At 66.3% G+C, this 57,671-nt stretch carries 48 protein-coding genes (2 of these 48 running past the window's edge); 17 read left to right on the top strand and 31 right to left on the bottom strand.

The genetic code is table 11. The annotated features are described in order from the left end of the window. The 7 genes from LVJ94_39055 to LVJ94_39025 form a co-directional block, all read left to right on the top strand. Positions 1 to 448, top strand: the 3' portion of a protein-coding gene (locus LVJ94_39055; GenBank protein WXB02894.1) for a peptidylprolyl isomerase. 164 nt of this gene lie to the left of the window's left edge; the window shows 448 of its 612 coding nt (coding positions 165-612); the start codon falls outside the window, past its left edge; its stop codon occupies positions 446 to 448. 139 nt (positions 449 to 587) lie between these two features. Continuing rightward, complete coding sequence (locus LVJ94_39050) at positions 588 to 1,283, top strand: hypothetical protein (GenBank protein ID WXB02893.1); 696 nt, start codon at positions 588 to 590, stop codon at positions 1,281 to 1,283. Further along, a complete protein-coding gene (locus tag LVJ94_39045; protein WXB02892.1) occupies positions 1,280 to 1,558 on the top strand; it encodes a DUF1844 domain-containing protein in 279 nt (92 codons plus the stop codon). Before LVJ94_39050 ends, LVJ94_39045 begins: the two co-directional genes overlap by 4 nt. 7 nt (positions 1,559 to 1,565) lie before the next feature. Continuing rightward, positions 1,566 to 2,801, top strand: coding sequence for a trypsin-like peptidase domain-containing protein (locus LVJ94_39040; protein ID WXB02891.1), 1,236 nt, complete (start codon positions 1,566 to 1,568; stop codon positions 2,799 to 2,801). Positions 2,802 to 3,195: 394 nt separating this feature from the next. Next, positions 3,196 to 3,798, top strand: a complete 603-nt coding sequence (locus LVJ94_39035; GenBank protein WXB02890.1) for a sigma-70 family RNA polymerase sigma factor — start codon at positions 3,196 to 3,198, stop codon at positions 3,796 to 3,798. Then, positions 3,795 to 4,433, top strand: coding sequence for a hypothetical protein (locus LVJ94_39030; GenBank protein ID WXB02889.1), 639 nt, complete (start codon positions 3,795 to 3,797; stop codon positions 4,431 to 4,433). The genes LVJ94_39035 and LVJ94_39030 overlap by 4 nt, the downstream gene beginning before the upstream one ends. Next, positions 4,433 to 4,948 carry a hypothetical protein gene (locus LVJ94_39025; protein WXB02888.1) on the top strand — a complete coding sequence of 172 codons (516 nt, stop codon included), beginning with the start codon at positions 4,433 to 4,435 and terminating at the stop codon, positions 4,946 to 4,948. The genes LVJ94_39030 and LVJ94_39025 overlap by 1 nt, the downstream gene beginning before the upstream one ends. A 9-nt stretch (positions 4,949 to 4,957) precedes the next feature. Here the strand turns inward: LVJ94_39025 and LVJ94_39020 are convergent, their stop codons facing one another. The 8 genes from LVJ94_39020 to LVJ94_38985 all read right to left on the bottom strand — a co-directional run bounded on the left by LVJ94_39020 (position 4,958) and on the right by LVJ94_38985 (position 14,422). Beyond that, on the bottom strand, positions 4,958 to 5,905 hold the full coding sequence (locus LVJ94_39020; protein ID WXB02887.1) for an SH3 domain-containing protein: 948 nt from the start codon (positions 5,903 to 5,905) through the stop codon (positions 4,958 to 4,960). Between the two features lie 85 nt (positions 5,906 to 5,990). Further along, positions 5,991 to 6,251: an exodeoxyribonuclease VII small subunit gene (gene xseB / locus LVJ94_39015; protein ID WXB02886.1), complete on the bottom strand. Its 261-nt coding sequence runs from the start codon at positions 6,249 to 6,251 to the stop codon at positions 5,991 to 5,993. Continuing rightward, positions 6,248 to 8,392: a HEAT repeat domain-containing protein gene (locus LVJ94_39010; GenBank protein WXB02885.1), complete on the bottom strand. Its 2,145-nt coding sequence runs from the start codon at positions 8,390 to 8,392 to the stop codon at positions 6,248 to 6,250. Before LVJ94_39010 ends, xseB begins: the two co-directional genes overlap by 4 nt. Then, entirely contained in the window at positions 8,389 to 9,543 is a 1,155-nt protein-coding gene (locus LVJ94_39005) for a thrombospondin type 3 repeat-containing protein (GenBank protein WXB02884.1), read from the bottom strand. Before LVJ94_39005 ends, LVJ94_39010 begins: the two co-directional genes overlap by 4 nt. Before the next feature lie 13 nt (positions 9,544 to 9,556). Further along, positions 9,557 to 11,662, bottom strand: a complete 2,106-nt coding sequence (locus tag LVJ94_39000) for an ATP-grasp domain-containing protein (protein ID WXB02883.1) — start codon at positions 11,660 to 11,662, stop codon at positions 9,557 to 9,559. 63 nt (positions 11,663 to 11,725) lie between these two features. Next, entirely contained in the window at positions 11,726 to 12,427 is a 702-nt protein-coding gene (ribA, locus tag LVJ94_38995; protein WXB02882.1) for a GTP cyclohydrolase II, read from the bottom strand. A 124-nt stretch (positions 12,428 to 12,551) separates the two neighbouring features. Next, a complete protein-coding gene (holA, locus tag LVJ94_38990) occupies positions 12,552 to 13,610 on the bottom strand; it encodes a DNA polymerase III subunit delta (protein WXB02881.1) in 1,059 nt (352 codons plus the stop codon). Between the two features lie 5 nt (positions 13,611 to 13,615). Continuing rightward, positions 13,616 to 14,422, bottom strand: a complete 807-nt coding sequence (locus LVJ94_38985) for a hypothetical protein (GenBank protein ID WXB02880.1) — start codon at positions 14,420 to 14,422, stop codon at positions 13,616 to 13,618. A gap of 58 nt (positions 14,423 to 14,480) precedes the next feature. Here LVJ94_38985 and LVJ94_38980 point away from each other — a divergent pair, with 58 nt between their 5' ends. Genes LVJ94_38980 through LVJ94_38970 form a run of 3 tightly spaced genes read left to right on the top strand, consistent with a single transcriptional unit; the run spans position 14,481 to position 18,762 of the window. Continuing rightward, the gene (locus LVJ94_38980; protein ID WXB02879.1) at positions 14,481 to 15,452 is read left to right on the top strand and encodes a bifunctional riboflavin kinase/FAD synthetase; all 972 of its coding nucleotides are present in this window, start codon (positions 14,481 to 14,483) and stop codon (positions 15,450 to 15,452) included. Positions 15,453 to 15,489: 37 nt separating this feature from the next. Beyond that, positions 15,490 to 16,737 (top strand): DUF4912 domain-containing protein, encoded by a 1,248-nt coding sequence (locus LVJ94_38975; protein ID WXB02878.1) that lies wholly within the window; start codon positions 15,490 to 15,492, stop codon positions 16,735 to 16,737. A 36-nt stretch (positions 16,738 to 16,773) separates the two neighbouring features. Continuing rightward, on the top strand, positions 16,774 to 18,762 hold the full coding sequence (locus LVJ94_38970) for a TIM44-like domain-containing protein (GenBank protein WXB02877.1): 1,989 nt from the start codon (positions 16,774 to 16,776) through the stop codon (positions 18,760 to 18,762). A 586-nt stretch (positions 18,763 to 19,348) separates the two neighbouring features. On the opposite strand, the gene LVJ94_38965 is transcribed toward LVJ94_38970, so the two are convergent. Continuing rightward, positions 19,349 to 19,687, bottom strand: coding sequence for a helix-turn-helix transcriptional regulator (locus LVJ94_38965; GenBank protein WXB02876.1), 339 nt, complete (start codon positions 19,685 to 19,687; stop codon positions 19,349 to 19,351). 83 nt (positions 19,688 to 19,770) lie between these two features. On the opposite strand from LVJ94_38965, the gene LVJ94_38960 reads away from it, so the two are divergent. After that, complete coding sequence (locus tag LVJ94_38960; protein ID WXB02875.1) at positions 19,771 to 20,865, top strand: major royal jelly family protein; 1,095 nt, start codon at positions 19,771 to 19,773, stop codon at positions 20,863 to 20,865. Here the strand turns inward: LVJ94_38960 and LVJ94_38955 are convergent. After that, positions 20,858 to 22,576 (bottom strand): acyl-CoA dehydrogenase family protein, encoded by a 1,719-nt coding sequence (locus LVJ94_38955; protein WXB02874.1) that lies wholly within the window; start codon positions 22,574 to 22,576, stop codon positions 20,858 to 20,860. The two genes, LVJ94_38960 and LVJ94_38955, sit on opposite strands and share 8 nt — an antisense overlap. A gap of 18 nt (positions 22,577 to 22,594) precedes the next feature. Then, on the bottom strand, positions 22,595 to 24,268 hold the full coding sequence (locus LVJ94_38950) for an HDIG domain-containing protein (protein ID WXB02873.1): 1,674 nt from the start codon (positions 24,266 to 24,268) through the stop codon (positions 22,595 to 22,597). Between the two features lie 263 nt (positions 24,269 to 24,531). On the opposite strand from LVJ94_38950, the gene folP reads away from it, so the two are divergent. The 3 genes from folP to LVJ94_38935 are packed head-to-tail and all read left to right on the top strand — an operon-like array spanning position 24,532 to position 27,448. Beyond that, on the top strand, positions 24,532 to 25,422 hold the full coding sequence (folP, locus tag LVJ94_38945) for a dihydropteroate synthase (GenBank protein ID WXB02872.1): 891 nt from the start codon (positions 24,532 to 24,534) through the stop codon (positions 25,420 to 25,422). Next, the gene (gene cdaA, locus LVJ94_38940; GenBank protein ID WXB02871.1) at positions 25,415 to 26,512 is read left to right on the top strand and encodes a diadenylate cyclase CdaA; all 1,098 of its coding nucleotides are present in this window, start codon (positions 25,415 to 25,417) and stop codon (positions 26,510 to 26,512) included. Before folP ends, cdaA begins: the two co-directional genes overlap by 8 nt. A gap of 3 nt (positions 26,513 to 26,515) precedes the next feature. Further along, entirely contained in the window at positions 26,516 to 27,448 is a 933-nt protein-coding gene (locus tag LVJ94_38935) for a YbbR-like domain-containing protein (protein WXB02870.1), read from the top strand. 122 nt (positions 27,449 to 27,570) lie between these two features. Here LVJ94_38935 and LVJ94_38930 read toward each other — a convergent pair whose 3' ends face one another. Continuing rightward, complete coding sequence (locus LVJ94_38930) at positions 27,571 to 28,065, bottom strand: hypothetical protein (protein ID WXB02869.1); 495 nt, start codon at positions 28,063 to 28,065, stop codon at positions 27,571 to 27,573. A 217-nt stretch (positions 28,066 to 28,282) separates the two neighbouring features. Here LVJ94_38930 and LVJ94_38925 point away from each other — a divergent pair, with 217 nt between their 5' ends. Further along, positions 28,283 to 28,894 (top strand): response regulator transcription factor, encoded by a 612-nt coding sequence (locus LVJ94_38925; GenBank protein WXB02868.1) that lies wholly within the window; start codon positions 28,283 to 28,285, stop codon positions 28,892 to 28,894. Between the two features lie 49 nt (positions 28,895 to 28,943). Here LVJ94_38925 and LVJ94_38920 read toward each other — a convergent pair whose 3' ends face one another. The 3 genes from LVJ94_38920 to LVJ94_38910 form a co-directional block, all read right to left on the bottom strand. Next, positions 28,944 to 30,740, bottom strand: a complete 1,797-nt coding sequence (locus LVJ94_38920; protein WXB02867.1) for a serine/threonine protein kinase — start codon at positions 30,738 to 30,740, stop codon at positions 28,944 to 28,946. 41 nt (positions 30,741 to 30,781) lie between these two features. Next, positions 30,782 to 31,885, bottom strand: a complete 1,104-nt coding sequence (locus LVJ94_38915; GenBank protein WXB02866.1) for a hypothetical protein — start codon at positions 31,883 to 31,885, stop codon at positions 30,782 to 30,784. A gap of 184 nt (positions 31,886 to 32,069) precedes the next feature. Continuing rightward, a complete protein-coding gene (locus LVJ94_38910; protein ID WXB02865.1) occupies positions 32,070 to 33,407 on the bottom strand; it encodes a sigma 54-interacting transcriptional regulator in 1,338 nt (445 codons plus the stop codon). Between the two features lie 430 nt (positions 33,408 to 33,837). Here LVJ94_38910 and LVJ94_38905 point away from each other — a divergent pair, with 430 nt between their 5' ends. Continuing rightward, positions 33,838 to 34,140: a hypothetical protein gene (locus tag LVJ94_38905; GenBank protein ID WXB02864.1), complete on the top strand. Its 303-nt coding sequence runs from the start codon at positions 33,838 to 33,840 to the stop codon at positions 34,138 to 34,140. Between the two features lie 174 nt (positions 34,141 to 34,314). Here the strand turns inward: LVJ94_38905 and LVJ94_38900 are convergent, their stop codons facing one another. The 15 genes from LVJ94_38900 to LVJ94_38830 all read right to left on the bottom strand — a co-directional run bounded on the left by LVJ94_38900 (position 34,315) and on the right by LVJ94_38830 (position 55,556). Continuing rightward, complete coding sequence (locus LVJ94_38900; GenBank protein WXB02863.1) at positions 34,315 to 34,830, bottom strand: GNAT family N-acetyltransferase; 516 nt, start codon at positions 34,828 to 34,830, stop codon at positions 34,315 to 34,317. Beyond that, on the bottom strand, positions 34,820 to 35,089 hold the full coding sequence (locus tag LVJ94_38895) for a hypothetical protein (GenBank protein WXB02862.1): 270 nt from the start codon (positions 35,087 to 35,089) through the stop codon (positions 34,820 to 34,822). Before LVJ94_38895 ends, LVJ94_38900 begins: the two co-directional genes overlap by 11 nt. A gap of 70 nt (positions 35,090 to 35,159) precedes the next feature. Beyond that, the gene (locus LVJ94_38890; GenBank protein WXB10786.1) at positions 35,160 to 35,834 is read right to left on the bottom strand and encodes an ABC transporter ATP-binding protein; all 675 of its coding nucleotides are present in this window, start codon (positions 35,832 to 35,834) and stop codon (positions 35,160 to 35,162) included. 66 nt (positions 35,835 to 35,900) lie between these two features. Beyond that, on the bottom strand, positions 35,901 to 38,156 hold the full coding sequence (locus tag LVJ94_38885) for an ABC transporter permease (protein ID WXB02861.1): 2,256 nt from the start codon (positions 38,154 to 38,156) through the stop codon (positions 35,901 to 35,903). Between the two features lie 6 nt (positions 38,157 to 38,162). Then, entirely contained in the window at positions 38,163 to 39,872 is a 1,710-nt protein-coding gene (locus LVJ94_38880; GenBank protein ID WXB02860.1) for a lysine--tRNA ligase, read from the bottom strand. A 19-nt stretch (positions 39,873 to 39,891) separates the two neighbouring features. Next, positions 39,892 to 41,038 (bottom strand): peptide chain release factor 2 gene (gene prfB / locus LVJ94_38875; GenBank protein WXB02859.1). Its coding sequence is split into 2 segments (ribosomal slippage): positions 39,892 to 40,968 and positions 40,970 to 41,038, totalling 1,146 coding nucleotides; the frame shifts between segments, so codons are not numbered across the junction. A gap of 18 nt (positions 41,039 to 41,056) precedes the next feature. Then, the gene (locus tag LVJ94_38870) at positions 41,057 to 42,226 is read right to left on the bottom strand and encodes a low temperature requirement protein A (GenBank protein ID WXB02858.1); all 1,170 of its coding nucleotides are present in this window, start codon (positions 42,224 to 42,226) and stop codon (positions 41,057 to 41,059) included. 87 nt (positions 42,227 to 42,313) lie between these two features. Further along, entirely contained in the window at positions 42,314 to 45,169 is a 2,856-nt protein-coding gene (locus LVJ94_38865; protein ID WXB02857.1) for a carboxypeptidase-like regulatory domain-containing protein, read from the bottom strand. Between the two features lie 1,245 nt (positions 45,170 to 46,414). Then, complete coding sequence (locus tag LVJ94_38860) at positions 46,415 to 47,494, bottom strand: hemin-degrading factor (GenBank protein WXB02856.1); 1,080 nt, start codon at positions 47,492 to 47,494, stop codon at positions 46,415 to 46,417. Next, positions 47,491 to 48,294, bottom strand: a complete 804-nt coding sequence (locus tag LVJ94_38855) for a heme ABC transporter ATP-binding protein (protein ID WXB02855.1) — start codon at positions 48,292 to 48,294, stop codon at positions 47,491 to 47,493. Before LVJ94_38855 ends, LVJ94_38860 begins: the two co-directional genes overlap by 4 nt. Further along, complete coding sequence (locus LVJ94_38850; GenBank protein ID WXB02854.1) at positions 48,291 to 49,376, bottom strand: iron ABC transporter permease; 1,086 nt, start codon at positions 49,374 to 49,376, stop codon at positions 48,291 to 48,293. The genes LVJ94_38855 and LVJ94_38850 overlap by 4 nt, the downstream gene beginning before the upstream one ends. After that, positions 49,376 to 51,601 (bottom strand): ABC transporter substrate-binding protein, encoded by a 2,226-nt coding sequence (locus tag LVJ94_38845; GenBank protein WXB02853.1) that lies wholly within the window; start codon positions 51,599 to 51,601, stop codon positions 49,376 to 49,378. The genes LVJ94_38850 and LVJ94_38845 overlap by 1 nt, the downstream gene beginning before the upstream one ends. A gap of 2 nt (positions 51,602 to 51,603) precedes the next feature. After that, entirely contained in the window at positions 51,604 to 52,431 is an 828-nt protein-coding gene (locus LVJ94_38840; protein WXB02852.1) for an HmuY family protein, read from the bottom strand. A gap of 15 nt (positions 52,432 to 52,446) precedes the next feature. Then, positions 52,447 to 53,586, bottom strand: coding sequence for an HmuY family protein (locus LVJ94_38835; GenBank protein WXB02851.1), 1,140 nt, complete (start codon positions 53,584 to 53,586; stop codon positions 52,447 to 52,449). After that, positions 53,583 to 55,556 (bottom strand): TonB-dependent receptor, encoded by a 1,974-nt coding sequence (locus tag LVJ94_38830; protein ID WXB02850.1) that lies wholly within the window; start codon positions 55,554 to 55,556, stop codon positions 53,583 to 53,585. Before LVJ94_38830 ends, LVJ94_38835 begins: the two co-directional genes overlap by 4 nt. A gap of 111 nt (positions 55,557 to 55,667) precedes the next feature. Here LVJ94_38830 and LVJ94_38825 point away from each other — a divergent pair, with 111 nt between their 5' ends. After that, positions 55,668 to 56,648 carry an NADPH:quinone reductase gene (locus LVJ94_38825; protein WXB02849.1) on the top strand — a complete coding sequence of 327 codons (981 nt, stop codon included), beginning with the start codon at positions 55,668 to 55,670 and terminating at the stop codon, positions 56,646 to 56,648. 6 nt (positions 56,649 to 56,654) lie between these two features. On the opposite strand, the gene LVJ94_38820 is transcribed toward LVJ94_38825, so the two are convergent. After that, positions 56,655 to 57,671, bottom strand: partial view of an L-serine ammonia-lyase gene (locus LVJ94_38820; GenBank protein WXB02848.1) — the 3' portion only. Its footprint extends 375 nt past the window's final position; only the last 1,017 of its 1,392 coding nucleotides appear in the window; its start codon lies off the right edge, out of view; its stop codon occupies positions 56,655 to 56,657.

The following is a 57,671-nucleotide window of genomic DNA, read 5'->3' as shown; positions in this document are numbered from 1 at the left end:
CCTCAAGGCGGGGGATGCCAAGGAGATCGTCATTCCCGCCGACGAAGGCTTCGGCGAGCGTGACGAGGATTTGGTGCTGATCATCGATCGCACCGAATTTCCGGATCCGGCAGCCATCGAGCTGGGGGACGAATTCGTCGCGGAGTTCGCCGAGGGCGAAGAGCTTGCGATGCGCGTCGTCGAGATTCAGAAAGACGTCGTCCGCGTCGACGCGAACCATCCGCTCGCGGGGGTCGACCTGCACTATTCGATCAAGGTCGAAGAGGTGCGCGATGCCACGCCCGAGGAAATCGAGCAGGCGCGCGCCGAGCAGGAAGACGACGAAGAGGATCACGAGCACGGTCCGGACTGCGACCACGATCACGACGAAGACGACGACGAAGAAGACGAGGACGACCTCGACGAAGAAGAGGAAGACGAAGAAGAAGAGGACGAGAAGCCCTCGTGACCGAAGCTGGTTACACTAGCTGGCCGCTGGTCATCTAGTCATAGTGGGGGCGGCGCAAAACGCCGGGTGAAAACTCCGGGCCGGCATAAATCGGCAACCGGATTCGTTGTTTGGACAGGCCTCGCTTTTAGGGGAACTCATGAGCAATAACAAAGTCATCAACTCTTGGGATTGGGACATTCGCGTTCGGGAGCGCAACCTTCGCAACGGTGTTCTGACCGAGAAGGACATCGAAAAGCAGCGCGCCGGCCTGCCGGACCTGGCCGATCTCGCGGAGCCCATTGCCCTTGCGCAGCCGGCACTCGCCGCCGAGCCGCCTCCCCCGCCGTCGTTCGTCCCCGCCGAGCGAGTTGCCCCGCCGCCGCCCCCCGCCCCCGAGAGCACGCGCGTTGCGGCCCCGCCGCCGCCAGCTCCGCCGGCCCCGCCGCCCGTGGTCGCTGCCCCGCCGGCCCCCGCGCCCGTGGCTGCGGCGCCCGTCGCTCCGGCGCCGGTTGCACCTGCTGCTGCCCCCGTGGCTCCGCCGCCGGCCCCGCCGCCCGCGGCCGTTGCCGCGCCGGAGCCGCCCCCGCCGCCGGCCCCCGCGCCGGCTTTCGAAGAGGTGGCGCCGGTCATCGCCGCCGTCGCCGCCGAGCCTTCGGCGCCGGCTGCGGTCGTGCCGCCCACGCCCATTGCTGCCGCGGCCGCTGTCGCGGAGTCCCCGGCGCCCGCTGCGAGCGAAGCCTCCAGTGACGACGAAGACGACGAGGATGAAGACGACGAGGCCGACGACGAAGACGAGGCCGACGACGAAGACGACGCCCCGGAGCCGCCCGAGCAAGCCAGCGAGGAATCGTGAGCCAGAAACCGCCGGAGGAACTGCCGAGCATCGACTTTTCGACGTTCGTGCTGTCGCTCAGCCATTCGGCGCTGCTCCATCTCGGAGAAGCGCCGCATCCCGACACGAACCGGCTCGAAAAGAACCTCCCGCTCGCGCGCCAGACGATCGATCTCATTGCTCTTCTCGAAGAGAAGACCAAAGGGAATCTCACGGGGGACGAAGAACGTCTCCTCCATCAGATTCTCTTCGATTTGCGCATGCGGTACGTGGAGCTCACGAAAACGAAAGGCTAAAACGCAAATGCGGAATTGGGCGATCCTCGTCGCGGCTCCCGTCGTGGCTCTGAGCGTGCTCTCGATGGCTGCCTGCGGCAAGAGAAGCGGCGGCGGCGGTGCATCGGCGGAGGCGCTGCCCTCCGGCGCCGTGCCCGTTCCCAGCGGGGTCGTTCCAGTTCCGAAGAGTCCCTCCCTCTCGACGGGAGGGACCGATCTCGCGAAGAGCGGGCCTCTCAGCTTTGCGCCCATCGCCAAACAGGCCGACCCCAGCGTGGTGACCATCGCCACCATCGGCGAGGAGGTCGAGGCGCTGCCCGGCTTCACGATGCGCGGCCGTCGCCGCGAGATCAAAGGTCTCGGCACGGGCTTCATCATCGACAAGGACGGCACCGTCCTGACGAACAACCACGTCATCGAGGGCGCAGAGGTCATCACCGTGCGCCTTGCCGACAACCGTGAATACCCGGGCAAGCTCGTAGGCCGCGACCCGCGCACGGACATCGCCGTGGTCCGCCTCGAAGCCAAGGATCGTTCCGGAGCGGCCCAAGGCGGCGCTCCATTCCAGCCGCTCCCGCTGGGCGATTCGGACGGCGCCGAAGTCGGCGATTGGACCGTGGCCATCGGCAACCCGTTCGGGCTTTCGCATACGGTGAGCGCCGGCATCATCAGCGCCAAAGGTCGCACCCGCGACGACGTGCCGCTTGATCCCACGGGCTATTACAACTTCTTGCAGACGGATGCGTCCATCAACCCCGGCAACTCCGGCGGCCCGCTGCTCAATTTGCGGGGCGAGGTGGTGGGCATCAACACCGCCATCCGCGGAGGCGGTGCGCAGGGCATCGGCTTCGCGATCCCGATCAACATGGTCAAGCAACTGCTTCCCATGCTGCTTCGCGATGGCCACGTCACGCGCAGCGCCTTGGGCGTGCGCATCCGTGACATCCGCGAACTCGCCCCGGAAGATCGCACGGAGCTCAAGTTGACCGACGACAAGGGCGCGGTCATCGAATACGTCGCCCCCGGCAGCCCCGCCGACAAGGCCGATCTCAAGGCGGGCGATGTCATCGTGCAGTTCGATGGCCAGCCCATCGACCGCGGCACCTTGCTCTCGTGGATGGCGAGCACCGCCGGAGTCGGCAAAACCGTCACCCTCCGCGTCTTGCGCATGGGCAAAGCCTTCGACCTGAAGGTCACCTTGGGTGAGCTGCAAGAGAAAGACATGCCCAAGCCCCGCCGCGTGTCTCCATTGCCTACTCCGTAAAGGTCGCGCCCACCTCCGTAAACGTGCCCTTGCCCGTGACCCGAATCGGCAGAACGGCAGACGGGCACGTGGACGGGCAGGGGCAGGGGCACGTTTCGGGAGCAGGCTCTTGTGACTTTGGGCCGCCGAAACTATGGGTAGAGGGGTGAGTGTTCACCCGTCGTCGGAATCGCCCCCTGCTTCTTCAGGGTTGGAAGGTGGGGAGAGCGAGGAGGAGCCCGAGGCTCACTCGCGCGAGGCCGCGGAAACCTCGAGTGCTCCTGGAACACCCCCTCGCATGGGCGTGGTGCCCGGGCCGGTGAATACGCGCGCCCATGCGGCGTCCAACAAAGCGCAGAGGGCAAAAGAAGCAGAGGAGGATCGGCAGCTTATCGCGCGGGCACAAGCAGGAGACATGGCCTCGTTCCGACAGCTCGTGGAACGGCACCAACGGCGCGCCTTTGCCATTGCCTTGGCCCTCGTTCGGGACGAAAACGACGCCCGCGAGCTCGTTCAGGACGCTTTCTTGAGGGTCTTCAAGAGCCTCCATAGCTTCCAGGGATCATCGAGCTTTTTTACCTGGCTGTACCGCATCATCACGAACCTCAGCATCGACCTTCTCCGCAAGCCGGGCCACAAGCTCAGCGAACCGGACGAACGCCGCCACGAAGAGGAAGATCAGGAGGCCCTTTTCCCCTTCGTCAGCCGCGTGGAAGGTGCCGATCCCGTCGATGCCGTCCGCCGGCGCGAGATCGGTGTTCGATTGCAACAGGCGCTCGAAGCGCTACCGCCCTATCACCGGGGCGTCATCGTGATGCGAGAAGTCGACGGCCTCAGCTACGAAGAGATGGCGCAGGCCATGGGAGTTTCAAAAGGTACGATCATGAGCCGTCTATTCCACGCACGTCAGAAGCTCCAGCGAGCCTTGGCGGATTGCTACGCCGAGCAGGTGGGCACGCCCCCCGAGAGCGTGGATCCGGCGTCGGCCGAAGCGCCGGGCGAGGAGGACGCGCAATGAGCGCCGCAGAAGGAGCACACCCCTTCGGTGAGGAGGCGATGCTGGACCTCATGGCTTACGCCGATGGCGAGCTCGAGGGGGCCGCCGCCGAGCGCGTGGCCGCCTGGGTAGCCCGCGACGCCGAGGCCGCCCGCTTGGTGGAGGAGTTTCGCACGCTATCCGAGTGCATCGCCGTGAGCGAGGCGGCGCGGCCCGTTCCCAAGGCCGTCGATCGCATCGTCGATGACGTGATGGTGAAGGCCACGCGGTACGAGGTCGATCGCAAACCGAACGCGGACCCGAAACCGATCCGCCTGCGTCGCGCCGTCGTTGCCGGCACCGTCTCCGCGGCGCTCGCGCTGGCCGCAAGTTGGTTCATGTTCTTCCGTGCGCCGGATTTCCCGGACGCCCCCGCACCGCAGACCGCCGCGAACACGCCGGCTGCGCCCGCCACCGAACCGGAGGCACCCGCCACGGAGCCATCGGCCGTGGCCGCGGCGGCGCCTGAAACGGAGGTCACGCCGGGCGGTGTCGAGTTGGAGCAGGTGGAGTCTCCCTCGCGCGAAATATCGGTTTTCTACGTTCCGACGGTCTCGGGTGAGTCGGGCTCGAGCATCGTCGTGTGGATCGGCGACAACAAGCCAGGAACCAAGTGATGGCCCTTCGATCCGCGTTGGTGGCAGTGTCTCTCTCGATGGCCGCGCTCGGCCTGTCGGCCGCCGTCATCACCACGTCGTCGGTCGCGCATGCCCAGGCCGACGAATCGGCCAACGTGGAAATCATGGTGCTCCATGCCACGCAGCAGGCGGGCGCCGGCGCCATCGACCCGAGCATCGGCAACCTTCCGCAGCTGAAAAAGCCGCCGTTCAGCTCCTTCAACACGTACAAGCTGCTCGATCGCAAAGGCATCGCGATCAAAAAGGGGCAGCCCATCGAGTACGTCCTCGTCGACGGCCGCAAACTCAATCTCGTGCTGCTCGAGAAAACGCAGAAGCCGGAGCGCTATCGCCTCGCCGCGAGCATCGGCGCGCCCAAGGGCGAGGAATTTCTCAAGAAGATCGAGGTCGTCGCGTCCCCGAACGAGCCGTTCTTCGTCGCGGGTCAGAGCCACAAGGGCGGCATCTTGGTGCTCGGCATCGCCATCAAAGGCGCTGCCGCCGGCGCGAAATAGGGGCGCCCGCTACTTGCCGATGGCCGCGCGGTAAAGCCAGCCCTCGGAGGCGAAGTTCTCCCCGTACTTCACCTGGTACCAGCCACCGTCTTGGCTTGCTCCGAGGTGCACGTTCGTCCCGCGCGGAAGCCGTGCGACGACCAGTCCGGTGCGCGGCTTGTCGCGCACGATGGCCACTTCCCACATGATTTGCGTTGCCGTCCCCGCAGGCTCGGCCGGTGCTGCGGGCGTGTTGCCGCGCGCGGATGGCGAGGAAGCCGGGTACGCCGACGCCTTGGAGACGAAGTTCGCATTGTAGAGAAGCGAATACGTCGGGTGCTCGTGCGCGAGGGCCGAGAGCGAAACCGACTCGAAGCTTTGCCGCAAGCAGCCGAGCATCCCGTCGGGATCTTTGACGGTGGACGACTTGCCCAGGGTGAAGCCGGTCCGGTTCGAGTTGAAGTCCAGGTTGAAGATCACCCCGAACTTCCCCTCGGCGCCCTGCGCGGCGGCGCACTGCGAAAGCTTCTTCATGCGCGGCTGCGCAATCGCGTCGAACGCGATGGGCCCGCAGGCCATACCCTTGATGGTCTCACCGCCCGAGGTGCGGCAGGCGAGGAGAATCCCGCCCTTCACGAGGACGTCCGGCGCATTGGCCGGCTGCACGGCGGGGGCGCCGGCGGAGGAGGGCGCGATGGCCGATACGCTGGGGACATTGCCCGTCGGCGTCGGTGCATTGGCCGCGGCGGCGGATGCCTCGGCGGCGGCCTGCTGTTCCTTCTGCTCCTTCGCGTGGGCGGCGATGGCTTCCGGCGGTGCGGCCGGGCCGATGCGAACGCCCGCAACCTTGGGCCAGGCGACGCCTACGACGAACCCGACGATGGCGATGGCGGCGACCCGCAGCCACGACGGTTCATCGGCTTTTCCCTTGGGAATGTCGACGGAATACGGCGGTCCTTGGCGCTTGTTGCTTTCCACGGGAGAAGAACGCGTTCTAGCACGCCACCTCTTCCTACATGAAAAACCCGGCGAAACTTCCCTGGCGCAGCCGCCCCCGCCTCGCTCAGGTGTCGCCGCTCGTATCGAACGGGGCCGTGCGCGCGCGCCCGGATTCGTCGACGTGGAGGAGCTCTTCCACGCGCTTCTGCGCACGGTCGAGCCGGCGCTGCGAGATGGCCGAGAGGCGCACGCCCTGCTCGAACAGCGCGACCGATTCCTCGAGGGGAAGGTCGCCCCGTTCCAGCCGCTGCACGATTTCGGTGAGCTGCCGAACGGCCTGCTCGAAAGACGGCTCGTCGTTCGGATCGGGTGATGCCTGGCTCATGGCTTGCCAGGGTCGTACGCCGGGACGCGTGGCGCAAGGATCAAACGCCCGGCGCCGGGAGGAACCCCCGGGATGAGCGCGTAGCCGTCTTCGTCGAACACGATCGGGATGGCGATCCCGTCCGCGCGCACCAAGGTTCCCAGCAAGTCGGGCGGCGGTTTGGCCCCATCGGCGGTCGTCGCCCGCAGCCAGGTCACGTCGGCCGGGGTGGCCTCCAGCGGCGGCGGCACCCCCTCGAGGGCGCGCGCCGCCAGCCAGCGTACGGCATCGTCCGGATCGAGCCGGGCGGCCACCTTGAGCGTCTCGCGCCGTGCCGGTGCATCGCGGTCCTGCCCCATGCGGGAGGCCAGGGCAAGCACCAGCGCGTAGCGCACCGTGGCATCCGGCTCGTAGCCGTACGCGGCTGCGAGCCGGCCCGTCGCATCGGGCACCCGAGAGCCCCCCAACCCGCGTGCCGCGTGCGCCCGCAGCAGCGGATCGGACGACTTGAGCAGCGCGTTGACGTTCGCGTCCTCTTTCGTGTCGCCCCGCTGCGCGAGGGCCAGCGCGGCGAGCGGCGCATCGGCCTCCTTGCCCTCGGCCCGCGCGCGAAGCTCCAAGGTCGTCACCTGGCCGGCTTCGTCGCCCGAAACGAGCCCCGCGAGGAGCGCCGTGCGGGTCAGCGGATCGCGCTCCACGGCGAAGCGCGCGAGCACCTTCGCCGCCGCGTTTCGCTCCGAGCCTGCGAGCGACGCCAGCACCGCGCTTCGCCGCACGCGCGCATCGGGATCGCCCAGCTCCTTTTCGAGCGAGCCATCGCCCACGGCGAGGCGCGCGAACACGCCCAGGGCGCGATCGGCACCGTCGCGGGATTGCGCCATCTGGTCGATGGTGCGCGTGAACAGCGAGCTCTTTTCCCCCCGCACCAGCGCGCGCACGAGCGCCCCGCGCACGGCGAGGCGCCGCGTGGCCGGTTCGCCGAGCGCCTTGTCCAAGGTGGCCTGCGCCCCGCGCATCGGCGAGCGCCCGAGCGCGTGCGCTGCATCGCCCGAGAGAAGCGGGTTGCGCAGCCACCCCCCGAGCGCGGCGAGCGCCTGCGGCGAATGCGCGTAGCCCAGCGCGGCCACCGCCGCCCGGCGCAAATCCGGGTCGATGGGCGCGTTCGCCCGTGCGATGAGGGCCCGCTCCACGGCGTCGTCTTGCGCTGTGCGCGCGAGCTCGATGCCCTGCGCGAGCGTCGTGCTGTCGTCGAGCAGCGTTTTTACCCCGCGAAAGCGCTCCGGTGCATCGAGGAGCACCAGCGCGCGCGCGGCCGCCGCCCGCACGCGGGCATCGGCGTCGCTCAACGCCGCACGCGCCAGCTCCGCGCCGCGCCCGTCGCCCATCTCGCCCAGCGCCGAAAGCCCCGCAGCGCGCGTCACCGGATCCATCGAGCGCGCCGCCTGGCGCAGTGCATCGAGGGCGCGCAAATCGCCCGTGCGAACCGCGAGCCGGATCGTCGCGGGCGTCACCAGCGAGGGGCCCACGAGCGAGGCATTGCGCGAAGGCCGCGCCGCCAGCGCGGTCATCGCCGCCTTTTGCCCGACGCCGCCGGCCCGCAAAATCCCGAACAAGGCCTCCTCGGCGTGCGCATCGCCCGACTGCGCGAGCGCCAGCGCCGCGGTCCCGCGCGCGATTTCGAGCCGTGCCACCTGGTCGGCATCGAACGCGCTCGACGCATCGTCCGTGCGCGCGGCCCGGCTCGCCGAAGGATTCGGCGTGTTCACCAGGTTCACCAGCGCGGCGCGCGTGGCCGGCTTGTCCGCCGAGGGCGCCAGTGCGCGTGCCACCTCGATGAGCGCGCGCGCATCGAGGCGCACCGTGCTCGAAGGCTCGGCGATATCGATCAACCGGGCCACCGCCTCGGGGGTGCCGAGGCTCGCGGCACGGACGATCCCGCGAAGCCGGTTCTCGGGATCCTCCGACCGCAGAAGGCGCTCCACCAGATCGAGCCCGAAGTGGGCGCGCAGATCGGTCGTCGTCTCGAGCGCGCGCGGCTCGGCGGAGGCGGGAGGTGGCGGTCGCCCCGGCGCGGGCCGCGTTTGCACACGCTGCCCCGCGGCCTGCCCGGCCACCGCGCCCAACGCGAGCGCGAGCAGCCCCGCCGTGAGGCGGCGCCTCATGGGGACTCGCTCTTTGGCTTGCCCTCGGGCAGCGGGCACCCGTTCTTGTCGCCGGGCTGCGCCACACCCGCCACGCGCGGGCATTTGTCCTCGGAATCGACGATGCCGTCGTCGTCGTCGTCGATCTCCGGGCAGCCGTCGCCGTCCTCGAAGCCGTCGCGATCTTCGGCGATCTCCGGGCACTGATCGACGTCGTCGGCCACCCCGTCGTGGTCCTGATCGTGCTCGCGCGGCGCCCACGAAAGGGCCGCGATGCCGCGCAAGGTGGGCACGCCGACGGCTGCGGTCAAACCGACGTCGACGCCCGCGATCACCGAGAAATCCCGCTGCTTGCCGATGGCGATCCGGTCCGAGAGCGCGAGCATCATGGGGCTCAGCCTCGCGCTACCGGGATCCCCCGTTCCAAACGGACCCACGGGTCCCGCGGGCAGCGAGCCATGGATCGCCATTTCCCAGAGCTGCCGGTTGTCGCCGTCGACGCCCAGGATGCCCGGGCGCATCAGGATACCGAAGCTCCACGGGATCTCGTCGCCGTAACGCACGTCGGCCAGGAATTGTCGCCGCTCGGTTCGCAAGGTGTAGCCGACGCTCGCCTGCAGACCCAACACGAGAAGCGTGTACTCTGCAAGAATGCGCGCCCCGATGCGTGTGCTTCCGTCGCCCTGGAAGCCGGTGCGCGCGCCCGTGGGCAGGAACACGTTGTTGAGCAGGGCCAGGCCAAAGCCGCCTTGCTCGTTGGACAGGACGGTCACTTTGCTGTGCAGCCCCACATCGCCCAGCACCGTTTGGGGCGCGCTCCCATCTTGGTACAGCACGGCCGGCACGCTCGCGCCGAGGGCCACGATGCGCCCGAGCCCGATGCCCAGCGTCAAATCGGCGCCCACCGCGTGGTCGATGACGTCCACTCGGTCGCCTGTTTGGGGAATGACGGTATTCACCGGGCGCAGCGAATAGTGGAGCCACGCGCCCGCGTTCCAGTTCCAGGCCCCTGGCGTGAGCACCGGCTCCAGCACCAAGTTGGCGGCGTGGTCCGTGGAAGGGCGCCACGTGCGCGTGTCGACCGAGGGAAGATCTCCGGCCGAGGCCGGTCGCGTCGAGCCAAGAACCGCAGCAAGCGCGATGAGCGAGATAAGAGCCGTCCGGGAGCGCATACGTTTGCGAAGACTACGCGCCCTGAGCCACCCATGTCGACGCCGTGTCGGTGCTGGTATCGGAAGGCGTCGCGCGCACGGGCTCCTGGGCATCCGCCGCGGCGAATTGCCGTTCACGCCACCGCTTGATCCCGTAGCTGAGAATTTCCCCGATGAGCAGCCGGTATTCCAGGTGCGCGCCGTTGGCGATGAGGCATAGATCGCTGTAGTTCGGGGTGAGTCCGGGCAGGGGATTCACCTCGATGACGTAAATCCGTCCCTCGTTGGTCATGCGCAGGTCGATGCGCGCGACGTCGCGGCACCCGAGCGCGGTGAAGGTCGTGCGGCACACCTTCTCCATGGCGCGCAGTTCCTCTTTGGTCAGGGTGACCGGTGGGCACTCGTAGCGGACGTGGTTCTCCCAGTCCTGCTTCATCGTGTAGCCGTAGACGGCCCGCTCCGACGGCTGCAAAAAGACGACCTCCATGGGCGGCAGCACGCGCGGGCGCCGCTCGCCCAAGAGGCCCACGGTGAACTCGCGCCCGCGGATGTACTCCTCCACGATGGCCGGCTGCCCGTAGCGCTCGATGATCTCGCGCGCCACCTCGCGCACGCCCGCTTCGTGGTCCACCACGCTTTTGCCGTTGATGCCCTTGCTCGTGCCCTCGGCATTGGGCTTTACGATGACCGGGTAGCGGAAGTTCCGCAGCTTCTCGCGCCCCGTGTACAGCACTTGAAACTCGGGCGTGAGCACCCGCTCGCGCCCCGCGGTGAGCATGCGCTTGGCCAGGGCCTTGTCGAGGCAGATGCTCAACGTCGCCGCGTCGCTGCCGGTGTACGGCACGTTGAGCAGCTCGCACAAGTTGGGCACTTGCGCCTCGCGGTTGCGGCCGCTGATGCCCTCGGCGATGTTGAACACCAGGTCGACGCGCGAGGCCATGAGCACGCGCGGAAAGTCCACCGTAGCCTCGAGCGGCACGACGGTGTGCCCGTAGCTCTCGATGGCCCGCGTGATCGCGTCGATGGTCTTCGGGCTGTCGAACTCCGCCTCGCGATCGTCGGCCGCCGAGTCGATGCGCTTCATGTTGAAGGCGAGCCCCACCCGCAAAATGGGGCGCTTGCCGCCGTTCCCGTTCTTGCGCGGCTTGGTCGCGTCGTAGAGCGACAGCAGCCCCGCGCGGGCCGTGGCGGCGCGAAGCACGGCGAGGATGCTCGCGTCGTAGTCGAGCCCCACCGCCTTCGTCGCTGCGAAGAGGGACCCCGCCGGCCCGAAGTTCGGCAGGCACGTGGCGCTGAGGAAATAGACCTGCCCATCGAGCCCCACGCGGAAATCGAGCGAGCCCACGTCGCGCATGCCCAGCGCGGAAAACGCGCGCTCGGCGAGGTCGCTCACCCGATCGAGCACCGCGCGCGGCAGGTGCGCCGGCACACGCCACGAGACGCACGAGGCGTCTTGGTGCTTCAGCGCGTAGTCGAACAGATCGAAGCGCCGGTGGTACGTCGGGTCCACCACGACCTCGACCGGCGGCAGCGGCGGCAGCCCATCGACGCGCGCGACCCGCAGATCGGTGCCGGCGATGTAGCGCTCCACGAGGACGCCATCCGGGTAGCGCGCGAGCAGGCGATCGAGCGCATCGCCGAGCTCGATGGGGTCCTCGGCGACGTTGGCCTGCGTCACGCCTTTGGACGACCCTTCGAAGTTCGGCTTGGCGATGACCGGATAGGAAAGCTCGTCGAGCCCACCGTCCTTGAGCGACGCCCGCGTGATCATGCGTCCGCGCGCGCTCGAGACGCCGTAGCCGGCGAGGATGCGTTTGGTCAGCGTTTTGTCGAGGGTGATGCACTGCGCGTAGGCGTCGCTGCCCGTGATGGCGATGCCCAACTCCTCGAACAGCGCGGGGTAGAAGCCGCGCCGCATTTTGCCGCGGCGTCCCTCGGCGCTGTTGAAGATGATGTCCGGCGCGTACGCCTCCAATCGCGCGACCAGGCGCGAGGCGGGGCCGGAGACCTCCATGCGTTCGACGACATGCCCCGCCTTGGTGAGCGCGCCGCTGATCGCGGCGATGGTTTCTGGGCTGTCGAACTCCGCTTCCTCTTCCGATGCACTCAACTTCAGATTGTGCGTGAGGGCGATCCGCATGCCCCATCACGCTATCAAAAGCTGTTTGCCTGCCTAGCCGGCCGGGCGCGTCTTAACGATTCCTTACTCGGCGTCGCCCGCGCTCGGGCGGCTCTCGTCCACCGCCAGCGTGTCGACCAGCGACAAGGACGGGGTCGAAAGCCTGGGGAGCTTGTGGGCCATGCGGCGGCGCTTCGTATCCAAGTAGCCGGCGCTGTACGGGTTGGGCGCGATGATGACGGGCTGACGGCCCACCACCTCGACCCCAAGGGAGCGCAGGGCCTCGACCTTTTCCGGGTTGTTGGTCAAAAGGTGGATGCTGCGCACGCCGAGGAACTCGAGAATGTCCGCCGCGATGTCGTACTTGCGCGCATCGTCCGGGAGGCCGAGAAGCCGGTTCGCATCGACGGTGTCGTGGCCGCGGGCCTGCAGGTCGTACGCGCGAATCTTGTTGGTCAGCCCGATGCCGCGTCCTTCTTGCCGGAGGTAGACCACGGCGCCGCGGCCGGCACGCGCCACTTCGGCCATCGCGTAGTCCAGCTGCTCTTTGCAGTCGCACTTGAGCGAGCCGAAAACCTCACTGGTCATGCATTCAGAGTGCACGCGTACGGGGATCGCCTTCGCCCCGTCGACATCCCCGAAGACCAAGGCCAGGTGCTCTTTCCCAGTCCCTTCGCCAGCCTGATCCAAAAATACGTGCGCCGTAAACTCGCCGTGCCTGGTTGGAAGAGGACTCGAAGCTACCCAATGAAGTTGAGGCCGGATCACCCGAGCGGGGACGTGCATCTCAGCTTTCTCCTGTTTCATCGTTTGATCGGTCGCAAGGCCGCGGTTGCGGTCTGTCGCCGGTGCCAAACTTAGGGCTGGCGCAGGCGTCCGTCAAATCAGCTCTAGCCGCCTTTTCGCTCGTTTATGCGCGCGGGGCGCGTCCGGATGACGCGATGAGGCGCGTCAACATGTCCTCTAGAATGGCCTGTGGGGGCCGGCGCGAGCCCTTGAGCGCCAAGTCGGTTTCGGCCAAAACGAGCAACCAGCGGTCGGTCTCCTTGGGGCGGAGGCCCCGCGCCCGTTGGGCCAGCTCGCGGGCACGGAAAGGCTGGAAGACCCCGGCACGTTTGGCGGCCTCGTCCGTAGAGGCCCCGGACTCGGTGGCGGCCTGAAACTTCGCCAATTGACGGATTGACCACGCCAGCGCGCCAAGAAGCGGTAGCCCGCGGTCGCGTGGATCGTAGGTATCCGCGAGGGCGGCGAGTGCGCCCTTCAAGTCGCGCGCGCCGACCTTGGCCACGAGGTCCCATGTGTCGGCCGTGCGCACGCGGGCCACGCATTCGCCGACGGCTTCCTCGGTGATGGGCTTTCCCTCGCCCGCGTAGAGCGCCAGCCGCTCGATGGCGTCGTTCACGTGTGCCAGCTCGGGGCCCGCGATTTCCGCGAGCAGCTCGGCCACGTCCGGATCGATGGGGTTGCCCCGGGCCGCGGCGCGGTCGCGGATCCAGCCGGGCAGCTCGCGGCCTCCGAGAACGTCGCACGCGACGATGAAGCCCTGCTTTTTGCCCAGGGTGGAGAGGCGCTTGCGCCCGTCGATCTTGTCGCCGGTGAGCACCACGCAGGTGGAGTCGATGGGCGCGGCCGCGTATTCGGCGAATCGGTCGAGCGGGGCGAGCTTTTTCGCATCGCCGTCGTCGCTCCGCCCCTCACCTGAAGAGTCCCAGCGCTCGATGCCGCGCACCAGAACGAAGCGCTTCGGCGCCATCATCGGCACCGTGCGGGCGGCGGACAGGATCGCGTCGGCGTCGGCTTCGCCCGCCGTGTACTTGTCCTCGTTGAAGGCGGCGACGCCGTTGCCCAGCGCCGCCGAACGCACGGCCGCCACGACCTCGTCGCGGAGGAAGCGCTCCTCACCGACGATGACGTACAGGGGAAGAAGCTTCCCCTGCTTCGCTTGCGCGATGGCTTCGCTCGGCGTCACGGCGTTCAGCGCCGACGACGGCGGCGGCTCACACCGACCAGCACGGCGAGCGAGCTCAAAAACATGAGGCCGCCGCCCCCGTTCAGCGCGAGGCCCGGCACCGAGCAGCCGCACCCCTTGGGGTTCTCTTTGATCTTTTCTTCCTCCGTGGGGTCGTACGCCGACTTGGGCACGAAGGGCGCGGCGCTGCCGCTGGGGGAGACTTCGCCGGAGTAGTTCGTCGTGGGGGCGGCCTCGTCGGTCTTCTTCGGCGTGCCCGCGTCATCGCCATCGACCTTGGTGATGCCCTTCTTCTTCGCCTCGAAGGTGATGCTGCGGCGGTCGACCACGGGGTTGTCGCCCTTGAGGATGATGCGCATCGGGCCGCCGATGTCGACGCCGTCCGCCGTGCGGATCTGCACCATGTACTCGCCCGCTTCGTAGCCGCGTGCGCGCGTGAGGCCGAAGTCGAAGTTCGTGCCCTTGAAGATTTTGCCCTGCGGGTTCGCGAAGTCGACATCGAGCGACTCGGCCGTCGGCTGCTGGCCGGCCAGCGTTTGCCGGTTCACCACCGGGTCCTTGCTGGCGTCCGTCAGGGAGCGCTCGTACACGGCGGTCTTCGTGAAGACGAAGCGCATGGGCACGTGGGCGGTGAGCGGCGGCTTGGGCAGCTCGACGGTCACGAAGATGTGCCAGGCCCCGGAAACCTCTTGCACTTCCGTGGTCTTGAGGCGCGCGCTGCCGGCTGCGCTCGCGTCCCCCGAGGTGAGGACGAGGACCAGGAAGGCGAAGAGCGCAAATACGACGGAAGGCGCGACCTTGCGGGCAAACATGACTTTGCCACGCTACCAGAGAACACGGCCGGCTGGCACGTGCTATACAGCCGCCGTCGTGGCGAAAGGCTTACCGTACGAGCGGCTCGACCAGACCGACGAGAATGGCGCTCCCTCGGATGTTCGGCCTTCCGTGGTCGTCGTCGGAAACTTGGATGGCATCCATCGTGGTCATGCCGCGGTGTTACGAGCCGCCGTCCAGCGCGCTGCGGGCGATGGGCTTGCGCCCTACGTCCTCACCTTCGATCCGCACCCCAGCGTGGTGCTCGGCCGACCGGAGCCCCCGCGCCTCGCCACCTTGGCGCGCCGGGCGGAATTGGCCAAGAGCCTGGGCATCGAGCGGGTTTTCGTGCGCACCTTCGATGGAGAGTTCGCCACGTGGAAGCCCCTTCGCTTCGCGAAGGAGCTGCTCGTGCAGAAGCTTTCCGCGCACGAGGTCAGCGTCGGGCAGAATTTCCGCTTCGGGGCCGGCGCCGAGGGCGACTTTTCCAAGATGGTGACCCTTGGCGAGTCGCTGGGCTTCGTCACCACGGCCCACGCCCTGGTCGGCGACGAACACGGCCCGTTTTCCAGCTCGCGGGCGCGCGCCGCCATTGCGGCGGGCCAGATGGACGAGGCGGAACGCATTCTGGGACGGCCCCACGCCCTCTCCGGCGTCGTCCAACAGGGGCGCAAGCTCGGACGGACCATCGGCTTCCCCACGGTCAACTTGGGCGATGTGCCTGAAATGCTCCCGCCCGACGGTATCTACGCCACCCTCGTCGAGCAGGTCTTCGACGACGATGTGCGTGCTCTGGCGCTCGGCGCCATGAGCATCGGTGTGCGTCCGACGGTGGGCGAGGGCCTGGAGCGCACCGTGGAAGTGTACCTGCTGGATTTCGACGGCGATTTGTACGGTGCGCACCTTCGCGTCCACGTGGTGGCCCGCCTGCGCGGCGAGGAGCGATTCGCCGACCTGGAGGCGCTCAAGGCCAAGATCGCCGAAGACGTTGCCGAGACGCGCCGCATTCTCGCGGGCCGGCATTTTTGACTGGCGCCCCGGGCGCGCGACAGGCAAAACCGCGGGTATGGAACGCGTAGAGCTCGAGCGACTCGACCGAGACGGCCTCATTACCCGAGCGGAGGAACTCGGTGTGGTTCGCGCCAACGTGCTCACCCGCCCCGAGCTGGTCGACGAGATTCTCCTCCGAAGCTCGCGCAGCGCGTCCGTGGACCCGCAGTCGGTGGCCAGGTCGCGCGGCTGGTTCGGCCGCGCGCGCGATCTGCTGGCCCGCGTCGTCGAGCGTGGTCTTCATCTGCCCGACGCGGCCGACCGCATTCGAACGAGCTCGCCGCCGCCAGCCCGAACGCGGACCTCGCCGGCCACGGTGCCCACCGTGACGTTGGCCGAGATTTACGCCGCACAAGGCCACAAGGGCAAGGCGCTGGAGACCTTGCAGCGGGTGCTGAAAGAGGAGCCCGAGCATGCAGCCGCCCGCGCGCTGCTGAATCAGCTGCAGAAGATCGAGCTGCCGCCGCCCGTGCTCCCGCCCGAGGAAGAGGTGGAGGCAGGCGCGCAAAATGGGGTTCCCCCCGCGGCGTCCGATTCGGACAAGAGCGAGGGCACGGGGCCGAAGCCGCCCGCCGAGCCGTTCGGCATGCTCGACGACGAGCCGCTCCCGCCGAAGTACGACGTGGACGAGTGCGTCGCCATTCCGGTCGACCCGCGTACGATGTTCGTCTACTGGGAAGTGCGCGACGAGACGTTCGCGTACCTGCACCGCACCCACGGGCAGGGCCAGATCGCGCTGCGCGTGCTCATCATCGAGCCGACGTGGGAAGGCCCGCGCACCCAGGTGCGCGATCACGTGGTCCATTCGCAGGTCGGCGACTTTTTCCTGCGCGATCTCCCGCTCGGCTGCGTCGTTCGCGTGGGGCTTGGGTGGCGCGAGGGCGAGGCGTTCGTGTCGGTCGCGCACTCTCCGACCCTCGAGGTGCCGCCGGGAACGCCTTCGCCGATCTTCGCGGAGAACCTCGTCCACTGGTCGACCGGCGGCGTGCATGCCGTCGAGCCGACGGACGGCGCGGCGGAGGGGATCTTGCGCGCCATGGGACGCGTGCAGGCGCACGTGCAGCGGGCCCGCGTCCGCGGCGACATGCCGAGGGGCGGTAGCTTCGCCGAGGGGTTCCAGGACATCATCGAGGGCTTCGGCGGAGGCGTGGCCTACGGCTTGGGCGACGATGATGCCGCGCGCCCGTTGGGGGCCTCGGAAAACGCGCCTCGTTTCGGTGTGGGCGGACGCGCGATGTCGTCGTCCGACACGATGATCCGATAGCGTTTGTGTACGTGGGAGGGGTGTTACTCTTCTCGCGTGCTTTCCATTTTCCGTTCGGTCTTGCGCGCGCTGCGCCTCTTCGCGTTGGCCGTTTGCCTCATCTACGTCTTCTCGCCGGTGTTGGCTTCGGCCCGGCCGGGCGGGGGAGGTAGCTACTCCGGCGGAAGTCGTTCCAGCGGCAGCAGCGGTGGAAGCCGTTCGAGCGGCAGCAGTGGAAGCCGCTCCAGCGGCAGCACGTCCAGCGGGAGTCGGTCGAGTGGGAGCAGCGGCAGCTCGAGCCGATCGAGCGGGAGCACGTACAGCGGCGGCACGTCGTATTCGAGCGGAGGGGGCTACAGTTCGAGCAGCGGCTCGTCGGACGGTGGCTTTTTCGTCGGGTTCATCGTGCTGCTGTTCATCGTGGGAGGGATCGTCCTGATCTGGTGGCTGGTGGCGCGCTCCACACGAAACAAGCGTGCGGCCATCCTCGATGCCCAGCACGAGGCCACCTCCAGGCCGCGCAACGCGTCCATCGAGACGCTGCTGGCGCGCGATCCACAGCTGACGGTGGAGAGCATCATCCAGCGCGTGCAGCACATGAGCGTCACCCTGCGCGAGGCGTGGTGCGCGGGGGACATGAAGCCGGCCCGCCCCTTCGTGTCCGACGGCGTGTTCAGCCGCTTCCAAGTGCAGCTCGAGTTGATGCGCACCGAAGGGATGCGCAACGTGATGAGCGATGCGTCGATCCTCTACACGACGGTGGAAGCGGTCGATTCCCGCCCGCCGATCGACGTGGTGCACGTGCGCTTCACCGCACAGGCACGCGATCGCATGGTGCCCGCGCAGTCCACGCCCGAGCAAATCGCTGCGGCGCTTCGCGGAGCTTCCGTCGAGCCGTACACCGAGATCTGGACCTTGGTGCGGAAACAAGGCGCGGTGACCCGGCTCCCGCCCGAGCAAGTGGGCAAGTGCTGCCCGAGCTGCGGCGCGCCGCTCGATGTGCAGGCCGAGATGATCAAGTGCCAGTATTGCGGTGCGCTCGCCTGCTCCGCGGAGCACGATTGGGTTCTCTCGGAGATCACGCAGCTCTCCGAGTGGTACCCGGAGTCGCACGGCGAGGTGCCCGGCCTCGTGGAGCTCCGCGAGACGGATCCGCTGGTGGCGCGCGAGGTCCTCGAAGACCGCGCCTCGTACCTGTTTTGGAAGTGGATCGAGTCGGCGCGCAAGCGCTCGCCGGTGCCGGTGCGCAAGTGCGCGACGGCGGAGTTCATTCAGATGCGCGCCAACGTCGCACCCCTCGCCAACGTGAGCGATGTGGCCATTGGCGCCGCCGACTGCATCTTGTGCGATCCCGGTCCGGAGAACGATTTCGACCACGTGTACGTGAAGGTCTACTGGTCCGCGCGCTTTCAGCCGCAGCAGGAGCCGACGCCGAATCAGTCCATCGTGAAGCTCACACGCCGGGCGGGCGTGCATGCGAAGTTCTCGATGACGTCGGTCATCTGTCCGAATTGCGGTGGCGCGCTCACCGAGAGCGACAATCCGCGGTGCGACTATTGTGGCACGGAGGTGGCCGCGGGCGAGCAGTCGTGGGTGCTCGATGCGATGCTCGCACCGGGCGACGTGCGGCCGCGCGCGAACCACGAGCAGCCGCTTCCGGAGTGGCTGGTGCCCAACATCGCCGACCCGCGCGAGCGGGAGATTCTCTTCGCGCAGATGGCGTCGCTCATGTCGCAAGACGGCAAGTTGGGCAAGCAGGAGAAGAAGCTCCTGCGCGTGTGCAGCCGCCGCTGGGTCATTCCGGATGAAACGGTCGCGCAGGTGATGTCCAACCCCCACGCCGCGCAAACGAGCCCGCTGGTGAGTGCGTCACCCCAGTGGTTCCTTGCCGGACTCGTGTCGGCGGCCCTCATCGATGGGAAGCTCGACAACCAGGAGCGCGCCATGCTCGACCGCGCCCGCATGGCGCTGGCGTTGCCGCCCGAGGAGCTGGAGCGGCAGATTCAGGTGTTGCGACAGCGACTTGGCTTGCAGCCGGGCAGCTGAGAGAGCCGGGCACGCCCGGAGCTCGCGATGCCCATCACGGGGCGGCATGCGGGGGGGCATGCGGCTGGGGCACGGGTGTCCGGGACAGGTGCAACATCGTCCGGGACAGGTGTGCGGCGCAGATCGGCGCATGTTTCGGTGGATGCGGATTGGCCCAGGGTTGGCAAGGTGCAGGGTCAGACCTTGGAGCGCGGCGCTCCGGACTCCGCATTCACAAGGTCGCAGATCTAGATGATGGGTTGCCATTGGTACGATTGGGAGGCAACAGCCCTCCGCGTGCCCGAGAAGGCAGGGAACCAACGCCCAACGGCGTCCAGCTATCGGGAACAACACGTGGGGTGGTGATGGGACGCGCAGCGGGCGCGGACCGGTGGCCGAATTCCTCGTTGGGGTAAGCTGCGCCGACAACTGATCGCTCCACCGGAACTTTTCCTACCCTCATTTTTATCTGGCAGAGAGCCAGAAGAAGAACGTGTGAGGTTGCGCGGAACGCGCGATCACGCACCCGTTTGTATGCGCCCCGCCGTGGGCGAGCTCGTGTCACGCCGTCACACTGTCACGCTATCCCCGAGGACCGGGGGTATGGCTAGCCGAGACGGGCCAGGCGCGCTTGGCCCCACGCGGCGAGCGCTTCGATGATGGGCTGCATGCTCTTGCCCTCGGGTGACAACGCGTAGTCGACCCGCGGCGGCACCTGCGCGTGGATCGTGCGCGTGATGAGGCCGGACTCCTCCAACTCGCGCAGCTGCTTCGCGAGCATGCGATGGTTGACCGCGCCCAAGCGGCGCTGCAACTCGTTGAAGCGGAGCGTGCCCTCTTGCAGGTGGTACAGGATCACGCCCTTCCACTTGCCGTCGATCAGATCGAGCGCGGCCTCGACGGGACAACCTGCGGCGCAATCGTAGGTCTTCTTCTTTGCGGCCATGTCGGTATCAAATTCGATACTACCGGCATTATTTTGCCGTATTTCCGAATGCGTCGCCACCTCCTATCTCCGCGCTACCCACGATGAAAACAGCGCTTCTTCTGATGGCGGCACTTCTCGCGTCTTGTTCGTCGACGTCCTCTTCGACGCCGGCCGTGACCTCGGCCTCCGAGCGGTCGACCCTCTCCGTGGCGGCCGAGAGTCGCACGATGATCTGGAACGGCGTGGCGGTGGAGGGCGGGCGCGTCTTCGTTTCCGGCCCGCGTTGGACGGGCTCGAAAGGGCCCTCGGTGGGCGTGCTCGACAAGGCGGGGCAGCCCCAGCCCTATCCGAGCGCCGCGTGGAACGAGCCCGGTCGCGATCCCGCCCAATCGTTCGTCAACGTGAACGCCATTCACCGCGATGGCGACGGCCACCTCTGGGTCATCGATGCCGGCGTCTCCGGCTTCGGCGGTCCGCCCGTGCCCTCGGGCCCCAAGGCCGTGGCGATCGATCTTCGAACGAACCAGGTCGTCCGCGTGTATCCCTTCGATGCGCGCATCGCAGGGCCTGGAAGCTACGTCGACGACATTCGCTTTCACGGTCGCCATGGCTACCTCACCGACGCCGGTCGCCCCGGCATCATCGTGCTCGACCTCGACAGCGGCGCCGCACGGCGCGTCCTCGATGGACACCCTTCGGCCACCGCGCCATCGAATCGGCCCATCATCGTCGACGGCGCGATCGTCAAGGCGCCCGACGGCTCTCCTCTTCGCGTGAACGCCGATCCCCTCGAGGTGAGCCCCGACGGGAAATATTTGTACTATGCATCCCTCCACGGACCTTGGTCGCGCATCGAAACGCGCTGGCTCGACGACGCGTCCATCCCGTCGACGGACCTCGCGGCGAAGGTCGAACCTTGGGCCGATCTCCCGCCCACCGGCGGCACTGCCATGACCGCGAACGGCGACCTCTATTTCGGCGATCTCGCGACCAACGCCATCAAGCGCCGTACCGCCGGCGGCACCATCACCACGGTCCTTCAGGACGCGCGCCTGCACTGGGTCGATGCGCCCGACATCGACGAGGACGGCTTCATCTGGCTTCCCACGCCCCAAATGGATCGCGTGGCGCTTTTCAACGGCGGCGTCTCCAACGTCGACCAGCCCGTCCGGCTTTATCGACTGCGCGTCAAATGATGTCGAAGGGGTAGCCGCCGTCGTTGTACGCGCGGTCGGCGATGGCCTTGCGCAGCTCGTCGTCGTTCTTCTCGAAGGCGGCGACATTGTCGGCGAGGCGCTTTTCCGCGGCCGAGACGAACACCGTGGTCAGGTCGATCTCGCGGCGAGCCCCCTCCTCGCCGCGCTGCTCCAGCGCGCGCGTGGTGCGCGAGAGAACGGCCGCGATGGCAAACAGATCGATGGCCATGTCGGCCACCCGCTTCTGCGTGTACTGCATCTCGGCGATGTCCTTGCCGAACTTGCGCAACGCCTTGTCGACGTTCTTCGCCAGCTCGATGGTGTACTCCTCGAAGACGACGGCCTCGCGGTTCAACACCGGGTGCGCCCGTGTGAAGCGCTCGCGGCCCAGCGCGGTGCGCGCCTTGCGAATGGCGAAATCGCTCAGCAGGCCGAATCCCTTGATGGGCTCGCGCATGGCCCGCGCCACCTCCACCAGCTGACGCCCGGGACCCTGCATCCCGCTCAGCGCGATGAAGCAGCGCAGAATCTCGTTCGTGCCCTCGAAGATCAAATTGATGCGCGCATCGCGCAGGTGCCGCTCGTACGAGTAGTCCTGCATGTAGCCGATGCCCGCGGCAATCTGCAGCGCCTCGTTGACGATTTTCCAGAGCGTCTCCGAGCCGTACACTTTGCAGATGGCGCTCTCCACGGAGTAGTCGGCCACGTTGGAGTCGATGAGACCCGTGGTGAGGTACGTCATGCTCTCGAGGGCGAAGGTGCCCGCCATCATCTGGGCAATCTTGTCCTTGATGAGCCCGAACTCCCCGATGGGCCGGCCGAAGGCTTTGCGCTCGCGCGCGCGCTCCACGGAGAGCTTGATGAGGCGCTTCGCCAACCCGATGCCGCCGCTGGCCACGCCCAGGCGGCCGCTGTTGAGCACCTCCATGGCGACCTTGAAGCCGCGCCCCACCTCGCCGAGCACGTTCTCGATGGGGACCTTCACGTCCTCGAAGTACACCTCGGTCGTCGAGCTACCGCGGATGCCCAGCTTGTGCTCGTTGGGGCCCGTGCGCACGCCCATCCCGCGTTCCACCACGAAGGCCGTGATGCGCGGCTTGGCGCCGTGCTCCGCCGGTGAGGTGCGTGCGAACACGGTAAAAAGATCCGCAAAGCCTCCGTTGGAGATCCAGATCTTCGACCCGTTCAGGGTGAAGTACTTGCCGTCGTCGCTGAGCTCCGCGCGCGTTTGAATCGCCGCCGCATCGCTCCCCGCGTTCGGCTCCGTCAGTGCGAACGCGGCCACGCACTCGCCGGTGGCCAGGCGCGGCAGGTACTTTTGCTTCAGCTCTTCGCTCCCGAAGAGCAAAATGCCCTTCATGCCGATCGACTGGTGCGCGCCCAACGTCACCGCGAGCGAGCCTTCCAGGCCGCTCACCTCCTGCATCACACGCGCATACGCCGTCGCCGAAAGCCCGATACCTCCGTAGTCATTCGGGATCAAAAGCCCGAAGAGCCCCAGGTCCTTGATGCCCTGCAGCACATCGTCGGGAACCAAGGCTTCGCGATCGATCTTCTGCGCGTCGACGTTCTGCGCGAAGTATTTGCGCACGCTGTCGAGCATGATGTGCAGGTTGTTCGTCTCCGCCGGCAAAGGCTCCGGGTACGGCACGATCAGGTTGTCCGCGATCACGCCGTGAAACAGCGACTTCATGAACGACTGCTCGATCATCGATTCCTCGCGTGAAACTTAGTTCGGTTTGGACGAGCCCTTGCCCGATTCGCCGCTGCCGCTGGGGGAGGGCTTGACGCCCGGTGCTTGGGAAACGGGGGCGGCGGCGACGATGGCGCCTTTGCTCCGACGGCGTTCGTCTTTCTCCTGCCAGGGATACTTGATGCGGCCGTGGTACATCGCCACCAGGGTGTCGGCCATTTTCACGATGAGGATCTTGAGCTCTTCCAAGGTGAGGCCCGCCTCGTCGAGCTGGCCCGTCTTCAGCTTCGTGAAGATGATGCGCTGGATCATCTCCTCGAACTTCGCCTTCTCGGGGGGCTGGATCGTGCGGCTCGCGGCCTCGATGGAGTCGACCAGCATCAGGATGGCCGTCTCCTTCGTTTGCGGCTTCATGCCCGGGTAGCGAAAGAACTCTTCCGTCAGGTTCTTCGGGTTCCCGCGCTGTTTGCACTTGTGCCAGAAGTACTCGATGACCTGCGTGCCGTGGTGCGTGTAGGCAAACTCCACGACCGGCTCCGGGATGCCGCCGTCGCGCAGTAGCTTCGCTCCCTGAACCACGTGCGCCATGATCGCGTCCGCGCTCACCTCGGGTTCCAGATCGTCGTGCGGTGTGCGCTCACCCGCGGCGAGGTTCTCCACGAAGTACTTCGGCTGAATCGTCTTCCCGAGGTCGTGGTAGTACGCGCCCACTCGCGTGAGGAGCGCATCCGCTCCGATGGCCGCCGCCGCGGCCTCCGCCAGATTGGCCATGGCGCGTGCGTGCTCCCACGACCCCGGCGCCTCCTCCGCCATTTTTCGCAGCAGCGGGTTCTCGAGGTCCGTCAGGTCCATCAAGCGATCGCGTCCCACGCTGCCCAGCGCACGCACGGCGAACTGACGCAGGAAATGCGCGAGCAGCCCGGCCAGGGCCCCGCCGCCCACGATGCCGAGCAGCGGGGAATCGAGCCCGAAGTAGAGCTGGCGCCCGATCGCGAATTGGCCCTCGAACACCGTGATGATGGCCCCGTACATGGTCCCGGCAATCAGACCGCCGCCCAGCCCCGCGAGCATCATCTGCCGGGGGTGCTTGCGGTTCAGAAAGAGCAGGCTCGAGGCGAGCCCCCGCGTGATGAGCACCGCCAGAAATGGCAGGTCGAACACCAAGAGGGACGAGGCCATGAAGGTCATCATCACGTTGATGAGGAAGGCCGTGCGCCGCTCGAAGGCGAAGGTGCACCACAGGGGAACCGTGGCGACGGGAATCCAAAATTCGCTCAACGGTGTAAAGACGAGGAACACCTTGGCGACGATGAAGACGCCGGCCATCGTCCCGAAAAGCCCGAGCTGCGTGCGCAGGAGGCGCGTGCGTGTCGGTCCGAACCGGCGAAGGTACGCCGACGCCAAGAGCAGCAAGGTCAAATGGATCACGAACATCGCGGCCGTGCGCATCGATTGCGCGGGCCGGCGCGTCATCTCGAACGCGTAGGCGATGCGGTGCGCGTCGTTCGACTCGTCGAGCACCGTGCCGCGGGGGATGAGGACCCGCGTATGCTCGTACGCAATGAGCGACGACTGCGCCTTTTGAATGAACGAGGCGTAAGGAACGCGGATCGTCGTGGGCGTCGGCGCGCCAAAATGCGGCTCGAGCTGAGGAATCAGCGCGTCGCCGACCTGCGCCAAGGTGATGATCATGGCGAAGCCGAGGCTCATGACCACCCCGGCGATCGCCCCTGCTCGGACCCTCGTTCGCAGCATTTGGGAGGTTTGGCCCTCGTGCCGGCTTATAGAAACCGCAAGCCGTGAGGCGAGAAGGTACTCCGCCGCGAATTGCCGTGGCAAGGCTACGAATCCTTGCTCAACGGTATGGGTATTGCTACGTGGTTAAGAGGAAGGCCGAGTAGGGAGCTTGCGGGAGCTTTGGCGGGGCCTTCACTTGAACGAGTCAGTTGCGGCTCGTTCCGGAAGGAGAGTCGGTGAATCGGGCAAGGTCTCTCTTTGCAATTATCCAGCGTGCGTCGACGACCCGGGGCACGGCGGTCATGGGTATATGCAACGTCACACCCGATTCGTTCAGTGATGGTGGGCAGTCGTTCGACGAGGAAGACGCCCGCGCACGCGTCGACGTGCTCTTGCAGGAGGGGGCCGACATTCTGGACATTGGCGGGGAGTCGACCCGCCCCGGTGCCGCGCCCGTTCCAGCCAGCGTTCAGCTCGCCCGCGTCCTTGGCGTCGTTCGCTACGCCGTGGAAAAGGCCGAGGCGGCCGGCGCTTGCGTCACCATCGACACCGCGAGTCCCGAGGTTGCCCGCGCCTGCCTCGATGCGGGCGCATGCGCGGTGAACGACGTCTCCTGTTTGCGCGACGATGCGCTCGCCGACGAAATAGCCCGCGCCGATGCGGCGTTCATCCTGATGCATGCACGGGGCACGCAGGCCGAGATGCGCGGGTTCAGCGATTACCGCGGCGCGTACGATGACGTGGTGAAGAACGTCGTCGACGAATGGCGCGCGGCCGCCGAACGAGCCATGGCCCGCGGAGTTCCGCATGCTTCGCTGCTCATGGATCCGGGGCTCGGCTTCGCGAAGACCGCCGCCCAAAGTGCGGACCTGCTGCGCTGTCTTCCGGAGATGGCGCGTGCCGTGGAGGTTCCCATCGTCATTGGGGCGAGCCGCAAATCGTTTCTGACGAAATTGACGAAGGGTGATCCCGCACCTGCTGAACGCCTTGGAGCCTCCATCGGCGCCGCGGTTCACGCATCGTTGCTGGGCGCGCAGGTGGTGCGCGTGCACGACGTGAAGGCCACGCGGCAAGCGCTCGAGGTGGTGAAGGCGCTCGCTGCGTTGGGAGGTCCCGACCATGCTTGAAGGCCTCCTCCACCTCTTCTCCATGCGGCCGCCGCGGGAGATCATGATCGACCTTCTCGATCTCCTGGTGGTCACCTACGTGATCTACCGCGCGCTCATCGTCATGCGTGGAACGCGGGCGATGCAGATGGGCACCGGCCTCGCGGTCATCTTCGTCGTCTACCTGGTGGCGCGCTGGCTGAACATCGTCACCCTGTACAACCTTCTCTCGTCGCTTCTGTCGTCGATCATCCTCGTCGTGGTGGTCGTCTTCCAGAACGACATCCGCCGCGCGCTCATGCGCGTCGGCGCGCGGGCCTTCCTCGGTGGCATTTCGCGGCAGCAGGAATCGCGGGTCATCGACGAGGTGGTCGCGGCCGCGACCGAGCTGGCCCGCCACCGTATCGGTGCGCTCATCTGCTTCGAGCAGGATGCGAACCTGGACGAATTCGTGGTGGGGCAGGGGACGCTCATCGACGCGCAGGTGCAGCGCGAGTTGCTCGTGGGCATCTTCCTCCCGGAAAGCTTGAACAAGCTGCACGACGGTTCGGTGGTCATCCGCAACCTGCGCGTGGCCAAGGCCGGCGTGTTCTTCCCGATGCCGGACACCAAGGTGCTCGACAAGTCGCTGGGCTCGCGGCACCGCGCGGCCCTCGGCATCACCGAGGAGACGGATGCCGTGGTGGTCGTCGTCTCCGAGGAGCGCGGGACGATCAGCTTCTGCTTCAACGGCAACATCATCTCCAACCTGGATGGTGCGTCCTTGCGCCAGGCGCTGCTCGGGCTCTTCGGTCAGCGCGCCCGCAAGAAGAAGACGCCGCCGAAGAAGGACAAGGAGCGGCAGACCGGTTCGTACCGCTTCTCGCTTCCGCCGCGCTCGAGCAAGGGCGATGCGCCGCCGGCCAGCCTTCAGCCGCAGAGCGATCGCGTTCCGCCGTCTTCGGCCGAGCGCCCGCCGCCGGCGCGTGATTCACTGGACGACATCGACCCTCGCCCCGAGCCTTCGCCCCCGCGCCGCCTCGCACCGGCCAAACCGATCGAGACGCCAGCGCCGGCGCCCAGCTCTCTTCAAGGCACGCAAGTCCCGAACTCGGGAGAATCCGACAAGTAGACCATGGCCCTCGAACTCGGCGAAAAGCTGAAGGCCGCCTTTACGGAGAACCTGAACCTCAAGTTCATCGCCTTCGTCCTGGCGCTGCTCTTGTACTCGCTGTTTCACGGCGCGCAGGACGCACAGCGGACCATGACGGTGAACCTGGTGGCGTTGATGCCGCCCGAGAGCGCCGACCGCGTCTTGGTGAGCCCCATGCCTCCGTCCGTGCGGCTCACGTTGCGTGGCTCGCGCTCCGCGTTGGACGATCTTCACTCCGACGACATCGGCTACCTGCAGATCGACGTCCACCTTGGCTCCGAGCGCCGCGTGACCTTGGATCCGGGGATGGTCCACGTGCCGCCGAGCGTGCGCGTGGAGCAGATCGATCCGCCCGCGATCGACCTCGTGTGGGAAGACCGGGTGACGCGCGATGTGCCGATTCAGGTCAGCGTGGTGGGGACGCCGGCACCAGGCTTCGTGGTGAAGGGTGTCCCGCAGGCCGATCCGCCCACGGTCCGCGTGCGCGGGCCGAAGAGCGAAGTGCTGGTGCTGCAGCACGTGCGTGCCGACTCCTTCGACGTGTCGGGTCTGACGGAAGGTAGTTTCCCTCGTCATCTGGCGATCGACCGGCCCACCGGCCGTGTGCTTCCGGATCTGGCGACGCAGAGCGTGTTGGTCACGGCGGAGATCACACGTGAGGTGGTCGAGCGACCCTTCGTGAAGATCCCCGTGGCCGTCGTGGGCCAGGCCAAGGGAAAGAGCCAGCCCACGGAGGTCGACGTCCGCCTCGTGTGCCCGCCGGAAATCCTCCGCGCGCTCCGCCCCGAGCAAGTGGTCCCCAAGGCCACGGTGCACTCCACCGCCGCCAGCGGCAGCGAATCCGTCGCCATCGAGGTCAACGTCGAAGGCTGCGAAGCCCACACCACGCCCAGCTCCGTCGTCGTCCGTTGGTAACCCGGCCAGAGGGAGATTCACAGGAAGACGGGAAGACGGGAAGTTTTTGATTTTTCATCGGGGCGCGGTGGGCGCGCGGAACCCCTCAACCCTTCCCGTCTTCTGTAAATTCTCCGGCCGGTTCAGAGCGAGCAGTCGTTCAGGGTGCCGCCGCCGGTGACTTCGGAGCAGCTCACGCAGAAATCCGTCTTGCGCGCGCAGTCGCAGTTGGCAGCCGAGCACCCACCCGCGAAGGCCTTGCACTGATACGAGCGACCGGCGAGCAGCCCGGAGATCAGGCAGTATTCCGAGCCGACAAGGCACTGCTTCGTGGGGCCGCATGCGAAGTACTCTGGCGCGTTGGCAGCGCAGGCGTCGGCGCCGTCGTCGATGCCCGCGCGATGCGCTTCACACGCCATCGTGTAACGGCGGCCGTCGCAGCCGCATTGGGGCGGCGACAGTGCGGTGCACGAATTCGGGCGCAGCTGGCAGACGCCTTCGCCACCGGCGCCGCATTTTCCGTCGGAGTAATCGCAGTACTCGTCGAAGTAGCACGGATTGGTGCGCGAACAGGCGCGCGGAGGTCCGCTGAGACCGCCATCGGGGAGGATACGGCTATCGTCACTTGCGTCACGCAAGTCAGTATTGCCAGGCGCCTCATCCACTGCCCAGTTGAGCCCACACGCCGCGCTCAGTCCACTGACGAGGAACGCCGCCGTGGTCGATATTGCCCGCGATGTTTGCCGCATACGACGGAATGGATACGCTATGGTGGAACTACCGTGGCCCGGCGGTCTCTGGAGGGATTCGATATCGGCTTTGGGCCGGGGCGCGTGTGAATCGCTACTACGAGTCATGATGACTTCTCGGGAGGGGTTTCTGATCGTCGCTGACGATCCCGTCGTGGCCAGGGAGGTCGCTTCGCTCATCAAGCGATTCGGTCCGGCGCACGTAGTGCACAACGCACCCACGGCGAAAGAAGCCATTTATCGCTGGATGTGGAACGGCATGGTCGTCGACGAGCAGCTCGGCAACGACTCGGGGATGGACCTGGCCGACCTCGCGCGCGTGCGCGATCCGTCCATCCCCATGGCGATCCTCACGGCGGTGCTCGAGCCGGCCATGGTCAATCGCGCGGCCCGGCTGGGTGCACTGTTCATTTGCAAGCCCTGCGGACCGGAGGAGCTGGCCCCCTTCGTGCGCCAATCGCTGATTCGCGAAATTGGCTCTCCGCAAGTGGGCCCCATCCTGATGCGTATTTCGGAGACCTATTCGCTTTCTCCTCGGGAGTCGCAAATCCTGGCCAGTGTGCTTGCCGGTGTTGCCCGAGACCGGTTCCTGATTGATCAGGACATGTCGCCGAATACGTATAAGACGCACGTAAAGTCCCTTCTGCGAAAGACGAACTTTCTCAACCTCAGCGCGCTCACCGCCTTCATCTTGCGGCAGGCTGCAAGCGAGCGATGAGCACGCGATTGATAAGCACGCTTCGTTCCGGCGACGCGCCCTCGTTCTGCTAGGGCGATCGCTTGGTGTACGGATTCGGCGGGGCGCGGTTGAGCAGTTCGGTTGCGTTTTCGGCGTTGGCTTGCAGGGACTTGGCAAGGTTGGTCGTTTGCTGCGAGAGCGAGCTGTCCGACTTGCGCAATCTATTGCGCGATGAGCGATGCGAAGAGCCGCTCGACGTGCTCTCCTTCGCGACCGGCGCGGGGGCCTGAGGCGCGGGCGCCGCCGACGGTTCAGTGGCGGGGCGAGCCTCGACGTGCGCGGCTGCCTCAGTGGCTGGCGTGGGCGCGGGTGCGGCGGCCGGGGCCGGCGGGTGCACGTCGGGACGATCCAGGCGCGGGACTGCATGCGCAGGCGCTGCCGTCGTCGTCACCGGCGCAGCCGGCGTGGATGACGAGAGGTAGCGCTCCGCACGCACGATGCGATCGAACGTGTCGTGGCTCGGCTTCACCGAGAGCTCGCCGTGGATGCCCACGCCGGCAACCACGAATACCGAGGCCACGGCGGCAAGTTGTACCAGCCGCGCGAGTGACCAGCGCGCGGCGCGCACCGGCATCGGCGTGAGGTGCCGCGAGGAGTTGAACTCCACCTCGGCGCACGAGCGGCTGCCCGTGTGGCACAGCGCTCCGTCTTCCGGCTGCGAATGCGCACGCATGCGTTGCGACGGAAGATCGCGGCTGCCGTGGGCCGGCGTCGGCTCGATGCCCTGCGGTCGCTCGGCGCTCCCGCTGGTCGCGACCAGGGCCGAACGCGGACAGAACGTGTCGAACGCACTCGACATGCGCAAGGAGCTCATGGTCTCGCGGAAGAGCGCGCGACGCTTCTCCAGTGCCTCGTGCGCGAGGTCCTCGACCCATGCGCCCGTGCGCGCGGCGCTCGCCACGTCGTGGTCTTTGCGGGCGGCTGCCTCGAGCGCTTCCGCAAACTCGAGCGCCGTCTTGTAGCGCTCCTTCGGATTGCGCGCGAGCGCCTTGAGGACGACCTCGTCGAGCGCTTCACCCGCGGCAGGATTCACCGACGACGGCACCGGAATCGGGCCGCGCAGAACCGCACGCAACGTGCGGATGGCATCGCCGGCTCGGAAGAGACGGCGGCCGCAAACGAGCTCCCAGAGGATGACGCCGAGCGCGAACACATCGGCTTGCGGCGTGACGATGGAGTCGCTCACGTACTCCGGGGCCATGTACCCGAGCTTGCCCTTGCGGGCGCCGTCGGTCGTGCCCTCGATCTGCGTCATCTGTGGCGTTAGTGCCGTGGCCTTGGCAATGCCGAAGTCGACCACGCGAGCCGTGCCGTCGAGACCGACGAGGATGTTCTGGGGCGAAACGTCACGGTGGACGATGCCCAGCGGCTGCCCCAGTTCGTCGGCCGTGGTGTGCGCGGCGTGAAGCCCCGCCGCCGCGTCGAGCACGATACGGAAGGCAATCGGAAGAGGAACGCTCTCGTTCTTGCGCGAGATGCCGCGCGAGAGATCGGAGAGGGCGAGCCCTTCCACGTAATCCATCACCAGAAGCAGCTCGTCGTCGAACTCTTCAACGTCGATCACGCCTGCCACGTTGGGATGGTGGATATGCGAGGCGAGGCGCGCTTCCGCGAGCAGCATGCCGCGAAATGCAGCGCTCTCTAGCAGGTGCGGATGCGCACGCTTGATGGCCACGACACGGGAAAATCCCTTCGCCCCGCGTGCGCGACCCAGGTACACGGTCGCCATTCCACCCGCGGCAATCTTCGTGACCACTTCATAGCGTGAATGGCTCAGAACCTCCGCTCGATCGGATATGAAACTGGCCTGTTCCGCGTGGTTCATCAGGTTCCCTCTGGAAGGACCGCTGTCCCGGTCCTCATGGGCTAGTAGGTCGTCGTGATAGTTAAGCAACTACCGAGCCCCAACGTCGTTCGGGGTCCGGAAGCACGACCTGGTGTTCGTGAATGCGACCAATCTACGAAGAACACTGCGAGAGTGGCTGTTGCGGCCACTCCAATCGCAGTGAGACCAAGAAGCACGTTCGTGCGCGTTTGTGCCCCACGACCCTCGCTCGCGCGATCGGAAGTGCGGTTCAACTCGAACTCATCGTGCTTCGCGTTCGTATCGATTCCTGACGCTATCGTGAGTCCGCCCAGGACCGCGGTGGTTGCTGCTCCTACCCAAAACCACGTTGGTGATAGATGTCGGGAACCGGTTGAATTGCCCTGGTTTTGCCCTGGGGTGACAGGGTGCGATATTGGATCCTTCGATATGGTACTATGTGCGACATTGGCTCCACGGAGTGGAGCGGGGGCATCCGGATCGGGACGCACTTCCACTTGCTCGCGCGATGCGATCACGACGTCGCGGTGATCTTCGCGGCCGTCGATCTTCATGCTGAGGACATGACGTCCGACGCCGATCCACGTGCGTGCGTTGACGGCCCAAGGCCGGTCGTCGACTTGCGCAGCGCACGTGTGTTGCGCTGCGCATTGAATGGTAAGTGTGCCCGTGCGTACTTCGTATTCGGCGTGCGCACGTGAGATGAGTCCCGTGAGCACGGTGCGATCGCTGGACGCGGGTGATTGCGACAGCCGTGCTTCAGCGCGCGTCGCGAGGTCCATGACCATGGCCGCGCGACCCGCGCGCATGGCCGAGTCGAGTGCGAGTTGGAGTGCGAGCGTGTTGGGTGCGAGCGTATCGGCGCGCGAGAATTCGTCGGCTGCGCGCGCGTAATCCTTCGCGTCGAAGGCTGCGGCGCCGCGGTCGTAAGCTTGTGCAGCGGCGAGTTCACTTTGCGCGCTCTTGGAGGTGGAGGCGGTGTTTGTATTCTGCACTGATACGGACGAGCCAGCGGGCTTCGACGGCAGTGTCGCCGTGAAGTCCTTCGGCTTGATCTTGCCGTCGTCGGCGTGAGCGGTGCTGCTCGATGCGAGCGGCGCCGCTAGCGCGCACAAAACGCCAGCTATTAGACTTCCCCTCACCATTCTGGCCTCATTCGATAGTTACGGACGTCAGGTATGGGACTCAATTCGCCCTTTGGGGTGATGGGACCCGTCCGTAGGTCGGATCCCCTTCTCGCGGGGATCCTCGAGGTGCCACCTCTCCAACGGAGCAGTGATCGCCTTCGGTTCCACCCGCGAGCCGGGGACGGCCTCCAGATCTAATGGCCTATCGCTTCCCCAATCCGTGTCTTGCGAGAAGCCTGCCGAGGTACGTCCGATCCAATCCGGATATCCGAGCCGCAGCGGATTGGTTGCCTTGCGTACGCGCCAGCAGCGCGCGCAAGTAGACGACGGTGAAGTCTTCCACCAGCGCCTCTTTTTGTGCGAGGAAGGGACGGTCGAGGTCGACGTACGCAGCCAGCGCAGCCGCGAGTGCGCCTTCGTTCGCCGCGCTCTTGTCGCCCGGCAAATAACCGAGCGCCGCATACGCTTGCACCAAGTTGCGCAGCTCGCGCACGTTGCCGCGGAACGTGCGCGACTTCAGTTGCTCGATGATCGTTTGCGGAAGCGATTTCTGGCCTGCTTGCTCGGCCAAACGGCGCGCAATCGGCTCGATGTCCTCGGGACGCTCGCGCAACGGTGGGATGCGCATACGCACGACGGCGAGACGATAGAAGAGGTCTTCGCGGAAGCGACCCGCTTCCACTTCCTCTTCGAGCATGCGGTGCGTCGCGGCGACCACGCGCACGCGCACGCGCCGCGTTCCATCGGCGCCGACGGCGCGGAGCTCGCCCGTTTCGAGGGCGCGCAGAAGCATGGGCTGCACGTCGAGCGGAAGCTCACCAATCTCGTCCAGGAACAGGGTGCCACCGTCCGCACTTTCGAACGCACCCTTGCGCGCTTCTACAGCACCAGTGAACGCTCCGCGACGATGTCCGAACAACTCGCTTGCCACCAAGTCGCGCGGGATGGCACCGCAATTGACCACCACGAGCGGCCCAGCGAACACTTCCGATCCTTCGTGAAGGGCGCGAGCGATGAGCTCCTTACCTACGCCTGACTCGCCTTCGACCAGGACCGTGACCAGCGAACCCTCCAGCCGCTCGAGGGTCGCGAAGATGCGGCGCATCGCATAAGAGGCGCCGACGATGTTGCGGTACTCGTCGTCGGGGTAGGCGGCCCCTTCTTCCAGCGACTCGGTGTCGGCGTCGATGGCGATTTCGGCAGCGCCGACTTTGATGCGCGAACCAAGCGAGAGCACGGCGCGCTCGATGCGCTGTCCGAGGTAGTGCGTGCCGTTGCGGCTACCAAGATCCGTCACGCGCACGCCGTCGGGTACGAGCTCGAGTTCGGCGTGGGTGCGTGAGACCGTGGGCGAGGTGACGACGAAGTCGGACGTGGGCGCCGAGCCGATGATGCACTTGCCCGAGGCGAGACGATGCGGCTTCTGACCCGCAGGCTCGATGATGCGCAACATGGCGCCGAGCGGCTTCAGATCGGGCAGATCGTGAATGAGCGTCGACGTCGCTGAATCGAGGCCTTCTTCCGAGGGGTCATGCGCCATGTCGTGAGGAGTCTATGTTAGCGAGCTTGCGGCTTCGAGACAGCTGTGCGTGCGGCTGTGACCGCGCAGTTCGTTCCATCTTCACCAGATAGATGTCAACGGAACCACTCTTGTAAGCCTACGCAATCCCGGCAAAAGATCCAAAAGAGGCTTTTTTATTCCGCTCCAGGCAGCGCAGCCGGCAAGCGGCACGTGGGTTGCTCAATGGGTGGGCAGTCCTGGCGTCGAGCCTACCGAAGACATGCTGGGGCGAAGACTGTGGGCCCGGGGGGGTGCCACCAAGGGAGGGGAGTAGAAGGAGAGGAGTGGCCCGCGCGCGCGACCCGCCTGGCGCGCGCGCGGGCCCGAGGGGTTCTGACGACTCACCACCCACGTAATAGCAGATAGCAGACGTGCGCGCGCCCAACTTAGACCGAGGGGAACCAGTCGAATGAGCGTGTTCGAGCACTTGCTGGACGACGACGATGATGAGCGAAGCGAGGAAGCTTCGGCCCAACTTCGTGTCGGGTATCGGAACCTGTCACTTACGGTGAACGGTGTTCCTGTTGCCGATCCCCAGCGAGCTTTGATGGCCTGCCGAGGAAAGATTCGTGATGTTCAGGTCTTCGTCTTCGGCGACCGTGTCGAATTTTTCATGATGCTCCGCTTCGATCGCGAAGCGGATACCCTTCGCGTGCCGCCCGAGCTTTTGCGGGTGTTGACCGCCGAAAAAGAGTCGAACGACCCGACGTAGCTGCTGGCGCGAACCGCCAAGACGCCAAGGACGCCAAGAGTGGGATCGGGGGGGCCCGATCGTCGAGCATACGCTCGGCGATGAATCTCCGCCCTTGGCGTTCTTGGTGTCTTGGCGGTTCGAGAAGCTCGTAGGAGGCGCGATGGCCCTACGCCGTCGCGGAGTTTTGGACTCCTAGGCGCTGCTCGCCTTGATGGCGCGCATGGCCAGGAACATCTCCGTGGGTTGGGGCCGTGCTTCGGACTGGCCCTCCAACGTGTCGAGCGGAATGAAGCCATATTTCTTGTAGAAATCGATGGCGCCGGCTTTTGCGTCCACCACGACGCCTATGCAGCCGGAGAGACTGCTCATCGTGATGGAGAGCTTGAGGACGAAGCGGAGGAGCAGCTGGCCTAAACCCTGGCCACGCGCAGTCTCGTCCACCGCTAGCCGCGCCAATCTCAATATGGGCAAGGGATACTGCGGCAGCTTTTTTCGCACGCCCGCGGGCAGCTCATCGATCTCGATGTGACCGGAAGAGACCGTGGCGTACCCTAGGATCGCCCCATCTTGGACTGCGACGTAGGTAACCCCTACGTAGTGTTTGAACTGATTCTGGCCAGCAAATTTGTGAAGGAAGCGATCGAGATCCGGCTCGCCGGAGCGGAATGCCGCCCGGTCGTCGTCCTCTCGCAGGGGCCTAACTTCCACGGCGCATCAGCTGCCGTAGTGCGGTGGTTGGTTCGCCCGCTTCCATCTCCTCGAGGATCGCTTCTCCGGACTTACGTGTAACGACGATCTTGGGATGGATCACGACATCCGCCGGAAGCTCCTGGAGGGCTTGAAGGTGGTGTCGCAGAGCTTGCTCCACCAGGTGACCCTTCTTCGTTCCCGTGGCACGAACGTGCCGTTCGAGCAGGTCTTTGGTCGTTTGGGAAACGAGCGCAGAGATTTGTATTTCTTTGTCCATGACGAATCTAGAAAAGTATACATTTTTCTAGGAAGTCGTCAAAGAACCAGCCTGCCTTGCTTCCGAGCTCCTACGCCGTTGCCGAGTTTTGGACTTCGGCGACGGCGTTGCGGCGTTCGTCTTTTTCGACGCGGCCGTCTTTCAAGGTGACCACGCGGGGCATGCTGGCCGCGAGGGCCAGGTTGTGCGTGACCACGACGATGGTGGTGCCGCGCTGCTTGTTGATCGTGAAAAATAGGTCGTGGATCTGCGCGCTGGTCGATGAATCCAGGTTGCCCGTGGGCTCGTCGGCGAGGAGCAATTTGGGCTCGAGCACCAGGGCGCGCGCGAGGGCGACGCGCTGCTGCTCACCGCCGGAGAGCTCACCCGGGCGGTGCAAAATGCGGTCTTTCAGGCCGACCTCTTCCAGGAGCGCACGCGCGCGCGGCTCGAGATCGCGGCGGGAGCGGCCCTGGATGAGCCCCGGCATGAGCACATTTTCCACCGCGTTGAACTCGGGCAGCAGATGGTGGAACTGGAAGACGAAGCCGATGGTGCGGTTTCGAATGTCCGCCAGGCGCGAACTGGTCACCTGGGTGAGCTCCTCGCCCGCGAGGCGCAGCGACCCGCTCGTGGGGATGTCGAGCGTCCCCAGGCAGTGCAAAAAGGTTGATTTCCCCGCACCGGACTGCCCGACCACCGCCACGATTTCGCCCTCGTGGATGGAGAGATCGATCCCGCGCAAGACCTCCAAGGTACGTCCCATGTGTTGGAACGACTTGCGGACGTTATCGGCGATGACCAAAGCGTTGGGCACGTTGAATTCTCCCTGTTACTCGTAACGTAGGCCATCGACCGGACGAAGGGTCGAGGCCGCATAGGCTGGGTACACGGTGGCCAAGGTGCAAATGGTCATCGCCGCGAGCGCCACCGAGAGGAAGTCGAGTGCGTCCACGTTGATGGGCAATCGATCGATGTAATAGACGTCCGGATCGAGCCGCACGCCAAACCACTTCAACCCGGTGCAGAGCGCCAGTCCCGTGGCCACGCCGAACACCGTGCCGATGGCGCCGATGATCATGCCCTCGGTCATGAAGGTGCGCAAAATCGAGCGATCGCTCGCACCGATGGCCTTGAGGATGGCAATCTCTTTGCCCTTCTCCGTCACCATCAAGAGCAACGTGCAGATGATGCAGAAGCTCGCCACGATGATGGCGATCGACAGAATGATGAACGTGGCGAAGCGCTCCAACTTGAGCGCCGAAAACAGGTTCCGGTTGATCTCGCGCCAATCGCGCACGCGGAGCTCGGGCCGCTTCATCGCATCGGTGATGGCCGGGGTGAAGAACTCGGCGCGTTCGGCGTCCTCCACCTTGACGTCGATCGCGTGGACCTTGTCGCCCAGGGAGAAGTACTCGTCGGCCATCTCCAAGGTCGTGTACACGTGCGTGGCGTCGTACTCGTACATGCCGCTGAAGAAGATGGCGGCCACCCGGAATTTTCGCGTGCGGGGCATCACGCCCATGGGGCCGAGATCGCCTAGCGCGGAGACCAAGGTGACTTCGTCGCCGACGTAGACGTGCAGCGTCTTGGCGAGCTCGCGCCCGATGATGATGCCGGGGCGCGCGGGCTTGGCCATGATGGACTCGCGCACCGCCGGATCGATGTCGTCGGGCAGGCCCAGCTCGGTGCCTTTGAGGAACTGCTCGCCGTGGGAGCCGAGGCCGATGACCTCGTCGGGCGGCAGTTTGGCGAGCTTTTCTGGGTGCTCCAGGTACTCGAATTTGCCGACCTCGATGTTGTTCGGCAGCTCGATGACCCCGCCGATGGTGACCGGATCCACACCGCGCACGATGACGCCGGAGAGGTTCGAGGGGCTCGAGATCATCCCCTCGCCGTGCGCCACCGGGGTGGCGCCCACGACCCCGGGCACCGCGCGGATTTTGAGGAGCACGTCGTCGTAGTTTTCCCACGCCGACTGGCTCGTCATGTCGACGACGATGTGCGCGTTGTTGCCGAGGATCTTCCGCTTCAGATCCTGGCCGAAGCCGCCCATCACGCTGACCACGCTCGAGAGCGAGCACGAGGAGAGCGCGACGCCGGAGATGGAGAGAATCGAAATGACCGTGAGAAAGCCGCTCTTTTGCGCGCGAATGTGGCGTGCGCCCACGAACGATTCGAAGCTCCGCCCCTCGAGGCGATCGAGCGCGTAGGGTAGCAGCAGCGCGAGGCCGACGATGATGGCGATGACGCCGCTGACGATGGCCGCCGCACGGACGGCCGTGTCCTGGGCGGACCATGCGGAGCCGCGCAAGGTCGGCATGGCGCGCACGAACAGTGTGAGCCCGATGAAGAGCGTGACCAACGCGACGAAGGTGATGCGCAGGAGCCGCCGGACGACGCGGCGCTTGTACTCCGGATCGAACCAGGGCAGGTCGTTGCGGCCGGTCGTGCGCGCGTAGCCGTAGGCCAAGCCGATCTGCTGGATGCCCAGCAGAACCACGATGCCCAGGACCGGGACCATCACGCTGACCAGCACCAGCGGCGCCAGCACGACCGCGTGCAGCAGGATCGAATCGAGGCAGTGCGAGGTGGCGCGCCAGCTCTTGCGCATCGCCTCGAAGAGCTTCGCGTCTTCATCGACCATGAAGTAGGCCGTGAAGGCGAAGCGTAGGTTCCAGACGATGCCGATGGCGAGGGCCGGGATCAGCGACACGAGCGCCCACGGCGACCACGCGTGGGATGCCAGGCATAGGAGCCCGGCCAGCATCGGGATGAAGAACGTGACCAGCGCCCCGAGCGCGCCCAGACCGAGAAGCCGTAGGCCCCGTCCGAAGGCACGCCCCAGGGTTCCTGGTTCCGCCGGGGTGTCGCGCATGGCGGCCAGCGAGAGCTCCGCGAGCTGCGCGAGGAAGATCGGCGCGGCCAGCGGGAAGATGATCCCCGTGAGCACGGCGCCGAGCAGCGGCCCGATGAGCGATTTCCAGTGCCGAAGAAGGGCACTCGTGCCGACCCCGAGCGCCTCCCCGGGCGTCCACGGCTGGATGACGGCCTCCGTCTTCCAGCGCTGGCTCTGCTCGCTCGACATGGTCAACTAGACCTCGGCCCTAAGAAGCGGGAACAGAATGACGTCGCGGATGGACGGCGCGTTGGTGAGCAGCATGGTCAGCCGGTCGATCCCCAGGCCGAGGCCTGCGGTGGGCGGCATCGCATGCTCGAGGGCGCGCACGTAGTCCTCGTCGTAATCCATGGTCTCTTCTGCGCCCTTGGCCTTCATGGCGACCTGCGCGCGGAAGCGCTCGGCTTGGTCCTCGGGATCGTTGAGCTCACTGAAGGCATTGCAGAGTTCGCGGCCGCTGACGAACAGTTCGAACCGATCGACCAACTCGGGACGCAAATCGTTCCTGCGCGAAAGCGGAGACGTCTCGTACGGGTGATCCTTCACGAACACCGGGAGGCTCTTCGAGCCGTCCGCGGAGCGGTAGTCTTCGACGAGGAACGGCTCCGAGAGGTACTCGTAGAGCGCGAAAAGCCGCTCGCCGTCGTTGTCGCACTTGAGCATGCCCTTGCGGAAGTTGCCCCAGTCGATGGCCTTCGCGCGGGGCGAGCTCTTCGACCACTCTTTGATGCGCTCCCCGAAGTCGCTCCGCAGAAGGTCGACCAGCCCGGCGCCGCTCTTCTCCACGGCGCGGGCCCAGTCCGCAATCTGCGTGCGCTCGGCGGCGCGCTTCACCGCGTCCTCCATCGGCAGGCGCACGAAGGGCTCCGCCAAGGTGAACGCGCGCGCCTCGAGCCAGCCGCGGTGCGCGTCGGGCATGACGCGGGCGAGGTGCGCGTCGACGCGGCGCAGGAGCGTCTCGGTGAAGTCCATGAGCGTCTCGTACGTGGCGTACGCCCAATAGAACTCCAGCATGGTGAACTCGGGGTTGTGGCGCGTGCTGATGCCCTCGTTCCGGTAACAGCGGCCGATCTCGTACACGCGTTCGAGCCCGCCCACGATGAGGCGCTTCAAATAGAGCTCCGGCGCGATGCGCATGAAGAGCTCCATATCGAGCGCGTTGTGGTGCGTGGCGAAGGGCTTCGCGACGGCGCCGCCGATGAGCGTGTTCAAGGTGGGCGTCTCCACCTCGAGGAAGTCCGTCTCTTCGAAGACCGCGCGCATGGCCCGCACGATGTGGCTGCGCGCACGGAAGACGTCGGCCACGCCGGGGTTGGCGATCAGGTCGACGTAGCGCTGTCGGTAGCGCGTCTCGACGTCGGAAAGGCCGTGCCACTTCTCGGGCAGCGGGCGCAAAGCCTTGGTGAGCAGGCGCAGGCGCGCCGGCTCGATGGAGAGCTCTCCGCGCTTCGAGGCGGTGAGGGCGCCCTCGGTCTCGATGATGTCGCCGATGTCGAAGTCGTCGAGCCGCGCGTAGTCTTCGCCGAGCGTGGCCTGGCTCACCAGGAGCTGAATCTCGCCGGTGCGATCGCGAAGGCGCAGGAAGGAGAGCCCACCGGCGGAACGATGGGCGATGATGCGGCCGTGAACGTGGAACGTGCGCCCTTCGGCGAGCTTCTTGACCGCGTCTTCGCCGTACTTGCCGTCCGTGCGCGCCGACTCGGCGAAGGCGCGCAGTGCGCCGATGTCCTTCGTTTCCGAGCCGGGGAGGCGCGGGACGACGTCATTGGCAAACGGGTTTTCACCACGCGCTCGAACGCGCTGCGCCTTGGCGCGGCGCGCCTCGAGCAGCGCTTGTTCGGCGGAACCTAGCGAGCTTCCCTGTGGGGCTCGCGGCGAAGGTGAGTTCGGGTCGGACGGCGACATCTTGGTGGCCGTGGGTTTATCATGCCAGGTCGGCCGCGTCGTCGGCGGAAACACCCTTTTTCAGGTCGCCGCCAGCGGCAGCGAGCAGGTACGCCTCGAGGAAGGAGTCCAGGTCGCCGTCGAGGACGGCGTCGACGTTGCTGTTCTCGTGCGCCGTCCGTGCGTCTTTGACGAGCCGGTAGGGCGCGAGCACGTAGTTGCGGATCTGGCTGCCGAAGTTGATGGCGCTTTTGGTGGCTTGGTACGCCGCATTGGCCTGCTCGCGCTTTTGCAGCTCCAATTCATAGAGCTTCGCTTTGAGCACTTTCATCGCCATGGCGCGGTTTTGATGCTGCGAACGCTCCGCACGGCAGACGATGTTCAGGCCCGTGGGCAGGTGGCGCAACCGGACGGCGGTTTCGACCTTGTTGACGTTCTGCCCGCCCTTACCACCGGCACGCATCGTCGTAATTTCGATGTCCTTCTCCTGCACGTCGATCTGGATGTCATCGTCCAGGTCGGGCGTGATCTCCACGGCGGCGAACGCAGTTTGCCGCGTGTGGTCCGCATTGAAGGGGCTCATGCGAACCAGGCGATGGACGCCGTTCTCGGAGCGTAAATAGCCATAAGCCGAATCGCCCGAGACGGTGAAGGACACCGCGTCGATGCCCGCTTCGTCGCCCTCTTGGTAGTCGACGATTTCCGTCTTGTAGCCGCGCCGCTCGCACCATCGCATGTACATGCGCAGGAGCATTTGCGCCCAATCTTTGGCGTCGGTGCCGCCGGCCCCGGGGTGAATGCTGACGATGGCGCCCGAGCGATCTGCCGGACCGGAGAGCATGCGGGCCAGTTCGGTCTGGCGGACGCGATGTTCCAGCTCGGAAAGGCCTTTGGCGACTTCCGCGATGGTATCGTCGTCTTTTTCCGTGGCGCCGAGCTCGAGTAGGACGGAGGAATCCTCCACGTCGCGTTCGAGCTTTTCGAAGTTCACCACGGTTTGCTCGATGCTCGAGCGCTTGCGGGTGAGGGCGAGGGCCTTGTTTTGGTCGTCCCAAAAGCCGGGGGCCAGGGTTTGCTCGGCGAGGCGGTCGAGTTCGCGCTTCAGTCGAGCGACGTCAAAGATGCCCCCTTAGCGCCGTGAGGCGCCTTTTGAGGTCTTGGAGCGTGTCGCGGGATTCGGTCAACATGTGGCTGGCTTAGCACATTTACTCGTGGATCGGATGCCCGCGGGTGGCGATGACGACGACGGCGACCAATCCCGCGGCGATGGCGGCGGTGAGATGGACCGGGGCGGGCGAAAAGGCGGCCGCGAGCACGAGGACGGCGGCCACTGGGAATCCAATGGCAATGGGCCGGCATTCGTTGGACGGGCCAATGTGCAGCAGCCAGGTGGATATCAAGTAGACGGCCACGGGGAGGGGAATGGCCAATCCCGCGGGGAGGTGGGCCAGATGGCCTTTGTGGGTGTCGTAATCGACCGCGACCTCCATGCCGGCACCGACCGCGGCGGCCGACGCGAAGATGAAGTAGTGGCCATAGCCCCAGACGACGGCGCTGCGAAACGAGGTGAGTCGCCGGTGGCCGGGGCGGTCGAAATAGAGCCACCACATGGAGAAGACGATGACCAATCCCGCCGCGGCCACGGAGACGAGGGTCGCGGTGTGGTGTCCTTCGTGGAGGCCTTCCTGGATCGCGCTGGTGGCGCCCGTCACCGTCTCACCCAGCACGATGAGCGTGAAGCATCCGTAGCGCTCGGCGACGTGGTGCGCGTTCCACGTGGTGTGCGCGGCTTGCTCGGCCCAAACGGGAACGGCGAGCTCGACGACCATCAGGGCGAGGAACGACGGAACGAGCCATGGCTCCGGGAGGGCGAGCCGCGCGATCCACGCGATCTGGAGGAGCGAGATGCCGAGGACATACCGCAGGGCCGTGCGCCGTCGCTCGGGATCGCCACGCGCGGCGCGAAGCCATTGCGAGACCCCAGCGAGGCGCATGACCACATAGCCCGCGACCACGACGGCAAAGTCGCCCTCGAAGGCGCGCCCGACGCCCGCCGCGATCACCAGCCCGCCCGCGATCTGTACGAGTACGGCAAGCCGGTAGGAGACGTCGTCGGTGTCGTAGGCGCTGGCAAACCAGCTAAATTGCAGCCATGCCCACCAGATGGCGAAGAAGACGCAGAGGTAATTGAACACGCCGTGCCCGACGTGGTTCTCCGCGAGCGCATGGTGCAGCGCCGACCCCGCCCGGCTCACGGCCACGACGAAGCATAGGTCGAAGAGCAGCTCCAACGACGTCGCCACCCGGTGCGCCTCGTGCGCCTCGCGCGCGACCATCGGGCGGTACCAAGCGCGCGTGCGGGGACGTTCGGCCATCGGCGCCGCACGATAACAAAACACGACGGCCGCGCATCCGAAGATGCACGGCCGTCGAGAGCTGTCCAGGGCCCTAAACCCTAAACCCTAGTTGATCACGGGGTGTCCGCATTTGAACTGGACGCCGCCACCACCGCACGTATCGCCGGGGACCGTGCATTCGCCGCATTCGATGAGTCCACCGCACCCATCGCCTGCAGGACCGCACTCGTACCCGCGTTCGGCGCACGTGAGCGGCTTGCAACCGCCGCACACGCTCGGCGTCCCGCCGCCACCGCATGTCTCACCCGGCTTGGTGCACGGGCCGCAATCGAGCTGGCCGCCGCAACCGTCGCCGATCGGTCCGCAGGTCGCCCCGACTTGTGAGCAGGATCGCGGGGTGCACGAACCTTGGCCACACACGTTGGGCGTGCCCGGGCTGCCGCCGCCGCAGACCTTGCCCGGAGAGCAGGTTCCGCATTGGACGACACCGCCGCATCCGTCGGCAATGGGCCCGCAGTTCGCGCCGGCCGGGCAGGCCTTGGGAACGCACGTGCTGTTGCCGCACACATTCGGCGAACCGCCGCCGCCGCACGTCTCACCCGGTTGGGTGCACGGGCCGCATTGGAGGACGCCACCGCAACCGTCGCCGATCGGACCGCAGGTCGCGCCGGCCTGCTGGCAGGTGCGCGGAACGCAGCTCGGGTTGCCGCACTGATTCGGGACGCCGCCGCCACCGCAGGTCTGCGGAGGAATGCACTCACCGCAGTTGAGGATGCCGCCGCACCCGTCGGCGACCGGACCGCAGGTCGCTCCCGCCTGGGCGCAGGTGCGCTTCACGCACTGCGACCCACCGCACTGGCTCGGCGTTCCGCCACCGCCGCAGGTCTGCGGAGGCGTGCAGTCGCCGCACTGGATGATGCCGCCGCAACCATCGCCGACCGGACCGCAGGTCGCGCCGGCCTGTACGCAGGTGCGCGGACGGCAGGTGGGAGGCGGCGGGGGGATGTCCGGCTGGATGCAGGAGGCCAGGTCGAACAGCATGAACATCAGGATCTTTTCCTGTGCCGAGATGTTGCTGCTCTGGCAGTGGTTCGGGAACCTGGCGCCGTTCGTGTCGGAGTTCGTGACGTGGAAGTCGCTGAAGATGACGCGGCCGCACTGCTGATCGGCCGGCTTGTTCCACGGCATGTTGAAGGTGAAGTGCTCCACCTTGCGCGCATCGTCCTCACCGTAGAGCCAGCGCTGGGACGGGGAGTTCACCCCTCGGAGGTCCCAACGCGCCTCGTTGATGGTCACTTGCGGCGGGTTGTTGCTGGACAAGGCATCGACGTTCGCGAGCCACTCCCGGAACGCTGCACCCTTCGGGAAGCTGGTATCGACGTTGGCCGTGAGGCTGTCCATACCGTCCGAACCGTCCGAGTCGACCTGCCACTGGGCTGCCGATTGGAATGGCTGCTGGTTGTAAAGCCACGCGTAGTTGTAGTGGGTCGCGAAGACGCGTCCGCCGCTGTTGGCATAATTGACCACCGCCTGCTTGCGCGCCGTGGTCTCGTCGTTGTGGAACCCTTCGCAGGCGAAGAGGACCTGGTCGTACTTGTTGATGGTCGCCTGGCTGTCGACCAGCTGGTCCTCCGAGACGGCGTTGCCCGAGGGGGGCCGTGCCGGCTGGTGTCCGTCGCGACCCGTGTCGCCTTGGTACATGCGAATCCGACCGGTGCCGCTGGGGCCCGAGAATTCGCTGTCGTCGATGCCCATCTTGCGGAGCAGGCACTCGAGCGCGTCGACGTTGCCCGTGGAGAGAGCCGTCAGCGGAATGTCGCCTTCGGTCTTGTTCTTCGGCAGCCGCGTCAGGGTAGGCGACACGTTCGTCACCTGGCACGCCGGGACGTTCGACACCTTAATCTGTCGGCGCCATCGACCGAGCTGGATGACCACCGGGATGTTGTTTCCAACCGGTACGTTGGTCAGCGTGAAGGAGCCGTCGGTGCCCGTCGTGGTGCGAACGAGCGGTTTGCCCGACACCTCCGAGGAGCACTGATTGCAGGAGACGCCGTTCGTCGGGAACGGGTCGACGGCAGCCGTCGGCACGTAAACGATGGCGTTGTAGAGAGGAAGGGTTCCATTGGGCGCGTAAACGACTCCCCGGAGGGTCGTCTGCGTGGTCCCTGGGCAATTCACCTGTCCCGCGTCCGGAGGCTCGCCGCCGCCGCACACGCTGGGTACGCCGCTGCCGCCGCAAATGGCCGGCTCGACGCAGGTGCCGCATTGAATGGTGCCGCCGCACCCGTCCGCAACCGGTCCGCAGTTCGCACCGGACTGCGCGCATGTGCGCTTTACGCACGGCGTAGAGTTGCCGCCGCAGACGCTGGGGGTTCCGCCGCCGCCACAGGTTTGCGGCGCGTTGCAGGTGCCGCAATTGAGCGTACCGCCGCAGCCATCGCCTGCGAGTCCGCACGTCGCACCGATTTGTGCGCACGTCTTTGCCACGCAGGCGCTGCTGCCGCCGCACGCGTTCGGCACTCCGCCACCGCCGCAGGTTTGTGGCGCGTTGCAGGTGCCGCAGTTAATGAGGTTTCCGCAGCCGTCGCCTTGCGGGCCGCAGGTTGCTCCGAGCTGTGTGCACGTCTTCGGGGTGCAGCTGCTCACACCGCCGTCGACGATCTGGCCACCGCACTGTCCGGGTTTCGCAGGATCGCCACCGCAGGCCGTTCCACCACCGCACGTGCCGCAGCTTTCGATGACGCCGCCGCACCCGTCGCCGGCTTGGCCGCAGGTAATGCCTTGATCCTGACAGCTTTTGGGGCGGCAAGCGCTGTTACCACCGCATTTGCTGGGGACTCCACCACCGCCGCAGGTTTGGCCCGCGGCGCATGCCATGCCGCAGTCGATCAGACCTCCGCAGCCGTCGGCAATCGGACCGCACGCTCCGTCTTTGCAGACATCTTCTTTCTGCTTCGGCACGCATCGGTTGGAATCCGAGCCGCACTCGAAGGGTTTACCCCCTACACCACAGGTCGAGCCGGGCGCGCAGCTACCGCACCCAATGGCAGGAACCCCTTTGCACCCACTCCCCTCTACTCCGCACTTCTGCCACGGCTCGCATGCCGTTTTGGGTGTGCAGTTAACCGGGGGCGCCTTACCGTCGTTCTCACCGAACCCGCCGCCCGCATCGGAATTGGGGTTCCCTATTGGAGGGCCACCGTCCTGGGCGTTGGGATCGAAGAAACTTTCATTGGAACTTCCACACGCAGCCGCCGTCACGGCGACAGCCGCTATAAGCACCGAAACCCTGATGCCCATCCGCATCTGACGTACCTCCGGTAAACCGACTAATTGCCGCGCGTACTAGGAATTAGTGCGAATAGTTCAAATTCGATTTTTAATCGGAACGCGTACAACTTGACGCACTACTCCTGCTAACACGCGAGCTTCGAACGAGAGAGCAACGACGGAATTCGGGGGCGCGGTTGGATTTTTCGGAGACGTTTCGTGCTACCGGAGGTCCCCGCAGGGAGCCGGCGCACGTACCCTGGACTCCTGTCAACGACGCCGTCCAAAACGAACCAGGACACCAAGACATGGCAAGTGAGTGGACACTCACATTGCCGCGTCTGACCGGAGGTGACGATTCGCTTTTGGACGATGCCGATGTCGAGACGATGCTGCGCTTATACAAGGTGCCGGAATGTGACCGTGCTGCGGTGTCGTTTGGATATCGGGACGGTGCTGACTAGTGGATGGTGGGCGCGAGCGGATTGTTTCGAAGAGCCTTCAGTCTGGTAGGAGAGCGTGCGTCGGCGTCGGTGGAGCGTGCGCTCTCGGGGGATGCTGGAGACAAAAAAAAGCGACGCCGGCAATATTGCCGGCGTCGCGCGGAGAGATGGGCGTTGCCTGGGGCTTCCACTGGCTTAGGGATCCCCGTCGAAGTTCAACGGGGTCATTGAATATCGATTATGATTTTCAATCCGGTGACAGGTGCCTCCTTAGTGAAGCCGCTACATGAGGTAGACGGCTTTTTCGAAGGTTCGTGACGGTGCGGGCACCAGGCGACTATCTCTCCGCAAAGACTGGTCTGCTTCTCTTCCTCCGGCCTGCTCTCCTCGAACCCCTTAAACCTAGGACGCGGCACGTGGGGCGCTCGCTGCGCCTCGCTCTCCGTTAATTAGAACCACCGCGCGCCACGTACGCAAGGGAAATGAAATAGGATTAGGTCGAAGAAGTGACATTTTGGTTTAGCGCTGCCGGGAGTGCTTCCACTGCGCTGCGCCAAGCGGGGTTCTCCGTTTGACCTGGCTTTCGCAGCCCAACGAGCAGTGCAATCTGCTCACCCTCGCGGGTGTAGAGCTCGAGCGATGTGACGTTCCCGTCTTTGGTGGGCTTTCGCACCACCCAGGCTGAATCGATAAAATCACGCTGGACGTGCAAGTTGAACGTCGGGTCGAGCACGTTGATCCACGGTCCGGTCGGCACGACCTTGGTGACGGTGCCGGAGTAAATCTGAATGATTCCCGCGTTGCCGACGAACACCATGATGGAGAGGCCCGCCGCCGCCGCGCTCTGCAGGATGCGCTCGAGGCTGTCTTGCTCCACCGGATAGGCCAAGTCCGGGCCCGCGAGCCGGAGCGCTTGCGTTCGGGCAACGCTGAATCGCTGCAAAAGCCCGAAGAACTCGTGCGTATCGGTCATGGCGAGCCATGCTTGCCGAAGCCCGTCGACATCGACCTCGGCATCAGGACGGACCGGTCGAACTTGCGCAGGCGGCGTGAGCTCCAAGGCCGCGCTGGACTTCGCGCGGTAGGTCTCGATCAGCTCGAGAAAGGCATCGCGTTGCGTTTCGGCGCGAACGTAGATCTTGTGGATGGCTCGGCCGGTTTCGTCGAAAATCTGAAGGCTCTCCGAGGTGCCGCGCGATGTCTCCTCACGGACGAAAAAGGCGTAGCGCCAAACACGGAGGAAGATGCGCAGATCGATGGTGCCGAGGCTCTGGCCGTGGGCGCCGAAGAACTCGATGCGATCGTAGTTGCCCTCCACTTCGATGACCGCGGTGGGGTTGCGCGTAATCGCTTTGACGAGTCCCAACTTCGGGAGGGCCGATACGAAGGCCACCCAATCGGGCACGTCGAGGCGCACGGCAACCGGACCCGGTGAGGCTGGCGGGGCCGTGCACGCCGAGGCGACGAGTTCGCATTCGGTGACATTCAGTTTGTTCGCGGCATCGAGCGCGAACAGGCGTTTTTCGGAGGCCCGAAGAGCAAGCCACCGTTCGTACAACTCATTTTGATTCATGACTCGACCCGACTTTCGTTGAAGTTGGTGACGATGAGGGGGCAGTCGAGCTCGGGGTGCGGGAGCACCATCGCCTCGACCGAGAAGACTTCGCGAACCAATGCCGCCGTGAGCACGTCTTTGGGCGCGCCCTCGGCCACGCATCGGCCGCCGCGCAGGACGGCCACGCGATCCGCGCATTGTGCGGCGAGGTTCAAATCGTGGAGTACGGTGACGACGGCCACGCCGTCGGCGGCCATTTTGCGCGCCCAATGAAGTACGGCGTGCTGGTGATGCAAATCGAGGCTGTTCGTGGGCTCGTCCAAAAGAAGCACGCGGTGTTGCCCCTCGTGCGCCTCCCAGATTTGGGCCAGGGCGCGTGCGAGTTGGATGCGCTGGCGTTCGCCGCCGGAGAGGGTGACGTAGGTTCGTTCCTCGAAGGCGAGCGTGTCCGTGGCGGACATGGCGAGCCGCGTGATGGCGGTGTCGCGCACCGACTCGGTGCCCACGACATGGGGCGAGCGCCCGAGCAGGACCACGTCGAACCCGGTAAAGGCGAAGCGAAGGTCCTCGTGCTGCGAGAGCACGGCACGCACGCGGGCGCGCTCGAGCACGGCCCATTCGGCGAGGGGCCGATCGCCCATGCGGACCTCGCCCGACGAGGGGGAGAGCTCGCCGGAGAGCATCTTGAGGAAGGTCGACTTGCCGGCGCCGTTGGGGCCGACGATGGCCACGACCTCGCCGGGCTTGGCCGCGAGCGACACTTCCTTCACGAGGGTCACGGCGCCGGTGCGGAAGCTGACCTGACGAGCTTCGATCATCCGAGCCTCCCGCGCTCGCGCACGAGGAGCGCGATGAAACACGGCGCACCCACGGACGCCGTGACGATGCCCAAGGGAAGCTCTGCGGGCAACACGACGGTGCGCGCGAGGGCGTCGGCCCAAAGGACCAAGGTGGCGCCCAGCAATGCGGAGCCTGGAAGGAGGAGGCGATGATCCGGGCCTACGGTGAGGCGCACGACGTGTGGGACGATGAGGCCGATGAATCCGACCACGCCGGAGACGGCGACGGAGGTGCCCACGGCCAGCGCGATGAGCACGGTGATGACCCTTTTCACATGGTCGGCGGCGACGCCGAGGTTTCGCGCTTCCGACTCTCCGAGCAGGAGCGCGTTGAGGGCGCGCGCAAAGCGCGGCAGCAGCACGACGGGGGCGCTGAGAAAGAGCGCCGCGGCCACCACGGTTTTCCACGTGGCGCCGCCCAGGCTTCCCAGGGTCCAAAAGAGGATCGTGCGGAGCTGTGCATCGGTCGCGGTGAAGGTCAGCAGGCCGGTGAGCGCGGCACATAGTGCGGCGACGGCGATGCCGGCGAGAAGAAACATGGATACGGCAATGCGCCCTTCGACTTGGGCGAGGCGCTCCACGATCCAAGCTGCGCCGAGCGCACCGAGGAAGGCGGCCACCGGCAGCATGTGCGGCGCGGCGATCCAAGGCCCGAGGGCCTGCGCCCCGTGCGCGCCGAGCACGATGGCCGCCACCGCCCCGAGCGCACCGCCGCTGGATAGGCCGAGGAGCCCGGGATCGGCCAGCGGATTGCGAAAGACGCCTTGCATGGCGGCACCGGCGATGCCGAGCCCGGAGCCCACGAGAACGCCCAGAACGATCCGCGGCAAGCGAATGGCGAAGAGAATCGCCGCGTGCTCCTGCGTCGTTTCCACGGGCAATGCGATGCCCGCCTTGCCGGCGAGGAGTGCCACGAATTCGAGCGGCGGCATGCGCACTCCGCCAAAGGCCGCGGCGAGGATGGCCGAGGCCGCGAGAAGTACGAACAGTGCGGGAAGGATCAGCCGCCGTCGCGTTCGCGTTCGAGGTCGCGGGAGCGGGAGCGCGGCGGGGACGAGCATCAGTCGGGTTCCGCGGCCAGCTCGGGGTGAATCTTCCGTGCGAGCTCGCGGATGGCCTGGCCGGTGCGCGGGCCGAATCCGAGCAGGAGGAGATCGTCCATGGCGACGACGCGGTTCGCTTTGGCGGCGGGGGTTTGCGCGATGCCCGATACTTTGGCGAGGCCTTCGAGGCCGCCCAAGCTTTCCAGGCCACGCGCCGGAACGAGGAGGATGTCCGGCGCCGCCTCGGCCATGGCCTCGGGGGCCATGGGCTTCGAGCCATCGAAGCCGCTCACCGCGTTGACGCCGCCGGCGAGGCGCACCATCGAGTCGGCAGCGGAGTGCGTGCCGAACACGTGCAGCAGGTTCTGGCCGCGTGCATAGATGGCCAGCACCTTGGGGTGCGATGTTGCCTTGGCAACGAGTGCATTGGCCCGCCCGACGTCGGCGTCGAAATCGCCGAGGGCCTGCTTCGGATCGCGGTCCAGGAGCTGCCCCACCTTTTCGATCCGTGCGCGGGCAGCTGCGATGGATGGCTCCGAGGAGATGACCTCGAGGCGCACGCCTGCGCCGCGGATCTGCTCGAGTGCGGCGGGCGGGCCGGCTTCTTCGGCGGCGACGACCAGGGTCGGGGTGAGGCTCAAGACGCCCTCGGCGCCGAGGGTGCGTTGGTAGCCGACATGCGGGAGCTGGTTGGCCTTGTCGGGGTGCACGCTGGAGGTGTCGACCCCGACGACTTGCTCGCCCGCGCCCAGGAGAAAGACGGTCTCGGTGACCGGCCCGCCGACGGAAACGATGCGCGCCGCCGCCGTCTGTTTCGTCGAGGAGGTGCGTCCGCACGCCGCGGCGAAGAGCGCGAGGGTGAGAAGAATGGCGAAGGCGCTTCCGCCCCCGCGCGGTGAGCTGGGCGAGACGGAGCAGCCGCCCGAGTCCGAGCTCGCGCCGGAGCCCGAATCCGGGTTCGGGGAGGAAGGTGGCGGTGGATGGTCGACCGGTGGAGGTGGGGTCTGCGGCGGAGGCGTGCTCAAGGTGAGCGTGAAGTTCGCGTCGGTTTTGCTGGTGGTCACGCCGCTGACGACAACGATGGACTCGGCCTCGACGCGCGTCGGACTCGCAGGGGACAGTGCCGTCGCGCGATCGATGCGCGCGGCCCCGTTCTCGAGTGGAACCAGGGTTGCGGAGGTGCGCGCGGGATCGCCCTCGAAGGCGAGCAGCTTCGCCGCGTCGACCTCGAGCCGATAATAGAACGACGCGAGGCCGGAGGTGGCGCGGCGGACGCTGCCCTCCGCAGGAAAATCCGGCACGCTCAGCATGGGGTACTTCTTGGCATCACGGTATCCAGCGTTCATGGCACGTGTTCCCGTCGCCGTGTTCCACACGGCAAAGCGCGTAAACGCGGTCGCGAGGCTCGACGGGCGCACCACCGCGTCCGTCGCCTTCAAGGCCGGGCTGCCATCGGCGCCTTCGGCCTCCAAAATGGTGCGCACGATGTCGTTGCCGCGCGTCTCCGTCAGGTACACCGGCCAGATCGCGCTGCCGTACAGGTATGCGCCGGATGCGCCACCCGGTGGAAGGTCGAGTGAGCGCGAGGGCTCGCGGAAGAACGCCGGGAGAAACGACTCCAGATCGGTGAGCGTGGGATCCAGCGTCTTCGCGGCCCACTGCGCCGTGCCCTCGGCCCAGAAGCGATCCATCTCCGCGTCGTAGCCATTCTGCACGGTGTGAAACACTTCGTGCGGGAGCACGGTGCGGATGCCGATGTCGGCCGTGGGGTAGCGTTCCCCGAGCTTGCTCTCCGCGAGGATGAAGCTTGCACATTGCCGCCCGACGCATCGTTCGGGCACCGCCGTTCCATCGGCTGCGGTGAAGTGCACCAGGTACACGTCGAGCCGGCCGTCGCCACCGTTGGAGCCACACGTGGTGTCCTCGTCGGACGGCGGTGCGCGGAATCCCATGCCGGCGTAACGCTCCAGGGCATCTTGCGTCACCGCGGCCGCGCGGGCCACTTCGTCCGGCACCCCGTCGGGGCGCGTGCTCGCCGCATGGACGCGGTGCTCGCCCTCCGTCGTGTACCAAACGCGGGCCCGCGCTTCATCGAAGTGCGCGACCGCCGCCGCGCCATAGGCATACCCCGCATGACCTGCGGGATCGGTGGGACGCGTGCAGGTCTGCGCGTGCGCTTCGGCGGCGGCCCCACCCCCAACCATGGCGAGGAACACGCCGAGGGCGACGCCGAAGGCACGCATGCTCAGAGAGCCTCGACCTTGAGGGTGAAGTGCCCGCCAGCGCTACCCACGCCGCCGTCCGGCGACGAGTAGTACGAGAGGATCTGCAGCTTGAAGAGCGTCCCCGCCGCGGACTTCACGAGCCACGTCCCCGCCTTGGGGGCCAAGGTGTGCGTCGCCGGATTGTAATCGTACCAATCGCTGAAGGTCGTACGGACCTTGCTGTTGGCGTCGAGCTTCGGCGTGCAGTCGTCGTTGAAGAAGTTCTCCGAGGCGAAGGTCTTGCCCTGCGCGTCGGCTTGCGTCACCTCCTCGTAGGCCTTGCCCGCGAGAAACACGGCGCTGCCCTGACCTTGGCCGCTGTCACCGCTGTTGGTGAAGATGACTTCGCGCTTCAGCGCCAAGTCCCATCCGGTGGACGACCACGCGGATTTGTCCGTGACGGCGGCCTTGCTCGAGGGAAGCTTGATGTAGATGCGCGGGTTCTGATCCTGCGAGGGGAGGCCTCCCGCGCTGGCGTTCACGTAGATGCTCTGCGTGCTTCCCGAGGTCGCGTACACGGTGACATCGCCCGTGGACACCGAGTCGATGGGCTTGAGTAGTTGTTCCTTGGCCGCGGTGCATCGCTCGACGGGCGCGGCATCCGTTCCCGTATCGATGGTGCCCGTGTCGGTGGTGCCCGTGTCGGCGGATTGATCGCCGCGCACGTCGCTCGAGGGGGCCGTGTCTTTGGCGGCGTCCCCTCCCGGATTGACGGCCGTCGATTCGTCGTCGCTGCACCCCACGGCTCCAGCGGCGAGCGTGAGGGCCATCGAAGACAAAAGAATCCCTGCGAAAAGGCTATGTTTCATAGCTCCGTGTCCTTTTTATTCTTTGAAAGGTTTGATGCGTAGGGCGACCGTTCCGGGAGACGTCGCAGTGGCATTCTCGAACGAGGTGAACCCGATGAAGTACTTCTTTTCCCCGCCCGCGCTGGTGACGACCCACGCGGCATAGGCTGGTGTTCGCGCGTTGCGATCGGCCCAGGCGTCGCCGAATCCGCTGATCACGCGGTCGCCCCGCAACGTTTTGCCCTCGAACGACGCCCAGTTGATCGCGTCGAAGCGCGCCTTCTCACCGTCCGCGGTGCGCGTCTTGACTTGCGCGAGCGCCTCGCCTGCGGTGGCGGCGTCGTCGAAGTCGATGCTGGTCACCCCGCGCGGTCCACCCACGCCGCCGTTCGCGCCGATGGTATCGCGCCGAAAACCGAGTTGCCATGCGTTCGACGCGTTCGCGGCCGCGGGGGTCAGCATCGTGCGCGCGCCGTTGCTCAGATCGAGGAACTCGCTCGTCTTGTTCGGGTCGGCCGTAAGCCCGCCGGCGGTGCCGTCGAGGTTGGTCACCTCCACGGTGTCGCCGACGCGATCGGCGAAAAGCTCCGCGTAGCGAACCTTGTACAATGCACTGACCGGTGCGCCGTCTCGCTCACCGTAGTAGCCGAGCACTTGCACCTTCCAGCGGCGCGTACCATCTTGGATCCCGGCCACGTGGTAACGGCTGTAGAGTACATGCGTGTCGCCATCGTAGGCGTACCACTTCACGAAGGCGCCGCCCGTCTTGTCGGTGAACATGAGCGGCACTTGCGGTGGCGTGGCGGCGCTGTACGAAGGCGCATCGATGGGGCCAAACGCCGAGCCGCGGCCCGTGCCCGAGGCGCCGCCGTTGGTGTAGACGTCGTATTGCTCGAGCGCGAGGTCCCAATCGGTCGACGCTTTGGGATCGCCCGACACTTGGACGGCGCCCGGCGGATCGAATCGAACGTAGGCGCGGCCGCTCTCGGGAACGGTCACGCGCACCTCGGTGCCCGAGGAGAACACGCTCCAGTCGTGCCCCGCGTCGGGCGAGGGGTTGGGATTGCCGCTGCCGCCGCCATCGGCGGTGTTGGGGTCTTTCGTCCCCGCGCTGTCGCTGCACGATGCGCACGCGAGGGCGAGCCATGGAGCGAGCCAAAGGAATCGCGGTTTCATTCGTCCTCCCAAGGAAAATCGGCACGAAGACCGAGGTAAACGACGCGCCCGAGCGGCGGCCGCGTATCACCGACGCGCCCCACGTCCTGACGCGCATCGAGCAGGTTCAGCACCCCGACATAAGCTTGCGACTTGGGCCAAAGTTCGCGCCCGAGGCGAAGGTCGACCATCGAGTACGCGGGCGAGCGCGTGGTCTCGTTGATGAAGGCGTCGGTGGTCACGCGCCACCGTGCATTCGCCTCGAACTTCGACGGCAAGAGCGCGCGCACCGACGACGTGACGGTGTGCGGCGGCCTTCCCCCGAGCGGGCGATCGTTCAGATCGTCCCGCGTCCAGAGGTACGAGTAGCTCACGTCCGCGCGCAGCCGATCGTCCCATAGCCGTACGCCCGCCGAGAGATCGCCACCCAAGGTGCGCGCCTTGCCGAAGTTGGTGTACCGGTAATCGACGACGGAACCGTTCGGAACTCCGTTCGCGAGATCGAGATCGATCATGTCCTCGACCCAGTTCGCGAAGGCCGAGGCCCGCAGGGTGACCGCTTTGTCGGGCTGCCAGGTGGCGTCGCCGTTCAAGCCCCACGATGTCTCGGGCCTGAGATCCGCATTGCCCAGAACGCGGTATCCGTAAATGGCGTGGTCGAACACGAACCCGAGCTCCTTGGCGCTCGGCGCGCGAAATCCGCGTCCGCCGGAGAGGCGCAGTGTCACCTCGGGCGTCGGGCGATAGGCCAAGGCCAAACGCGGGGAAACCGCGCCCCCGTACTTCGTATGCCCTTCGCCGCGCACGCCCGAGAGCAACGTGACCTTCTTGCCGAACCGCCATTCGAGCTGCCCATAGGCTGCCGCGTTGCCGAAGCTTTGCGGCACCACCTCTTGCTGGCGCGTGGTGGTGACGCCCGTGCTCACGCTCTCCGATTTGGTCAGGTACTGCGAGAACGTCTCCGCCTCGGCGCGCGTGCCGAGCACCCAGGTGCGCGGCCCATCGGCGAAGGTTGCCACCGCCTCGAAGCTTTGCATCCGCTGGTGGCGGTCACGGAGTTGATCGACCGGCGAGTTGCGTCGGTCGTTGGACGTCTCGTTGTCGGTCCATTGGCGGCCGAGGGTGAGTCGCAGGTTCGACCCGCGCCCGAGATCGATGGTCTCGATCACGTGCAGCGTGTAGCGATGCGTATCCGCGGGGAGATCGATGAGGTAGCGCCCGAGCCCCGGCGTTTCCTCGGAGCGCAGGCCATCGCTCTTGTCGTGGAGCCATCGCGCGCGCACCCGCAGGTCGATTCGCTTGGTGAGGCTCGTGCCCGCGCGAAGGCCGAGCATCTGCCGCGAGATGTCGGGCACCTGCAGATCGGGCAACTCGGCGATCCGTGCGATGCCGTCCTGGCGAAAGACGTTCGCATCGAGTGTGACCCACGTCTTTCCTTGCCGGTAGGCGCCGTTGGCTTGCGCGAACAAGGTGCGGTAGCTCCGCCCTTCGATGCGCGCACGCCCGCTGGCGCCTTCGAAGCGGGGTGGCGACGTCACCAGGTTCACCACGCCGCCGAGCGCGCTCGATCCGTAGAGGGAGCTCGTGGGGCCGGTCACGATCTCGATGCGCGCGAGGTCCGCCGTGGGAAGCGTGGCCAGATCGATGGCGCCGCCGATGTCACCGACGACGCGCTCTCCGTCCTCCAAGACGAGGACGCGGTCGCGATCGAAGCCTTGAATCTGAATGGCGCTGACGTTGCCGAGGAAGCCGTAGGCACCCGGATCGACGCGCACGCCGGGTTGCGAGGCGAGTGCCTCGCCCACGTTGGTCGCCCCGCGGCGATCCATTTCATCGCGCGTGACCACGTCCGTTTTCACAGTTGCACGCTGGGATCGCTCGGGCGTGCGCGTGCCCGTGACGACCACCGTGTCCTGCGCATCGCGCGGCACGGGATCCGCCCCGCGGGCGCGACCTGTGGTGGTCGTGGACGCCAGCGTCAAAGCGATCATCAAACTCGTCCTTCTAGTCACGACGGGATGGCAGCAGTGATAATGAAAACCATTATCACAATGAAGGCAAGATGATGGATGCCCGGAGTACCGTCAAGGGTAAAGTGAGGCATGCGAGCCGCCTGGTACGAACGACGTGGTGCTGCGGCGGAGGTCTTCGTCGTCTCCGAGATGCCCGCTCCCCATCCGGGCCTCGGAGAGGTACGTGTACGCGTCCACGCATCGGGGATCAACCCTGGCGACGTCAAGAAGCGAGCGCCATGGCTTGGGATGCCAATTGCGCATCCGCGAATCATTCCGCACAGCGATGGTGCAGGTGTGATCGATGCGGTGGGGGAGGGCGTCGATGCTTCGAGGGTGGGTGAACGCGTGTGGTGCTTCGGCGCGCAATCCTACCGTCCGTGGGGTACGGCGGCAGAGTTCACCAGCGTCCCATCGGAACAGGCCGTCTCGCTTCCGGACGGGATCGATTATGTGCAGGGCGCATGCTTTGGCATTCCTGGCATCACCGCACATCGGGCGGTGTTCGCCGATGGTCCCGTCGACGGCGCGTCGGTTCTCGTGCGCGGTGCGCTGGGGGCGGTGGGGCGCGCGGCGGCCGTTCTCGCCGTGTGTGGCGGCGCGCACGTGGTGGCGACGGTGCGCTCGGAGGACGAAGTCGAGACGGCGAAGCGTGAGACCGGCGCACACGACGTGCTCGTGCAAAGCGCCGCGGACTTCACGCAGCGGGTGCTCGATCTCACCGACGGCCGCGGTGTGGATCGCATCATCGAGGTGGCGTTCGATGCGAACCTTTCGTCGAACCACGACGTCATCGCATTGGGCGGTGTGATTGCGGCTTATGCCACGGCGGAGGCCGAGCCGAAGATTCCCTTCTGGCCGCTGCTCTTCAAGAACGTGACGATCCGTCTTCTCGGCAGCGACGACTTTCCGCGCGCCGCCAAGCTGGAGGCCGCGCGGGCGGTGAGCGAGGCGGCCGCGGATCTCGTTTATCCAATTGCCGCGCGCTTTCCGCTGGAGGAGATCGCCCGCGCGCACGAGGCCGTCGAACGCGGCGCCCGCGGGCGCGTGGTGCTCGACGTCAGCCCTTGAGGACGCTCAGCACTCGATGACGTTCAGCGCGAGTCCGCCGCGCGAGGTCTCTTTGTATTTGTCCTTCATGTCTTCGCCGGTCTCGCGCATCGTCTTGATGACTTTGTCCAGCGAGACGAAGTGGCTGCCGTCTCCGCGCAGGGCCATGCGCGCGGCGTTGATGGCCTTCACCGCGGCGATGGCATTGCGCTCGATGCAGGGCACTTGAACGAGGCCGCCCACTGGATCGCACGTGAGCCCGAGGTTGTGCTCCATGCCGATTTCCGCGGCGTTTTCCACTTGGCGCGGTGAGCCGCCGAGGACTTCGGTCAAGCCGGCGGCGGCCATCGAGCAGGCCGATCCCACCTCGCCCTGGCAGCCCACCTCCGCGCCCGAGATGGACGCGCACTCTTTGTAGATGACCCCAATGGCACCCGCGGTGAGCAGATAGCGAACGATGCCCTCTTCGTCGGTGCCGGGGACGTGGTTCGCGTAATAGTGCATCACCGCGGGGATGACGCCGGCGGCGCCGTTGGTCGGTGCCGTCACCACGCGCCCGCCTGCGGCGTTTTCCTCGTTCACGGCGAGCGCGTACAGGTTCACCCAATCCATGACGACGAAGGGATCCGACGGATCCGGACGCGTGGTGAGCTTGCGGTACAACTCCGCCGAGCGGCGTTTGACTTTGAGGCCGCCGGGCAGCACGCCCTCGCGGGCAAAGCCATTGCGCACGCACTCGCGCATGACCGACCAAATCTCGAGCAGGCCGCGGCGGATGTCGGCCACGGTGGAGTAGCCCGTCTCCTTGCCCAGGGCCTTCTCGTTCTCGAGCATGATGCGGCTGATGGAGAGGCCCGTTTCGTCGGCGTGCGCGAGGAGCTGCGCGCCGGTGCGGAAGGGATACGGGATCACCGTGTCCGATTCTTTGACGCGCTCTGCACCGGTGGCGTTCTCGTCGACGACGAAGCCGCCCCCAACGGAGTAATAGGTTCGGCTGCGCAGCACGGCGCCGTCGGCGTCGTACGCGTGCAAAATCATCCCATT

The sequence above is a fragment of the Sorangiineae bacterium MSr11367 genome, from assembly GCA_037157805.1.
Classification (GTDB): Bacteria; Myxococcota_A; Polyangia; order Polyangiales; family Polyangiaceae; genus Pendulispora; species Pendulispora rubella.
This window is presented reverse-complemented; position numbering and strand designations above follow the sequence as displayed.

What these genes read in the sequence shown, in the direction of transcription:
- LVJ94_38850 (WXB02854.1), bottom strand. Translation starts at nt 49,376, where the DNA reads ATGCTCGTCCCCGCCGCGCTCCCGCTCCCGCGACCTCGAACGCGAACG.
- LVJ94_38895 (WXB02862.1), bottom strand. Translation starts at nt 35,089, where the DNA reads ATGGACAAAGAAATACAAATCTCTGCGCTCGTTTCCCAAACGACCAAA.
- cdaA (WXB02871.1), top strand. Translation starts at nt 25,415, where the DNA reads ATGCTTGAAGGCCTCCTCCACCTCTTCTCCATGCGGCCGCCGCGGGAG.
- LVJ94_38955 (WXB02874.1), bottom strand. Translation starts at nt 22,576, where the DNA reads ATGATCGAGCAGTCGTTCATGAAGTCGCTGTTTCACGGCGTGATCGCG.
- LVJ94_38915 (WXB02866.1), bottom strand. Translation starts at nt 31,885, where the DNA reads ATGGTGAGGGGAAGTCTAATAGCTGGCGTTTTGTGCGCGCTAGCGGCG.
- LVJ94_38910 (WXB02865.1), bottom strand. Translation starts at nt 33,407, where the DNA reads ATGGCGCATGACCCCTCGGAAGAAGGCCTCGATTCAGCGACGTCGACG.
- LVJ94_38835 (WXB02851.1), bottom strand. Translation starts at nt 53,586, where the DNA reads ATGAAACCGCGATTCCTTTGGCTCGCTCCATGGCTCGCCCTCGCGTGC.
- LVJ94_39040 (WXB02891.1), top strand. Translation starts at nt 1,566, where the DNA reads ATGCGGAATTGGGCGATCCTCGTCGCGGCTCCCGTCGTGGCTCTGAGC.
- LVJ94_38855 (WXB02855.1), bottom strand. Translation starts at nt 48,294, where the DNA reads ATGATCGAAGCTCGTCAGGTCAGCTTCCGCACCGGCGCCGTGACCCTC.
- LVJ94_39000 (WXB02883.1), bottom strand. Translation starts at nt 11,662, where the DNA reads ATGCGGATCGCCCTCACGCACAATCTGAAGTTGAGTGCATCGGAAGAG.
- LVJ94_39005 (WXB02884.1), bottom strand. Translation starts at nt 9,543, where the DNA reads ATGCGCTCCCGGACGGCTCTTATCTCGCTCATCGCGCTTGCTGCGGTT.
- LVJ94_38830 (WXB02850.1), bottom strand. Translation starts at nt 55,556, where the DNA reads ATGATCGCTTTGACGCTGGCGTCCACGACCACCACAGGTCGCGCCCGC.
- LVJ94_38925 (WXB02868.1), top strand. Translation starts at nt 28,283, where the DNA reads ATGATGACTTCTCGGGAGGGGTTTCTGATCGTCGCTGACGATCCCGTC.
- LVJ94_38975 (WXB02878.1), top strand. Translation starts at nt 15,490, where the DNA reads ATGGAACGCGTAGAGCTCGAGCGACTCGACCGAGACGGCCTCATTACC.
- LVJ94_38935 (WXB02870.1), top strand. Translation starts at nt 26,516, where the DNA reads ATGGCCCTCGAACTCGGCGAAAAGCTGAAGGCCGCCTTTACGGAGAAC.
- LVJ94_38870 (WXB02858.1), bottom strand. Translation starts at nt 42,226, where the DNA reads ATGGCCGAACGTCCCCGCACGCGCGCTTGGTACCGCCCGATGGTCGCG.
- LVJ94_38860 (WXB02856.1), bottom strand. Translation starts at nt 47,494, where the DNA reads ATGAATCAAAATGAGTTGTACGAACGGTGGCTTGCTCTTCGGGCCTCC.
- LVJ94_38845 (WXB02853.1), bottom strand. Translation starts at nt 51,601, where the DNA reads ATGCGTGCCTTCGGCGTCGCCCTCGGCGTGTTCCTCGCCATGGTTGGG.
- LVJ94_38880 (WXB02860.1), bottom strand. Translation starts at nt 39,872, where the DNA reads ATGTCGCCGTCCGACCCGAACTCACCTTCGCCGCGAGCCCCACAGGGA.
- LVJ94_38885 (WXB02861.1), bottom strand. Translation starts at nt 38,156, where the DNA reads ATGTCGAGCGAGCAGAGCCAGCGCTGGAAGACGGAGGCCGTCATCCAG.
- LVJ94_38890 (WXB10786.1), bottom strand. Translation starts at nt 35,834, where the DNA reads ATGGGACGTACCTTGGAGGTCTTGCGCGGGATCGATCTCTCCATCCAC.
- LVJ94_39030 (WXB02889.1), top strand. Translation starts at nt 3,795, where the DNA reads ATGAGCGCCGCAGAAGGAGCACACCCCTTCGGTGAGGAGGCGATGCTG.
- ribA (WXB02882.1), bottom strand. Translation starts at nt 12,427, where the DNA reads ATGCACGTCCCCGCTCGGGTGATCCGGCCTCAACTTCATTGGGTAGCT.
- LVJ94_38825 (WXB02849.1), top strand. Translation starts at nt 55,668, where the DNA reads ATGCGAGCCGCCTGGTACGAACGACGTGGTGCTGCGGCGGAGGTCTTC.
- LVJ94_38965 (WXB02876.1), bottom strand. Translation starts at nt 19,687, where the DNA reads ATGGCCGCAAAGAAGAAGACCTACGATTGCGCCGCAGGTTGTCCCGTC.
- LVJ94_38960 (WXB02875.1), top strand. Translation starts at nt 19,771, where the DNA reads ATGAAAACAGCGCTTCTTCTGATGGCGGCACTTCTCGCGTCTTGTTCG.
- LVJ94_39050 (WXB02893.1), top strand. Translation starts at nt 588, where the DNA reads ATGAGCAATAACAAAGTCATCAACTCTTGGGATTGGGACATTCGCGTT.
- LVJ94_38985 (WXB02880.1), bottom strand. Translation starts at nt 14,422, where the DNA reads ATGTTTGCCCGCAAGGTCGCGCCTTCCGTCGTATTTGCGCTCTTCGCC.
- LVJ94_38840 (WXB02852.1), bottom strand. Translation starts at nt 52,431, where the DNA reads ATGAAACATAGCCTTTTCGCAGGGATTCTTTTGTCTTCGATGGCCCTC.
- LVJ94_39025 (WXB02888.1), top strand. Translation starts at nt 4,433, where the DNA reads ATGGCCCTTCGATCCGCGTTGGTGGCAGTGTCTCTCTCGATGGCCGCG.
- LVJ94_39010 (WXB02885.1), bottom strand. Translation starts at nt 8,392, where the DNA reads ATGAGGCGCCGCCTCACGGCGGGGCTGCTCGCGCTCGCGTTGGGCGCG.
- LVJ94_39035 (WXB02890.1), top strand. Translation starts at nt 3,196, where the DNA reads ATGGCCTCGTTCCGACAGCTCGTGGAACGGCACCAACGGCGCGCCTTT.
- LVJ94_38950 (WXB02873.1), bottom strand. Translation starts at nt 24,268, where the DNA reads ATGAGCCTCGGCTTCGCCATGATCATCACCTTGGCGCAGGTCGGCGAC.
- xseB (WXB02886.1), bottom strand. Translation starts at nt 6,251, where the DNA reads ATGAGCCAGGCATCACCCGATCCGAACGACGAGCCGTCTTTCGAGCAG.
- LVJ94_38920 (WXB02867.1), bottom strand. Translation starts at nt 30,740, where the DNA reads ATGAACCACGCGGAACAGGCCAGTTTCATATCCGATCGAGCGGAGGTT.
- LVJ94_38905 (WXB02864.1), top strand. Translation starts at nt 33,838, where the DNA reads ATGAGCGTGTTCGAGCACTTGCTGGACGACGACGATGATGAGCGAAGC.